Origin of the sequence: Bacteroides sp., from assembly GCF_052357945.1 — a bacterium.
GTDB lineage: Bacteria > Bacteroidota > Bacteroidia > Bacteroidales > Bacteroidaceae > Bacteroides.
In genome coordinates, this window is the sequence record NZ_DAWCXD010000020.1 from 1 (window position 1) to 50,371 (window position 50,371).

At 41.6% G+C, this 50,371-nt stretch carries 41 protein-coding genes; 13 read left to right on the forward strand and 28 right to left on the reverse strand.

The window, feature by feature from the left end:
* The first annotated feature begins 26 nt into the window (after window positions 1-26).
* On the forward strand, window positions 27-1,034 hold the full coding sequence (locus ACT8YW_RS06450) for a gliding motility protein GldB-related protein (RefSeq protein WP_444104396.1): 1,008 nt from the start codon (window positions 27-29) through the stop codon (window positions 1,032-1,034).
* Window positions 1,035-1,088: 54 nt separating this feature from the next.
* On the forward strand, window positions 1,089-1,793 hold the full coding sequence (locus tag ACT8YW_RS06455) for an SAM-dependent methyltransferase (protein ID WP_004304520.1): 705 nt from the start codon (window positions 1,089-1,091) through the stop codon (window positions 1,791-1,793).
* Here the strand turns inward: ACT8YW_RS06455 and ACT8YW_RS06460 are convergent.
* The 3 genes from ACT8YW_RS06460 to ACT8YW_RS06470 form a co-directional block, all read right to left on the reverse strand.
* Complete coding sequence (locus ACT8YW_RS06460; RefSeq protein WP_444104397.1) at window positions 1,759-2,877, reverse strand: hypothetical protein; 1,119 nt, start codon at window positions 2,875-2,877, stop codon at window positions 1,759-1,761. The two genes, ACT8YW_RS06455 and ACT8YW_RS06460, sit on opposite strands and share 35 nt — an antisense overlap.
* Window positions 2,878-2,940: 63 nt before the next feature.
* On the reverse strand, window positions 2,941-3,789 hold the full coding sequence (gene lipA / locus ACT8YW_RS06465) for a lipoyl synthase (RefSeq protein ID WP_444104398.1): 849 nt from the start codon (window positions 3,787-3,789) through the stop codon (window positions 2,941-2,943).
* Window positions 3,789-5,999, reverse strand: coding sequence for a S9 family peptidase (locus ACT8YW_RS06470; protein WP_444104399.1), 2,211 nt, complete (start codon window positions 5,997-5,999; stop codon window positions 3,789-3,791). The genes lipA and ACT8YW_RS06470 overlap by 1 nt, the downstream gene beginning before the upstream one ends.
* 154 nt (window positions 6,000-6,153) lie before the next feature.
* Here ACT8YW_RS06470 and ACT8YW_RS06475 point away from each other — a divergent pair, with 154 nt between their 5' ends.
* The 3 genes from ACT8YW_RS06475 (at window position 6,154) to ACT8YW_RS06485 (ending at window position 8,619) form a co-directional block, all read left to right on the forward strand.
* On the forward strand, window positions 6,154-6,456 hold the full coding sequence (locus ACT8YW_RS06475) for a hypothetical protein (RefSeq protein WP_004301693.1): 303 nt from the start codon (window positions 6,154-6,156) through the stop codon (window positions 6,454-6,456).
* Between the two features lie 139 nt (window positions 6,457-6,595).
* The gene (locus tag ACT8YW_RS06480) at window positions 6,596-6,964 is read left to right on the forward strand and encodes a BlaI/MecI/CopY family transcriptional regulator (protein ID WP_004301694.1); all 369 of its coding nucleotides are present in this window, start codon (window positions 6,596-6,598) and stop codon (window positions 6,962-6,964) included.
* Window positions 6,965-6,987: 23 nt separating this feature from the next.
* Entirely contained in the window at window positions 6,988-8,619 is a 1,632-nt protein-coding gene (locus ACT8YW_RS06485) for a M56 family metallopeptidase (RefSeq protein ID WP_444104422.1), read from the forward strand.
* Between the two features lie 49 nt (window positions 8,620-8,668).
* Here ACT8YW_RS06485 and miaA read toward each other — a convergent pair whose 3' ends face one another.
* The 9 genes from miaA to ACT8YW_RS06530 all read right to left on the reverse strand — a co-directional run bounded on the left by miaA (window position 8,669) and on the right by ACT8YW_RS06530 (window position 18,011).
* Window positions 8,669-9,565, reverse strand: a complete 897-nt coding sequence (gene miaA, locus ACT8YW_RS06490) for a tRNA (adenosine(37)-N6)-dimethylallyltransferase MiaA (protein WP_444104400.1) — start codon at window positions 9,563-9,565, stop codon at window positions 8,669-8,671.
* 114 nt (window positions 9,566-9,679) lie between these two features.
* A complete protein-coding gene (locus ACT8YW_RS06495; RefSeq protein WP_120143731.1) occupies window positions 9,680-10,234 on the reverse strand; it encodes an IS1096 element passenger TnpR family protein in 555 nt (184 codons plus the stop codon).
* Window positions 10,235-10,255: 21 nt separating this feature from the next.
* Window positions 10,256-11,023 (reverse strand): acyl-ACP--UDP-N-acetylglucosamine O-acyltransferase, encoded by a 768-nt coding sequence (gene lpxA, locus ACT8YW_RS06500; protein ID WP_004320906.1) that lies wholly within the window; start codon window positions 11,021-11,023, stop codon window positions 10,256-10,258.
* Window positions 11,024-11,041: 18 nt separating this feature from the next.
* A complete protein-coding gene (locus ACT8YW_RS06505) occupies window positions 11,042-12,427 on the reverse strand; it encodes a bifunctional UDP-3-O-[3-hydroxymyristoyl] N-acetylglucosamine deacetylase/3-hydroxyacyl-ACP dehydratase (RefSeq protein WP_444104401.1) in 1,386 nt (461 codons plus the stop codon).
* An 11-nt stretch (window positions 12,428-12,438) separates the two neighbouring features.
* Window positions 12,439-13,479 (reverse strand): UDP-3-O-(3-hydroxymyristoyl)glucosamine N-acyltransferase, encoded by a 1,041-nt coding sequence (lpxD, locus tag ACT8YW_RS06510; RefSeq protein ID WP_022199902.1) that lies wholly within the window; start codon window positions 13,477-13,479, stop codon window positions 12,439-12,441.
* Between the two features lie 82 nt (window positions 13,480-13,561).
* Entirely contained in the window at window positions 13,562-14,791 is a 1,230-nt protein-coding gene (locus tag ACT8YW_RS06515; RefSeq protein ID WP_444104402.1) for an HD domain-containing protein, read from the reverse strand.
* Between the two features lie 30 nt (window positions 14,792-14,821).
* Window positions 14,822-15,646 (reverse strand): orotidine-5'-phosphate decarboxylase, encoded by an 825-nt coding sequence (gene pyrF, locus ACT8YW_RS06520; RefSeq protein ID WP_004301706.1) that lies wholly within the window; start codon window positions 15,644-15,646, stop codon window positions 14,822-14,824.
* Window positions 15,647-15,728: 82 nt separating this feature from the next.
* A complete protein-coding gene (gene prfA / locus ACT8YW_RS06525) occupies window positions 15,729-16,841 on the reverse strand; it encodes a peptide chain release factor 1 (RefSeq protein WP_008020796.1) in 1,113 nt (370 codons plus the stop codon).
* 3 nt (window positions 16,842-16,844) lie between these two features.
* The gene (locus ACT8YW_RS06530) at window positions 16,845-18,011 is read right to left on the reverse strand and encodes an AIR synthase-related protein (protein ID WP_444104403.1); all 1,167 of its coding nucleotides are present in this window, start codon (window positions 18,009-18,011) and stop codon (window positions 16,845-16,847) included.
* A 383-nt stretch (window positions 18,012-18,394) separates the two neighbouring features.
* On the opposite strand from ACT8YW_RS06530, the gene ACT8YW_RS06535 reads away from it, so the two are divergent.
* The 4 genes from ACT8YW_RS06535 to ACT8YW_RS06550 are packed head-to-tail and all read left to right on the forward strand — an operon-like array spanning window position 18,395 to window position 27,335.
* The gene (locus ACT8YW_RS06535; protein ID WP_217724669.1) at window positions 18,395-20,080 is read left to right on the forward strand and encodes a pectate lyase family protein; all 1,686 of its coding nucleotides are present in this window, start codon (window positions 18,395-18,397) and stop codon (window positions 20,078-20,080) included.
* Between the two features lie 33 nt (window positions 20,081-20,113).
* Complete coding sequence (locus ACT8YW_RS06540; protein ID WP_444104404.1) at window positions 20,114-21,781, forward strand: hypothetical protein; 1,668 nt, start codon at window positions 20,114-20,116, stop codon at window positions 21,779-21,781.
* Window positions 21,782-21,837: 56 nt separating this feature from the next.
* Complete coding sequence (locus ACT8YW_RS06545; RefSeq protein ID WP_444104405.1) at window positions 21,838-25,245, forward strand: SusC/RagA family TonB-linked outer membrane protein; 3,408 nt, start codon at window positions 21,838-21,840, stop codon at window positions 25,243-25,245.
* Between the two features lie 11 nt (window positions 25,246-25,256).
* Window positions 25,257-27,335, forward strand: coding sequence for a RagB/SusD family nutrient uptake outer membrane protein (locus ACT8YW_RS06550; protein WP_270769284.1), 2,079 nt, complete (start codon window positions 25,257-25,259; stop codon window positions 27,333-27,335).
* 129 nt (window positions 27,336-27,464) lie between these two features.
* On the opposite strand, the gene ACT8YW_RS06555 is transcribed toward ACT8YW_RS06550, so the two are convergent.
* From ACT8YW_RS06555 to ACT8YW_RS06595, 9 genes are all read right to left on the reverse strand, one after another.
* Complete coding sequence (locus tag ACT8YW_RS06555) at window positions 27,465-28,046, reverse strand: LemA family protein (RefSeq protein WP_444104406.1); 582 nt, start codon at window positions 28,044-28,046, stop codon at window positions 27,465-27,467.
* A 48-nt stretch (window positions 28,047-28,094) separates the two neighbouring features.
* The gene (locus ACT8YW_RS06560; protein ID WP_444104407.1) at window positions 28,095-29,012 is read right to left on the reverse strand and encodes a TPM domain-containing protein; all 918 of its coding nucleotides are present in this window, start codon (window positions 29,010-29,012) and stop codon (window positions 28,095-28,097) included.
* 72 nt (window positions 29,013-29,084) lie between these two features.
* Window positions 29,085-30,035 (reverse strand): alpha/beta hydrolase, encoded by a 951-nt coding sequence (locus ACT8YW_RS06565; RefSeq protein ID WP_444104408.1) that lies wholly within the window; start codon window positions 30,033-30,035, stop codon window positions 29,085-29,087.
* Window positions 30,036-30,052: 17 nt separating this feature from the next.
* The gene (locus tag ACT8YW_RS06570) at window positions 30,053-30,799 is read right to left on the reverse strand and encodes a shikimate dehydrogenase family protein (protein ID WP_444104409.1); all 747 of its coding nucleotides are present in this window, start codon (window positions 30,797-30,799) and stop codon (window positions 30,053-30,055) included.
* A gap of 39 nt (window positions 30,800-30,838) precedes the next feature.
* On the reverse strand, window positions 30,839-31,576 hold the full coding sequence (gene ubiE / locus ACT8YW_RS06575; RefSeq protein ID WP_444104410.1) for a bifunctional demethylmenaquinone methyltransferase/2-methoxy-6-polyprenyl-1,4-benzoquinol methylase UbiE: 738 nt from the start codon (window positions 31,574-31,576) through the stop codon (window positions 30,839-30,841).
* A 161-nt stretch (window positions 31,577-31,737) separates the two neighbouring features.
* Window positions 31,738-32,682: a phosphoribosylaminoimidazolesuccinocarboxamide synthase gene (locus ACT8YW_RS06580; RefSeq protein WP_444104411.1), complete on the reverse strand. Its 945-nt coding sequence runs from the start codon at window positions 32,680-32,682 to the stop codon at window positions 31,738-31,740.
* Between the two features lie 79 nt (window positions 32,683-32,761).
* Complete coding sequence (locus ACT8YW_RS06585; protein WP_444104412.1) at window positions 32,762-33,754, reverse strand: PhoH family protein; 993 nt, start codon at window positions 33,752-33,754, stop codon at window positions 32,762-32,764.
* Between the two features lie 74 nt (window positions 33,755-33,828).
* Window positions 33,829-35,385, reverse strand: a complete 1,557-nt coding sequence (locus ACT8YW_RS06590; RefSeq protein ID WP_444104413.1) for an ATP-binding protein — start codon at window positions 35,383-35,385, stop codon at window positions 33,829-33,831.
* Window positions 35,386-35,498: 113 nt separating this feature from the next.
* Window positions 35,499-36,176: a DUF5715 family protein gene (locus ACT8YW_RS06595; RefSeq protein WP_444104414.1), complete on the reverse strand. Its 678-nt coding sequence runs from the start codon at window positions 36,174-36,176 to the stop codon at window positions 35,499-35,501.
* A 92-nt stretch (window positions 36,177-36,268) separates the two neighbouring features.
* Between ACT8YW_RS06595 and ACT8YW_RS06600 the strand changes: the two genes are divergently transcribed.
* The gene (locus ACT8YW_RS06600) at window positions 36,269-36,706 is read left to right on the forward strand and encodes a DUF6078 family protein (protein WP_444104415.1); all 438 of its coding nucleotides are present in this window, start codon (window positions 36,269-36,271) and stop codon (window positions 36,704-36,706) included.
* Between the two features lie 372 nt (window positions 36,707-37,078).
* Here the strand turns inward: ACT8YW_RS06600 and ACT8YW_RS06605 are convergent, their stop codons facing one another.
* From ACT8YW_RS06605 to ACT8YW_RS06615, 3 genes are all read right to left on the reverse strand, one after another.
* The gene (locus ACT8YW_RS06605) at window positions 37,079-38,209 is read right to left on the reverse strand and encodes an AAA family ATPase (protein WP_444104416.1); all 1,131 of its coding nucleotides are present in this window, start codon (window positions 38,207-38,209) and stop codon (window positions 37,079-37,081) included.
* Window positions 38,210-38,368: 159 nt separating this feature from the next.
* Window positions 38,369-40,021, reverse strand: a complete 1,653-nt coding sequence (locus ACT8YW_RS06610; RefSeq protein WP_444104417.1) for a flotillin family protein — start codon at window positions 40,019-40,021, stop codon at window positions 38,369-38,371.
* A gap of 20 nt (window positions 40,022-40,041) precedes the next feature.
* Window positions 40,042-40,539 carry a hypothetical protein gene (locus ACT8YW_RS06615; protein WP_444104418.1) on the reverse strand — a complete coding sequence of 166 codons (498 nt, stop codon included), beginning with the start codon at window positions 40,537-40,539 and terminating at the stop codon, window positions 40,042-40,044.
* 129 nt (window positions 40,540-40,668) lie between these two features.
* Here ACT8YW_RS06615 and truA point away from each other — a divergent pair, with 129 nt between their 5' ends.
* The 3 genes from truA to ACT8YW_RS06630 are packed head-to-tail and all read left to right on the forward strand — an operon-like array spanning window position 40,669 to window position 43,099.
* On the forward strand, window positions 40,669-41,472 hold the full coding sequence (gene truA / locus ACT8YW_RS06620; RefSeq protein ID WP_061448067.1) for a tRNA pseudouridine(38-40) synthase TruA: 804 nt from the start codon (window positions 40,669-40,671) through the stop codon (window positions 41,470-41,472).
* 29 nt (window positions 41,473-41,501) lie between these two features.
* Window positions 41,502-42,404: an EamA family transporter gene (locus ACT8YW_RS06625; RefSeq protein ID WP_444104419.1), complete on the forward strand. Its 903-nt coding sequence runs from the start codon at window positions 41,502-41,504 to the stop codon at window positions 42,402-42,404.
* 44 nt (window positions 42,405-42,448) lie between these two features.
* Entirely contained in the window at window positions 42,449-43,099 is a 651-nt protein-coding gene (locus ACT8YW_RS06630) for a DUF3256 family protein (protein ID WP_195645752.1), read from the forward strand.
* Here ACT8YW_RS06630 and ACT8YW_RS06635 read toward each other — a convergent pair.
* From ACT8YW_RS06635 to ACT8YW_RS06650, 4 genes are all read right to left on the reverse strand, one after another.
* The gene (locus ACT8YW_RS06635) at window positions 43,091-44,179 is read right to left on the reverse strand and encodes a phosphotransferase enzyme family protein (RefSeq protein WP_444104420.1); all 1,089 of its coding nucleotides are present in this window, start codon (window positions 44,177-44,179) and stop codon (window positions 43,091-43,093) included. The genes ACT8YW_RS06630 and ACT8YW_RS06635 overlap by 9 nt on opposite strands.
* A 30-nt stretch (window positions 44,180-44,209) precedes the next feature.
* Entirely contained in the window at window positions 44,210-47,551 is a 3,342-nt protein-coding gene (locus tag ACT8YW_RS06640; RefSeq protein WP_444104421.1) for a glycoside hydrolase family 2 TIM barrel-domain containing protein, read from the reverse strand.
* A gap of 72 nt (window positions 47,552-47,623) precedes the next feature.
* Entirely contained in the window at window positions 47,624-48,514 is an 891-nt protein-coding gene (locus ACT8YW_RS06645) for a YitT family protein (RefSeq protein WP_004301761.1), read from the reverse strand.
* 114 nt (window positions 48,515-48,628) lie between these two features.
* On the reverse strand, window positions 48,629-50,038 hold the full coding sequence (locus ACT8YW_RS06650; RefSeq protein ID WP_004304575.1) for a Gfo/Idh/MocA family protein: 1,410 nt from the start codon (window positions 50,036-50,038) through the stop codon (window positions 48,629-48,631).
* Window positions 50,039-50,371 lie beyond the last annotated feature (333 nt).

Sequence of the window (50,371 nt, forward strand, 5' to 3'; positions counted from 1 at the left end):
GTAACATCATTTACGGATAAAAGATTATGAAACTACGGATCTCTCTTCTTATTATATTAATGAGTATGCTTTTCACCTCCTGCGGGATAAGCACAGGAAAGGGTACGGAGCAGAAGGAAGAAGAGATTTCTGTTCTGAGATATGATAAGCTGTTGAGCGAATATGTTCGCTCCAACAGTTTTTCTGCTATGCAGAAGTTGACGATGGACTACCGTATGCCGACGAAAATCCTGATTGAGGATGTATTGTCTATCGGTACGGTGAAAGATGATACCATCTCGCAACGTCTGCAAAAATTCTATTCGGATACGACTTTGGTTCGTTTGCTTAGCGATGTAGAAGCAAAATATCCTAATCTGGATGAAGTGGAAAAAGGACTTAATAAAGGATTTCGGAAACTGAAAAAGGAAGTGCCTGATACGAAAGTGCCGTTTATCTATTCGCAAGTATCCGCTTTCAACGAATCTATTATTTTAGTGGATTCTTTATTGGGAATCAGTCTTGATAAATATATGGGGGAAGATTATCCTCTTTATAAGCGTTTCTATTATGATTATCAGTGTCGCTCGATGCGTCCGGAACGGATTGTGCCGGATTGTTTTGCTTTTTATCTTTTGAGCCGTTACGGTATGAACTATCATGAAGGTACTTGTCTGATTGACTTGATGATGCATACGGGGAAGATCAATTACGTAGTGCAAAACTTATTGGGATATAGTGATATTGGTGAAGCAATGGGGTATTCTAAGGAGGAAAGCGACTGGTGCAAGGATAATGAAAAGGAGATATGGAATTATATCTGTACCAACGATCATCTGCATGCTCGTGACCCGATGGTGATCCGCTATTATATGAAGCCTGCTCCTGCTGTTGATATGTTGGGTGCTCAAGCTCCGGCATTGATAGGTACATGGATGGGAGCAAGAATCATTGCTTCTTACATGAAAAAGCATAAGGATATGAAGCTGAAAGATCTTCTGGAATTTACTGATTACCACGAAATGTTAAGTGAATCCAACTACCTGGCTTCCTGAATCGTTTCTCTTTCTTATTTCTCAATTTTTAATTTTCAACTCTCAATTTAATAAGTGGAAACTGCCCTTTATTTGTTGCCCGTGACTTTAGGCGATACCCCTATTGAAAAGGTGTTGCCTTCTTATAATAAGGAAATTATTTCCGGTATCCGGTATTTTATAGTCGAAGATGTTCGTTCTGCCCGTCGTTTCCTGAAAAAGGTGGACCGGGAGATTGATATTGATGCGTTGACATTTTATCCGTTGAACAAACATACTTCACCTGAAGATATTTCCGGTTATCTGCAACCTTTGGTAGGCGGAGCTTCAATGGGAGTTATCTCCGAAGCCGGTTGTCCGGCGGTAGCTGATCCGGGAGCGGATGTGGTTGCCATCGCACAACGTAAAAAACTGAAGGTAGTTCCTTTGGTTGGACCCTCTTCAATAATTCTTTCCGTGATGGCTTCGGGCTTTAACGGGCAGAGCTTTGCGTTTCATGGTTATCTGCCGATTGAACCGGGGGAACGTGCCAAGAAACTGAAAACATTGGAGCAGCGTGTGTATGCTGAAAATCAGACACAACTTTTCATTGAGACGCCTTACCGGAATCATAAGATGATAGAAGATATTTTGTTAAACTGCCGTCCTCAAACAAAGCTTTGTATTGCTGCCGATATTACATGTGAAGGAGAGTATATACAGACGCGTACAGTGAAGGACTGGAAGGGACATGTGCCTGAATTGTCTAAGATTCCCTGTATTTTTCTCTTATATAAATAACGCCTTTCAGGTGTTCATATTCATCTTCGAAACAGCTACTGAAGAAGCCTTTTCCCAAGTTTTCCTCTATCTGTTTGAAGCTCCATAGCTTACTGTTTTTAAAGCGGGGGGTACAAAGGATGGAATCATCTTTGATATCGACAATGAATAGATAGATAAGACGGTTGGTCACTTCATTCTCGAAGTGATAAACGATGTTGAATTCAGGTTTGATACCTTTTTCATGAGGAAAAGCATTGTTGATTAAACGAGTGGCGCCTGCTTCCAGAGATTCTCCGTAGCGGAGATAACATTCCATGGGAATATCTACTTTCCCTCTATCCAGAATGGCTGTTGATGATCGGTCGCAAAGGAATAACATTCCGTGAGTGGATATGGCAATTCTTATCACTGGATTGATGTATGCGTTTTTGTAATTAACAGCTTCTATTGCAGGTGTTTTCCCGATCACGTCTCCTTTGGTATTTACAATAGGAACATATTCCGTGTGTGACATTAAATGATTGAAGAAACGGATGGCGATCTGATTGAACAGGATACTCATCAGAAAGACAGTAGGAGGTAACACTTTATAGAGTACAAACAGACTTGTCTTACTTAGTGGGTTTTGGAAAATGACGGTGATGCTGATTATAATAAAATGCAGTATTCCGAAAATCAAGGCAATGCGGGCAGATACAACGGCTGCTTCTGCTCCCTGCGCATATAAACGTTTGTTGCAAGAACCTATCTGTTTTAAGAAGTGGTTGATAAACCTTTTCTTATGCATATAAAGACTTAGCATCGGAATGAGAATACTGACTTCCAGCGTAAGTGGAAGCGCACCGGGGGGAACATAATCACCAGGAATGAGAGCTGCTACGGATAATAGTGCTAACACTCCGGTCGCTATATAGAGGATAAAATTAGGAATTAACAATCCTTTACGTCGATAAGAAAGGTATATACCTATAATACCTATGCCTGTACCGATGTAAATAGCCGTGTCTTGCGTTATAAGTTCACACAATAAAATGGAAATAATAACGGGGATAAAACCCAACGACATGTTAAATGCGTAAGAAAGTATTCCTTTATGAGCCATCTCTATATTTATGTTTATTTGTCGGTTCTATCTATAAAACAAATAGGGTATGTGTTTTGTTTACTAACGAATATGTTTCTCTGCATGGTAGGAGGAACGAACAAGGGGAGCGCTTTCTACGATGTTGAATCCTTTCTCTAAACCTACAGTTTTATATTCTGCAAATTGCTGCGGAGTGATATATGCCGCAACGGGATAATGCCGGTGAGTCGGTTGAAGGTATTGGCCTATGGTAAGAATCTGGCAACCGGTTGCTAACAGATCATCCATCAATGTTTCGACTTCCCCCGGAGTCTCACCCAGTCCGACCATTATGCCGCTTTTAGATTTGACTCCCTTTTCGGAAATGTGTCTGATGACTTGCAAACTTGTATCATAATTTGCCGCACTGCGCACTAGCGGACTAATGCGGCGTACGGTTTCCATATTGTGTGAAATAATGTCGGGACGGACTTCGATTACCAAATCTAACAACTCCATCCTGCCTTGAAAATCAGGAATGAGCACTTCGATTGTTGTTTGTGGATTCAGTCTTTTGATTTCCCGGATGGTACGTGCCCAATGTGCTGCTCCCAAATCCGGCAGATCATCCCGGTCTACGGATGTGACGACAGCATGATCCAGTTTCATCAGTGCGATGGATTCTGCTACATGGGTAGGTTCGTTTATGTCTAGCGGGTGCGGGCGGCCGGTTTGTGTGTTGCAGAATTTGCAACTGCGCGTACAGATGTCACCACCGATCATAAAGGTGGCAGTTCCTTTTCCCCAGCATTCCCCCATATTAGGGCAACGCCCACTGCTGCATATAGTATGCAAGCAGTGGGAGTCGACAATACGTTTGGTTTCGGTGTATCGTTCGTTGGCACCGATATTTATTTTCAGCCATTCGGGCTTACGTACTCTGTCCGTCATTATAAGTTGTTCAAGAAAAAGTTGGTCAACCGTGTGTATAGGTGTTGGCGGGTATTGCCACCATATATTCCATGATTGCGGTTTGTATACACTTGCATATCAAATTGTTTTCCAAGTTGAACCAATTGTTCGGCATATTCTGCACAGTTTTGGAAGTGCACATTGTCATCTGCCATGCCATGCACCAACAACAAGTTTCCATGCAGTTTGTCAGCACGGGTGAAGGCTGATGATTCCTTATATCCTTCCGCGTTCTCTTTCGGAGTACGCATGAAGCGCTCGGTGTAAATCGTATCATAGAAACGCCAGTCAGTGGGTGCAGCCACTGCTACTCCTGCTTTGAATACGGGAGTTCCTTCGCTCATGCTCATAAGAGTCATGTATCCGCCGTAGCTCCAGCCCCAGATACCGATGCGATCTTTATCCACGTATGGTTGTTTGCCGAGATACAAGGCAGTCTCTACCTGATCTTTGGCTTCTTTGACTCCGATTTTCAGATAAGTGCATTTCTCGAAAGCTTCTCCACGACCTCCTGTGCCGCGACCGTCCACGCATACCACGATATAACCGAGGCTTGCCATGTATGTTTCCCAACTGATTCCCCAGGTATCCAATACCTGTTGAGAGCCCGGACCGCTATATTGATACATCAGTACCGGATATTTTTTAGATGCGGAAAAATTAACCGGTTTCATCATCCAGCCGTTCAACTTCACGCCATCTGTGGTTTGGAAAGTGAAGAACTCTTTTTGTGGCACAGCATATCCGGACAATGTTTGTTTCAATCCGTCATTGGTAATAAGCGTTTTGAGTGTTTTGCCCGAATTATCATTCAGTGTAACCAGCATCGGAGTATTCAAGTTTGAGAACTTGTTCATGTAATACTTCATTGATTTGCTGAAGAGCGGTGTATTGGTTCCTACCTGTTGGGATAGTTTAATCTTCTTGCCCTTCTTGTCTATTTTATAGACAGCTTTGCGCAGAGGGCTTTCTTCATTGCTGGTGTAATAGAAAGAACCGTCTTCTTCATCATATCCCAGAAAATCTTTCACCTCAAACTTACCGTTAGTAACTTTTTTAATCAGATTACCCCCCATGCTATACCAATAGAGGTGACTGTAACCGTCACGTTCGCTAAGCAGGCTGAAATATTCTGGATAGAACTGGATATTATCGAAAATATTCTCCTTTATATAATAAGGGGACTCATCACGAAGTATAAGTTTGCAAAGTGTGGAACGAGGATCGGCAAAGTAAAGGTCAAAACGGTCTTGATGGCGGTTCAATGTCATGATAGCCAGTTTATTGGCATCCTTTGTGAAGCGTATACGCGGAATATATCCGTCTGCATCCAATGGGAGTTTCATTGTACGGGTGACATGTGATTTGATGTCATACGTGCGTACCTCTACTTTCGAATTCGGATATCCGGCTTTCGGATACTTGTATGTATATTCGCCCGGATAATCTTTTAAAGCATCAATGCGGGGTGCTTGTCCGGCAAATACCGGGAAAGAGTAGGAGGGAACTTCCGACTCGTCGAAACGGATAAAAGCAATCAGCGTATTGTCGGCGCTGAATTCCAAAGCACGGTCGAAGCCGAACTCTTCTTCATACACCCAGTCAGGAATACCGTTGATTACCGAATTTTGTTTGCCATCTTCTGTGACCTGGCTTTCGCTGTTGCCGTAAAGCAACTTAACAAGAAATATGTTATTGTTGCGTACAAATGCAATCATGGTACCGTCCGGAGAAAAGACGGGGACCTGTTGAGGTCCACCGTCAGACAGCCGTTCAATAATGTTGTTTGTCGTAACCCCCTTATCATTTCGTTTCAAAGGGTAAATGTAATGTACAGCTGTGTATGAATGCCTGTAAATAGGTGTTGTTTTAGTAGCAATCAGCAATTTCTGACCGTCGGGCGAGAACTGATAACTGTCAAAGTTCTTGAAGTCACATTCGCGTGTGGTATTTACATCGAAAATCACTTCTATTTTCTCGCCTGTCTTGAAAGAGTATTTAATGATTTGCGTGCCGTCAGCGTTCATCTGTGTGTAGTGTTCACCATCAGGCATAGGGATTACTCCCTGAATATTTTCCGGGCGGAAACGTCCGGAAGTAATATCTTTTAAATCGAGTGCCTTTTGTCCTTGTGCCATTCCGGTCAGACAGAGAAGGCAGAGTAATAAAGTGATGCTGATCTTTTTCATCTGCGTTTATAATCGGTTTTGGTTTTAATTCGTACTTGCAAAAGTAACAATAAACTTAGATTCAACAAAGCCTGACCGATTTTTATATAGATTTGATAAGGATTATTGGGTGAGATTCAATATCTTTGTGAAAAGGACTTTAAACATTACCACTATGAATTCAAAAAGAAAAGACTTGCAATATGCTTCTGTCTTCTTATTGGCCGTGGCATTGACGTTCCTGATGGGGAAGGGTGATAATCTGTGGTTGGTGTCATGGGGTGACTTGATACCGAGTTTGTTTGTACTATTCATAGCAGGTGATTGTTTACATAGTTCCCTGCTTCGTATCAAACGTGGCGAAGAGGAGGGAGGAGCCCGGTGGAGTACTTGTTTCACTTTTCTGGTATTCAGCATTATTTTTATGGGCGACTTGTTCTTTATCGGCAACTTTATTGTCAATAAACTGTGGAGCTAAAAGATATGTAATAAAACTGTTCCACAGGTGTTTAATAGTAGATTCTTCGTCTTAACTATAGCTTTTAGTTTACTTTAACTAGATAAATTAGTTTATGAACTAAAACTTTTCGTTATTTGCAGCAAACAAAGTTGCAGATATGAAAGGATTAACAGCAAAAGAAGAAGAAATCATGGGCTTTTTTTGGGAAAAAGGTCCCTTGTTCGTGAAGGAAATGTTGGCTTTCTATGAAGATCCCAAGCCACATTTCAATACATTATCTACGATTGTGCGTGGGTTGGAAGAAAAAGGTTTTCTAGCTCATTATACTTTCGGAAATACCTATCAATATTATCCCGTAGTCAGTGAAGAAGATTTTCGTAAAGGAACGCTGCGGAATGTGATTAGTAAGTATTTTAATAATTCTTACCTGAATGCCGTTTCTTCTTTAGTTAAAGAGGAAGATATTTCCTTGGATGAATTGAAACAGCTCATCGAGGAAGTGGAACAGGCTGACAAAAAACACTAATCTATTAAATGAAAATCTATGCTATGGGAGTTTTCTTCATTTATATATTAAAATCATCTGTTTGTCTTGTTCTGTTTTACCTGTTTTTCCGGTTATTACTTAGCAAGGAAACCTTTCATCGTTTCAATCGTATGGCTTTATTGGGAGTGTTGTTCTTTTCATTACTCATTCCTTGTATCGAAGTAACTACCCGGCATCAGGTTGAAGTGCAGCAGGCTGTGCTATCCATTGAACAATTGCTGTTGATGGCAGAGCTGGAGGCTACTCCTGCCGATGCCGGTGCAGTGCAGGAGACGTCAGCCATATCTTGGGTACAGATTGTTCTGTTGGTCTATCTGGCGGGTATTCTGTTTCTTGCCTGTCGCAATATCTATTCTTTGATTTGTCTCTTCCGGTTGATACATTCCGGTAAACATGAGAAGTTGGAGAAAGGGGTTATACTTGTAGTGCACAATCAGGAGATAGCTCCGTTTAGTTGGATGAAGTATATCGTCATCAGTCGGAAAGACCTGGAGGAAAACGGGAGGGAAATCCTTATTCATGAAATGGCTCATATTCACCATCGTCATTCAGTAGATTTATTGGTGGCGGATATTTGCATCTTTTTCCAATGGTTCAATCCTGGTGCATGGTTGTTGAAACAGGAGTTACAGAACATTCACGAATATGAAGCGGACGAGACCGTCATTAATGAGGGTGTAAACGCGAAAGAATATCAACTATTATTAATAAAAAAAGCCGTTGGCACAAGGCTCTACTCTATGGCCAACAGCTTTAATCACAGTAAACTTAAAAAACGTATCACTATGATGTTAAAAGAAAAATCGAATCCGTGGGCACGGTTGAAGTACTTGTATGTACTTCCGTTGGCAGCTATTGCAGTAACTGCTTTTGCCCGTCCTGAAATCTCTGAAAAAGTGGAAGAGATTTCTGCAGTCAAAGTTAATGATTTGGCGGAAATTGTGGAAAAAAAGAGTGAAGAAAATGTTGTTAAGGAGCTTGTTGATACTACCAAGAATAAGGTAGTAGTGGTAGGTTATCGTACAGAAAAAAAAGATTCTGTCTTAACATCCGGGAAAAAGAAGGTGGCTATTTCGGTACAAGGAATTTCCGGTGAAGGAAAACCTTTGGTTATTATTAATGGGAAAGAGTCTGATCGTGAAGTAGTAAATGCTTTGAATCCTGAACGTATTGAAAGTGTGTCTGTCATAGGTCCTGAAAAAGCTATTAAGGTTTATGGAGAAAAGGCTAAGGATGGAGTGATGGATATAAAACTATATTCGGAAAAAAAGTTTGCGCCGAGAAAGATTGAAATCGAAGGCATTAATAAAACAAGGTTGGATGCATTAAATAGTGGGGCAAAGAATTGGGGAGCTACGTTTCGTTCTACTGATGGAGGTAAACCTTTGGTTATAATTGATGGCAAAGAGGCTACTGGTAATGATCCTTTAGCGAATATTTCTCCTGATCGTATTAGGAGTATATCTGTATTAAAAGATAAGACTGCATTGGCTGCTTATGGTGATAAGGGAAAGAATGGAGTGATTGAAGTAAATCTATTAGTGAAAGAAGAATATCAAGCCCGTCAAATTTCTATTCGTGCTATTAATGATACAGTGACTTCAACAATAAAAGTAACTGCATCTGAAGAATAGCAGTAGATTTTAGATGTCTTCTGTTTCTAAATATTGTCAAAATATAATGTTATAAAGATTGACGGAGGTACGCTAGTATCTCCGTTTCTTGTTCCGGGTGGAACCATTTTATTTCTTCATCTCTTTTGAACCAGGTCATCTGTTTACGCGAATAAATGCGGGAGTTTTGCTTGATTTTGTCTATAGCAAAGGGGAGTTCCCATTCTCCGTCCAGATATTTGAACAGTTCTTTATAGCCTACTGTATTGAGTGAATTGAGGTGACGATAGGGAAGTACGGAACGTACTTCTTCCAATAATCCTTCCTCCATCATCTGGTCTACCCGACGGTTGATACGGTCATAAAGTTCTTCCCGATCACGAGTCAGGCCGATTTTCAGAATACGGAAAGGACGCTGTTTTTTTTGTTGGGTGCGAAAAGAAGTATAAGTGCGTCCGGTCATATAGCAAATCTCCAACGCATGAATTACCCGCTTGGGATTCTTCAGATCTACAATCCGGTAATATTCCGGATCTAACAGGCGAAGTTCTGCGCAGAGTTGTTCAAGACCTTCCTCTTCATACTTTTGTAGCATGAGTTGACGGGTTTCCGCATCAACGGTAGGAATATCGTCAATTCCCTTACAGATAGCGTCTACGTACATCATTGAGCCACCAGTGAGAATCACGACTTTGTGTTGCGTGAATAATTTCTCCAGAATATCCAGTGCTTCTGTTTCGTATTGAGCAGCGCTGTAATAGTCTGTGAGGTGGAGCGTGCCGACCAGTTGATGGGGGACACGTTTGAGTTGGTCGGGAGTAGGAGCTGCCGTGCCTATTTTTAATTCGGCATAAAGCTGTCTCGAATCGGCAGATACAATGCTTGTCTGAAATGTTTCTGCCAAGCGCAGGCTCAACTCCGTTTTCCCCACACCTGTAGGACCTATAAGAACAATGAGAGTAGGCATAGATTTTTAAGTATTAAGTATAGAAGTATTAAAGCGTACGGGACTAAAAAAATATTAGGTATTAACTGCCTGACACTACATAGCAATTAATACCTAATACTTGATGCTTAATACTTAGAATTTTTCTTCTTCGTATGGGCTGCTAGTGTCACCACCTATGTCAAATCCTTCCTGATCGAAGTCTTCCATGTCGAAGTCCTGGTCTCCATAGAAATTTTCATCCAGATCAAGAGAACCTCCGGTAGCGGCCATTTCTTCAAAGTCTACCGTTTGTTTGGGAGCATCTCCTGATTTCTTGGTACATTTGGCACCATTCATATCTTTTCCGGTGATAATTTCGGATAGTTCGATGAAGAAACAACGTTCTGTCATGTAATCGAATACATATAACAGTTTCTGTTTTTCATCTTCTACCAATTCGCTGATAGTAGTTTCTTTCATCACCCAGCTATCCATTTCCGGATTGTCGTCCATTTCTTCCAGGGTTACTTCTTTTTCTTTTTCCCAGTCGTCATCGCAGATAAAGAAAGAAGTCATCTGGTCGTTTGCGTACCCTACTGATTTCAGTATTGCTTCATGGAAGTCATAAAAAGTTGCTTCCGGATCAATTTGTATTTCTCTGACAAAATCGTCAACTTCATCAGATATGATAGTAAATCTGTATATCATAATATGACTATTTTGAACTGTTTATTTAATAATACCACGTTCTGAATTACGGATAAAATTGACTATATAGTCAATCTCCGGGCTCTTTTCGAATTCATCTTCTATTTTTTTCAATGCTTCTGTCGTGTTCAAACCACTTTGGTAAATGATACGATATGCATTGTGAATACTTTCGATCACTTCATTGGAGAAACCACGACGGCGCAAGCCGATGATATTGATTCCGCTGAAAGCGATCGGTTCGCGTCCTGCAATGATGTAAGGAGGAATATCTTTACTGAAACGGCATCCGCCCTGAATCATTACATGACTGCCTACATGACAGAATTGATGCATCAATACATTGGCGCTGACAATCGCGTTATCATCAATGACGATTTCGCCTGCCATCTTGGTAGAGTTACCGATGATACATCCGTTACCAACCAATGCGTCGTGTGCTACGTGTACACCTTCCATCAATAAATTGTTATTTCCCACAATCGTGCGCCCTTTAGCTGCCGTACCACGGTTGATTGTTACATTTTCACGAATCAGATTATTATCTCCGATTTCGGCTGTCGATTCTTCACCGCGAAACTTGAGGTCTTGCGGAATGGCTCCGATAACGGCACCTGGAAAAATCGTGTTTCCGTTACCAATACGTGAACCGTATAAAATATTGGCGTTAGCCATAATTTTATTGTTGTCGCCGATAACTACGTTCTTATCTATAAATACAAAAGGCGCAATTTCTACATTTTCCCCAATCTTAGCTTCGGGATGGATATACGCTAAAGGACTTATCATGCTTTTAAATATCAATTATTACTTATTTTTTACTATTTGTGCCATGAACTCTGCTTCGCAAACAACTTTCTCGCCGACAAACGCATATCCTTTCATGGTAGAAATACCGCGGCGGATAGGTGCCAGCAGTTCTACACGAAAGATGATTGTATCTCCCGGCACTACTTTCTGACGGAATTTCACTCCATCTATTTTCATGAAATAGGTAGAATAACGTTCAGGATCATCTACGGAATTCAAGACGAGCAAGCCTCCGACTTGTGCCATTGCTTCCACTTGAAGTACTCCCGGCATAACGGGCTCCTGTGGAAAATGTCCCTGGAAGAAAGGTTCGTTGGCTGTGATGTTTTTGACACCTACAATGTAGTTGGCACCAATTTCAATCACTTTGTCCACCAGTTGGAAAGGATAACGGTGCGGCAACAATTCGCGGATACGGTTTACATCCATTATCGGCTCGCGGTTACAGTCGTAGCTTGGTGCCTGTATTTCGTGCAGACGGATTTCTTTCCGCATTTGACGGGCAAATTTATTGTTGATAGTATGTCCCGGACGGGTAGCGATGATACGGCCTTTAATCGGTTTGCCAATTAAAGCGAGGTCACCAATGACATCCAGCAGTTTGTGACGGGCACATTCATTGGGCCAAACTAACGGTTTGTGATTGATATAGCCTAATTGATCGGCATCCATGTGAGGTACTCCCATCACATCTGCCAACTTGTCAAAGCTTTCTTGTGACATTTTGCGTTCGTAGATTACGATCGCATTGTCCAGGTCACCACCTTTAATCAATCCGGCGGAGAGCAACGGCTCTATTTCACGAACAAAGACGAAAGTACGGCTGGCAGCCACTTCGTCTTTGAAATTATGCATATCTTCAAGGGTAGCAAACTGATTCGGGATAATAGTCGAATCGTATGAAACCAGTACATTCAGACTGAAATTCTCGTCAGGTAGTACAATAATAGAAGAACCTGTCGTTTCATCCCGGAACTCAATTTTAGACTTGATAATATAAAAGTCTTTGACGGCATTTTGCTCTACTGTTCCTACACGTTCTATTTCTTGTACGTAATATTGTGCACTACCATCTAAAATAGGAAATTCCGGTCCGTTAACTTGGATCAGGCAGTTATCAATGCCCAATGCGTAAAGGGCTGCCATACCATGTTCAATGGTGCTTACTTTGACTCCATTTTTCGACAATACAGTACCACGGGTGGTTTCTGCTACATTGTCGGCTACTGCGTCGATAGTTGGTTGTCCTTCTACGTCAATGCGCTGGATTTTATATCCGTGATTGTCCGGAGCAGGATTGAATGTTACAGTGAGATCAAGTCCAGTGTGAAGACCTTTCCCGCTCAGTGAAAAGCTATCTTTCAGCGTTTTTTGTTTCAGCATTGGTTACTTATTTACTTATTTAATAGTTGTTTTAATTCTTCTACTTCTTTGCGCAAGTTACGCAGTTCTTTCTGCATATCTGGCAGGCTTCTTTGTGCAATGGATGATTTGAAATATTGTTTCAGTTCCATAGGAGGAGTTCCGATAAGCTGGCTACCGGACTTGATGTCTCCCGGCACACCTGATTGTGCGCCTAATCCAACTTTATCTCCTATTTTAGAATGTCCTGCAATACCTACCTGGCCACCGATCATACACCATTCACCCACTTTGGTAGAACCGGCAATTCCGGCTTGCGCAGCCATAACGGTATGCGAACCTATTTCATCATTGTGTGCTATTTGTATCAGATTGTCTAACTTGACACCGCTGTGTACTACCGTAGCTCCCATTGTAGCACGGTCTACACACGTATTAGCACCTATATCTACTTTATCTTCCAGAATGACAATTCCGATTTGCGGAATCTTATCGTAGCCGTTCGGAGTGGGAGCAAAGCCAAATCCGTCAGCTCCGATCACTGCACCCGAATGAAGGATACATTCATTACCTATGCGGCAATCATGATAAACATTTACATTGGAGTAAAGCAGGCAACTGTTGCCTATCTTCACGCCATCTCCAACGAAAGTGTGGGGGTAAATTTGAGTATTATCTCCAATCACGGTATTTTCGCCGATATAGGCAAAAGCACCGATGTATACATTCTCACCAATTTTGGCGCTGGGTGCAACGAAAGCTAATGAATCTATCCCTTGTTTCTTAGGCTTGCTCATCTCATAAAGATTGAGCAATTTAGCCAGACTTTCGTATGCATTGTCTACTTTGATAAGAGTAGCTTTAATTTCGTGTTCGGGAGTGAAGTCCTTATTAACCAGGACAATGCTTGATTGTGTCTCGTAGATGTAAGGTGTATATTTGGGATTTGACAGGAAAGAAATTGCTCCGGGCATTCCCTCTTCAATTTTAGCGAATGTGTGTACCGTAGCGTTTTCGTCTCCAATGATTTCCCCTTGGATAAATGCTGCAATTTGCTTAGCCGAGAACTCCATGTCTTTTATTTAAAATTTAATTAGTTCACAAATAACGGATTTTTTTTTCAGATTTCCGTGTTATTGCATGAATATTTTATACTTATCTGTGTAATCTCTGATAGCAGAGATAGTATTTCTTTACCTTTTTGGACAATAATGAGATGTTCAGCATGTCCGATGCTTCGGCAATATTTTTGATAGCGCCGTCTTTGTAGATAATATCAATACTGTCATCTGCCGGGTCATACATATTCTTTTCGATGCTGGGGGTAGAGACAAAATAGTTCGCTTCGGAAAGGGTTATGCCTAGTTGCTGGCTGATGTGCAAAGTTAATTCTTTTTTTCTGTCCTCACTAATAGGTTCCGACGAAATTTCCACTTTAAAGATATTTCGGTTTATCATTCCTGTGCTTAAAGTAGAAAGTACTTTATCGGTGTGGGTGCTCCACACTTTCAAGGCTGTCCATATATCGTTGTCGTCCAGCTGGATGAAATTCTCCAGACAGTCGGGGTTATTATAGAATTCCGTTGGATTGATATCATTGTAAAGGAAAAAACGTAATGCGGGTGATGCAAATAGTTCCACTCCTTGTGAAGCCAGTTCTTTGGCACGCAATAGAGTACTAATCAGCATCTTTTCGTATGCCACGGACGTCTTATGCAGGTATACTTGCCAGTACATCAGGCGACGTGCCGTGAGGAAATTCTCGATAGAATAGATCCCTTTGGATTCGACAACCAAACGGTCATCCGCTACATCAAGCATTTTGATGATTCGGGCAGAGCCGATGTTACCTTCCGTTACGCCTGTATAAAAGCTATCGCGGCGAAGATAATCAAGTCGGTCCATGTCCAGTTGACCGCTTACGAGTTGATGCAGAAAGCGTTTCGGGTATTCGTCCTTGAAGATTTGAATGGCAAGACTTAGCTGGCCGTTCATCTCTTTGTTCATCCGTTCCATCAACATGAGAGAAATCTCTTCATGTGAGACTCCTTTTACAATCGTGTCTTCCAGCACATGCGAGAAAGGACCGTGTCCTATATCATGCAACAGGATGGCGGCCTGCACGGCTTCCGCTTCACTATCAAAGATAAAATTGCCTTTGGAAGCCAGTTGGGTGATAGCTTCACTCATCAGGTGAAAAGCGCCTAAGGAGTGTTGGAAGCGGGTATGTTGTGCACCGGGGTACACAACAGATGACAATCCTACTTGCTTGATGCGGGTAAGACGCTGCAAAAGGGGATGCCGTACTATATCGTACAGTAACCCCTTTGGAATATTGATGAACCCGAATACGGGGTCGTTAATTATCTTTCTTTCGTAAGGCATTCGTTTTCTTTAGAGATCCTTTTTCCCTTTTCAGAGAATTGCTTTGAGTTGTTCAGCCATTTGTGCCTGCACTTCTTGTGCGGCGGTGCGGGCAGCTTCTGCAAATTTCTCTGTTTTATCTACGTAGATAATACCACGCGACGAGTTAACAATCAATCCGCATGTACTGTTCATACCATATTTGCAAACTTCTTCGAGTGAACCGCCTTGTGCTCCCACGCCTGGTACGAGAAGGAAATGGTTCGGGACAATTTTGCGGATGTCCTCAAAAGCACGTCCTTGAGTAGCACCTACCACATACATCATGCGGTCATCGCCAGCCCATTCCTGTGATTTGCGTAATACTTTCTCGAACAGACGTTCGCCGTTTACGTCTTCTGTCAATTGGAAGTCATGAGATCCTTTGTTGGAAGTCAATGCCAACAGGATAACCCATTTGCCTTCGTAGGTAAGGAATGGAGTAACGCTGTCTTCACCCATGTAAGGGGCTACTGTTACAGAGTCGATATCCAGTTCTTCAAAGAATGTGCGGGCATACATTGCAGAAGTATTTCCGATGTCACCACGCTTTGCGTCAGCGATGATGAATTGATCCGGATAGTTATCTTTGATATATTTTACTGTCTTTTCAAATGCGATCCATCCTTTTACACCCATGCTTTCATAGAAAGCCAGATTGGGTTTGTAGGCGATACACAAATCAGCTGTCGCGTCAATGATTGCTTTGTTGAATGCGAAGATCGGATCTTCTTCTTTCAACAGATGTTCCGGGATTTTCTTGATGTCAGTATCAAGTCCTACACAAAGGAATGATTTTTTGCGCTTTATGTTTTCAAATAATTGTTGCTTATCCATCTTGTTATTTACTATTTTGCAATTTACTATTTACTATTTTAAGAAACCGTTCTCAACTCTCAATTCTCAACTCTCCACTTCTCTAAAGTTCGCTTTCTTTCAGGCGTTCTGCATTTTCCGCTACGATCAGATGGTCGATACAATCCTGGATGTCTCCGTCCATGAAGGCTGCCAGGTTATAGATTGTATAGTTGATACGATGGTCGGTAATACGTCCCTGGGGATAATTGTAAGTTCGTATTTTGGCTGAACGGTCTCCGGTCGATACCATTGTCTTACGTTTGGAGGCAATGTCATCGATATATTTCTGATGTTCTTTGTCGTAGATAAAAGTACGGAGACGGGCCAAGGCGCGTTCTTTGTTTTTCGGCTGGTCGCGTGTCTCGGTACATTCGATAAGGATTTCTTCGGCAATACCGGTGTTCGGGTTCTTCCAGATATAGCGCAGACGTACTCCGGATTCTACCTTGTTTACATTCTGTCCGCCGGCACCGCCACTTCGGAAAGTGTCCCATTTGATTTCTCCTTCGTTGATGACTACATCAAATTCTTCAGCTTCGGGAAGCACGGCCACGGATGCGGCTGAAGTGTGAACACGTCCTTGCGTTTCCGTCGCAGGAACACGCTGTACGCGGTGTACTCCCGATTCGTATTTTAAAATTCCGTATACATTATCGCCTGTCACACTACAAACAATTTCTTTGAATCCACCGGCTGTTCCTTCGTTCGCATTGGAAACTTCCATTTTCCAACCTTTGGTTTCACAGAATTTGGCATACATACGGAAGAGGTCGCCGGCAAAGATAGCTGCTTCGTCGCCTCCTGCACCTCCGCGGATTTCGAGAATAGCGTTCTTGCTGTCTTGCGGATCGGCAGGGACAAGCATCAGTTTGATTTCTTCTTCCAATACCGGAAGGCGCTCTTGGCTATTGTCCATTTCTTCTTTCGCCATTTCGCGCATTTCAGCGTCCGATTCATTGGCAAGGATATTTTTAGCTTCTTCAATGTTACCCAGTAATTGGATATATTCTTTCCTTGCTTTCATCAAGTCGTCTAATTCTTTATATTCTTTAGTCAACTTGACATAACGTTTCTGATCGGCAATCACTGACGGGTCTGTGATAAGGGTAGATATTTCTTCAAAACGGGCTACGAGTCCGTCTAATTTTTCTAGTATGGTACTATTGTCTGCCATTCTTTAATATCTAAATTCTCCGAATTCGCTCTTAATGATTAATTCTGTTTGCTCGCATGCTTCAACACGTCCTACAATCTGTGCCGGAATACCGAATGACTCGGAAATAGCTATTACTTCTTCTGCATGTTCCGGTGACAGGTAGACTTCAAGGCGATGTCCCATATTGAATACCTTGTACATTTCTGCCCAATCTGTGCCGCTTTGTTCTTGGATCGTTTTGAATAAAGGAGGAACAGGGAAAAGATTATCTTTTACTACGCGTACGTTTTCTACAAAATGCAGAACTTTAGTTTGTGCACCACCGGAGCAGTGTACCATTCCGTGGATTTCCGGGCGCAATGCATCAAGTAATTTTTTGACTACCGGTGCGTATGTACGGGTAGGAGAGAGTACTAACTTACCTGCATCAATCGGAGAATCTTCTACGCTGTCTGTTAGTTTTAACTTACCGGAGTAAACTAATTCTTCGGGAACGGCAGCATCGTAGCTTTCCGGATATTTTTCAGCAAGATATTTTCCGAATACATCGTGACGGGCACTTGTCAAACCATTACTGCCCATACCGCCATTGTATTCTTTTTCGTAAGTAGCTTGTCCGTAAGAAGCCAGACCAACGATCACGTCACCCGGACGAATATTGGCATTGTCGATAACGTCTGAACGCTTCATGCGACAAGTTACGGTAGAGTCAACGATGATCGTACGAACCAAGTCGCCGACATCAGCAGTTTCACCACCGGTTGCGTATACACCTACACCCATTTCACGGAGTTCGGCCAGCAATTCATCTGTTCCATTGATGATGGCGGAGATTACTTCTCCGGGAATCAACAGTTTATTACGTCCAATGGTAGAAGAGACAAGGATATTGTCTACGGCACCTACACAAAGCAGGTCGTCGATATTCATAATCAATGCATCCTGTGCAATACCTTTCCAAACGGACAAATCACCCGTTTCTTTCCAGTACATATAAGCAAGAGATGATTTGGTTCCGGCACCGTCGGCGTGCATAATGTTACAATATTCCGAGTCACTTCCCAATATATCGGGGATAATTTTGCAAAATGCTTTCGGGAAAATTCCTTTGTCGATGTTCTTGATGGCGTTGTGCACATCTTCTTTTGATGCGCTTACTCCACGCATCATGTATCGTTGATTACTCATGAGTTATAGAATTATATTGTATACGGCTGCAAAAGTACTGCTTTTTTTTTGTACAGCCAACTATCTTTATAGAAATGCCATTACTCAAAATAGTTTTCGTATTCTTTTCGTTAGGAAATTATCATTATGTAGTATTGAAAATACCAGATAATCTTGGATTATGTAGTTAAGTAATTTTATATCTTATTGTATAATTACGGACAATCTATGCGAAAATAGAAGGTGGCAATGAATATTCTTTTAGGAAAAATAGTATTTAAAAGGCGAAATTAAGTACGAAAAAGTGAGTACAATATAATTTATATCGTGTCATATTAACGATTATAATCATATAGCTCTCTCATAAAGCTATGGTAATTTGTATAAACTTTAAATTAAAATGGATGAAAAATTATGTATTTATTGAGAAATGGAAAACACGTATGCGTACAGAGCGTGTTTTTGAGTTTTTAAAACCAAGACATGTGAGTGTTTCTAATACAATGGAACGTTGTTTAGTTAAAAGTCTTTTTCTAATTGGCTGCACTTTGAGTTTGGGAGCATGTACTGATATTAAAGGATTTACTAACATGGAACCGGGGCCTTATGCAAAAGGTCCGGAAGTATTAAAAGCTTTTCCAACTGCTGAAGGTTTCGGTAAAAATGCTACAGGAGGACGTGGAGGCAAAGTTGTTATTGTTACTAATACCGATGATGATGGGGAAGGGTCTTTCCGGTGGGCATTGAAGCAATGCTCTGAAAATGAAGCTACGACTGTTGTTTTTGCTATTTCCGGTAAAATAGAACTGAAATCAGATATACGTTGTAAAGCTAAGAATTTTACAATAGCTGGACAGACGGCTCCGGGAGGTGGCATTTGTGTAATTAAAAATGAAGTAAACTTTGGAGGTTCCGAGAATTTTATAATTCGCCATATGCGCTTTCGTGTAGGGGATAAAGATGCGAATGGAAAAGATCATAATGCAGCATGTCTTCGTGTGGAGAATGCGAATAATTTTGTAATTGACCATTGTTCGTTTAGTTGGGCTAGTGAAGAGAATACTGATTTTATTGATACTCATTTCTCTACAGTACAATGGTGTATTTCTAGTGAAGGACTTTATTATTCAGTTAATAAGAAAGGTTCCCGTGCTTATGGAGGTGCATGGGGAGGAACTTCATCTACTTACCATCATAATCTATTTGCTCACTGTAATAGCCGTACTCCGTTGATGAATGGTGCACGTGGAAAAGATCCCGGACAAGATATTAATGTATATATGGAATACATCAATAATGTGAATTATAACTGGGGAAGTCAGATGGCAACTTACGGTGGGATGGATGAATCACAAGATCCGGAACATCATGGATGGGCATGTAATTTCGTGAATAATTATTATAAACCTGGACCTGCTACAACGGGCCGGGTGAAAGATCTGAAATTTTTCCGTCAGTCGAGTGCGCGTGATCAGGAAAAAGCACCTTTACGTGCTGTCTCTAAATGGTATTTTAGTGGTAATGTGATGGAAGGTAATTCAGAACTGACTTCTGATAATTGGAAAGGGGTATATACAGATGGAAGCTATCCTTATAGTTTCGATGAAATGAAAGCTCCTTCTTTTATTGTAGCCTCTGGAAGAGATAACTACGAACAATATTGGTTTGATTGGGAAACATATACGTTATCTGAAAAATATGAATCTGCAGAACAGGCTTTCCAGTCGGTAATTGGACAAAATGGAGCCGGTGCTTTTCCACGTGACAAGGTCGATGAGCGTATTATGAAGGAAGTGAAGAACGGCAGTTGTACTTACACGGGAGCAGGAAATGAAACTAGCGGTTCTATTCCTGGGATAATTAATAGTCCTGATGAAGCCGAAGGTTTTGGAGGTTTGACCTATAAAACCTCAGGAGCCATTACTGATGCGGATAAAGACGGCATGGATGATGCTTGGGAAAAGAAAGTAGGATTGGACCCGAATAATCCTGAAGACCGTAATAAAACTACGGATGTTGGGTATACTGCTTTGGAAGTATATCTCAATAGTCTGGTGGATGAAAGCATCTCGTACAACTTTAAGAAGTAAATCAATCGAATGTTAATATTAAAATAAAATGCTATGAATTTAATGAAACTGATGGCGGTAGGACTCCTTTTGAGTTGTTTTTCAGCATTACTGACAGGCTGTTCGGATAATGATGATTCGAGTTCAAAAGTATTGTTGCGTCCGGTTGCTACTATGGAGGTTGTACAAAACAAGGCCTATTTAAGTTGGAAAACGGTAGAAGGAGCAACTGAGTATGTAATTGAGGTTTATAAAGTGACCGATAAAGGGGAGGAGCTTTATAAAACAGAAATAGTACCTGTCAGTCAATCTTCCTGTGTGATAGATTTAGATTGGGAGGAAAACTACAAATTTAAGGTAAAATGTATTGGTGATGGAAGACTGTCCGGTTATTGGGAGACGGAAGTAACAGGTATTCTTTATCGCCCGTTGTCTATTGAATTGAAAGAATCCCGTGCTATAGATACAAAAGCCCTTGTCGCATGGATACCTAATGATACGGTTGTTATCACAGCTTTGACCGCTGTTCCGATGGGAACGGAAGAAGTATCTACACAAACAATGAAAGTGTATCCTGTTTCTGCAGAAGAGTATCTGTCTGGTTCTAAGGTGATTGATGAACTTTCTCCTGAAACAGCTTATCGGGTTAGCCTTTATTCAGGTGAAGAACAGACCTCTGATACATATCAGGCGCGCGTAGAGGTGAAAACAGAAGCTACCGAAAATCTGGATGCGGATTATGGTACGGCGAACCGGGTAGATTTACGTAATGAAGCGTTTGATCCAGACTATTTCAATAAACTGGATTGGAACTCTTTGGAGGAAGGAACGACTTTTCTGCTTCCTGCAGGAAAAACATTTGTGGTGGGTAGTGGTGAAGTGGTAGCAGAGTTTGCACATTCTGTCAACTTTGTGACGCCACAAACTTTAGAGGATTATTGTACCTTTAGCTTTGAGAACGCTTTCCGTGTAGTAGAAGGTGGGGCAATAGATAAAGTCACTTTCAAACGTATTAATCTTAAAGCATCGAAATCATTAGATGAAGCTACCAATAACAGTTTAAGTGGTAAACAGGTGATTTGTCCGGAAACTACTAATTTCTTGATTAATAAGATTGATTTTTCTAGTTGTTATATTGAAAATTTCCGTGCTATCGTTCGTTCAAAGAGCACAGGTGGAAATGTTGAAGCTATTTCATTTCAAGAATGTACAATAAATGCGATTGGTAATCAAGGTATAGTGTCGACGGATGGTAAAAAAGGTAATTATATAAACAATGTTTCTTTTGACAATTGTACCATAACCAATATTTGTGGCATTGCTGATCTTCGCAATAGTGACAGCGGCAAGAATATTTCGATTACAAACACCACTTTCTGTTATGCTCCAATGGAAAACTCATTTTTATTCCGGGTGGATGCGAGTATTGCTGTCAATATTGAGAATTGCGTTTTTGGTGGCTCTATGAAAATTAATGGCAATCTTCCAATGTTTAACGAACTGGGTTCGGGCGGACAGGATGATTATACCGGAACTTATCGTTTCAGCCCAGTGAATAGTTTCCAGTCAAACGACCATTCTTCCAGTAAGGGAAGTCTTGGGTTAGCTGACTCCAAAATGTCGACGATCAGTTTGTTTACCGATCCTGGCAATAACAATTTCAAGCTGAACGAATTATTCTCTGGTTGTTCTAGTGTAGGGGCTTTAAAATGGAGACAATAGTTCGCAATCGACACACATCAAATAACAAAAATAATATGGATAAACACGTTATATTTATGAAGTTAATAAGTTCCTTATTCGTTAAAAAGATAAGTGTATTGTTATGCTTTATTGCATTTGCACTGTCTGTTAACGCACAGACCCGAAAAGTAACGGGGCAGATATTGGACGAAAGTGGGCAGGCAATCATTGGTGCTACCATAAGATTGCAAGATTCTTCGGCAGGTACTGTTACTGATATAGATGGTCATTTCTCGTTAAATGTACCGGAAGGTAAGAAAGTGGTTATTTCTTATATTGGTTTTGTAACTCAAGTTATTGCCCCCAAAGCTAATACTTTGCATATTGTTCTTCAGGAAGATAGTCAAAAACTTGATGAGGTAGTTGTGGTTGGCTATGGTAGCATGAAACAGAAGAATATTACTGGTTCTGTATCAACAATTTCGGCTTCAGAGTTGGAAGACCTTCCGGTGTCTAATCTTTCAGAAGCATTACAGGGAATGGTTAATGGCCTGACAGTAGAACTAGGCTCCAGCCGTCCGGGTACAAATGCCAATGAAGTCTATATTCGTCAGAATCGAACTTTTACAGGTATTTCTAAAGATGGAGGAAATTCTACACCATTGATAATTATTGATGATGTGATTCAGTTGGGTACTAACGGTCAGCCAAGTATGGAACAATTTAATATGCTGGATCCTTCAGAAGTGGAGAGCATTACGGTGTTGCGTGATGCGAGTGCAGCTATTTACGGTTCGCGTGCAGCTAATGGAGCTATTCTGGTGAAGACTAAAAGAGGAAAAAAAGGTGTTCCCCTGATTTCTTATTCCGGTAAATTCGCCGTAAATGATGCGGTTAGTCATTCCAAGGTTTTGAAAGGTTCCGATTATGGACGTTTCTATAATTCTTTGGCAATAGGCTCTAACAAAGCTAGTGGTTATGATGATTTTGATGTGCTTTATAGTGATATGGAGTTGGCCGAGATGGATAACTTGAATTATGACTGGTTGGATAAAGCTGGGTGGAAATCCGCTTTCCAGCAGACACATACGTTGAATGTGAGTGGCGGTAGTGAACGTGCTACTTACTATGCAGGAGCTACTTATTTTGACCAGGGAGCGAATCTGGGAAATCAAAGTTATAAGCGCTATACTTATCGTGCTGGTGTGGATGTACGTTTGACAAATGATATTAAGTTGTCTGCTACCGTTGCCGGTAACGAAGGTAAGTCTGATCAGATATATACTAAAGGAGCACGTTTCAAACTGTATGGTATGGGAGGAAGTACTGAAAAGTCTGACTATAGCGCATTACACCACATGCCTAATCATATGCCTTGGAGTGTAACATTACCCAATGAAAACGGAGAAGAACAGGAATATTGGTTGGGACCGATAGAGAACACTTATAATAACCCCAACTTCAATCGTGATTACGTGACCTCCTGGAACTATTTTGCTTTAAACAATAGCGGTTCCTTTAGTAAAGAAAGGACTAATAGCTGGAACGCTGATATCTCATTGACTTATGAGGTGCCTTTTGTGAAAGGTTTGTCTCTTCGTGCCACTTATTCATCTTCACATTCGAGCGAAGCCACTGAACAGGCAAGTTTTCCTTATGAGTTGGCTTATGTAAACACCAGAATGGCTTCTGATCAACATCTGGTCTATACCATTCCTAACAGTTCTTTTACAAAAGCTATTTTTGATAAAAACAGTACCTTGTCATTTAAAGATAAGCAAGCGGAAAGACGGCAGATGAACTTCTATGTGAACTATGACCGTACATTCGGCAAACATTCTATTTCTGCTATGGCTTCTGTTGAACGTTACGAATCATTCTATGATTCCCGTGATATTGAGTATGCTGATTTGGCACATGATATATCTGATACTTATCTGGGAGTTGGTGGACCTTCCATCGTGGGGCAGGATGGCAAATCGGCTTTGACTTCAGATAATACAGTGACATCAAAAGGTGAATCAGGTTCACTTTCTTATTTGGGGCGTGTAGCATATTCGTATGCGGACCGTTATATGTTACAGTTTATTTTCCGTTCGGATGCTTCGACAAAGTTTGCTCCTGAAAATTATTGGGGTTTTTTCCCGGGTATTTCTGCCGGATGGATCATGTCCGAAGAGTCATGGTTCAAACGTTCATTGCCTTGGTTTGAATTTATGAAAGTTCGTGTGTCTTGGGGGCGTACAGGACGTGATAATATTAAAATGTGGAAGTGGAAAGAACAATATAAAATGGATTTGAAAGGTATGCAGTTTGGTGCTGAAAGTGGAAAACCGGGTACTAGTCTGATACCGCAGGCATCTCCGAACCGTAATGTAAAATGGGATGTTTCAGATAAGTTCAATCTGGGTTTTGATACTCGTTTCTTTGATGGTCGGTTAAGCGCAGTCTTTGATTTCTACTATGACATTAATGATAACATTCTGAATCAGTATATGGCTAGTCAGCCAGGTATTCCTGTTTATGCAGGTGGCTCGTATGCAGAAGAAAATTTTGGCCGGGTTGATACTTACGGCGGTGAATTGTCTTTGACTTGGCGTGACAAGATCGGACAGGTAAACTATAATATCGGTATGGATTTCGGCCTGAGTGGCAGTAGAGTCAGAGAATGGGTTCCGGGTTTACGATATAACAAATATCCATGCAGCTCAAGCTGGGAGGAAGGAATGTCTACTTACCTGCCTGTGTGGGGATTTAAAGTGTGGAAGAATACTTCCGGAGGTGATGGTATTTTGCGTACGCAGGAAGACATCAATAATTATTGGAATTATCTGGAATCCTGGACTCCTACAGGTGGACAAACTAAATATTTGGATAAAACGAGTAAAGATGATTTACGTCCAGGGATGGTTGCTTATCAAGATTTGGGTGGTGAAATGGTTAATGGTGTGCAGCAGGGACCTAATGGACAGATCGTTCTTGAACAGGATTATGGAAAATTGTGTGAAAAGAATAAAACCTACAATGTGTCAACCCGATTGGGCGCTAGCTGGAAAGGTCTTGCTATTAGTGCCAGCATTTCGACTTCATGGGGAGGCGTACGTTTTATAGACCGTGCTTCTATGGGAGGAAGTAAGAGTACAATGATTTGGGCACCGGATTCATTCTGGGGAGATATGTTTGATGAAGTTTACAATCCGAATGGTAAATATCCCAATTTAGGAGTAGAATCGTTAATCTCCAGTTCAGCCCTTGCCAATTCAGATTTATGGATGATTAGTACGTTCCGTTGTTATATACGCAATCTGTCTGTCAGCTATACACTTCCTAAGAAATGGATTGCACCGTTGAAGATGTCGGCTGTCCGTCTGAATCTGACCGGTAATAATTTGTGGGATTTGTATAATCCTTATCCGAATCATTATCGTAATATGTATGATAGTTCTTCTACAGAATATCCTACTTTGAGAACCTGGTCGTTAGGTGTTAATGTTACATTTTAATAGTTGTATCAATGATGAAAAAGAGAAATTTTTTATATGCAGGAACTTTAGCTTTGGGTATGTTCATGTCTGGCTGTAGCGATTCATTTTTGGATATGAATAATTATGGAGCTTATGATGATTTTGATTCAGAAACTAAAATAACCTGGTATTTGGCAGGTTTATATCAGAATTGTTTTGAGAATTACACTTCTCCTACCTCTCAATATCTGGGATTACACGCCTCATACGCCCAGGATTTTAATGAATTTACTGATGAAATGTGGGGGATTACTTCTACCAGCCGGATTGACCCGAGTACTCGGTATTCAACGATTGATGATATTAAAACACAAACAGATGCTTCTAGTGGCAAAAGCTATGACCCGTTGTTTGCCAGTTATTTCGGTAAGGCGTTAGGATCAAGCGTTACAAATAATGCTTATACACGTATTCGTAACTGCAATATTCTTCTTCGTGATATAGATGCCTCTTCTGTTTCGCAGGAGACAAAAGACAAAGCTAAAGGCCAAGCACTTTTTTTACGTGCTATGCAATTGTTCGATTTGGTGCGTATGTATGGTTGTGTGCCTATTGTGACGACAGTATTGAATGCAGAGGCTACGGATGCAGGGCTGCCGAGAGCTTCTGTGACACAGTGTGTAGAACAGATTGTGAAAGATTTGACTGAAGCGGCAACTTTGCTGCCGGATGAATGGGGAACAAACGATTATGGTCGGCTGACGCGTGGAGGTGCACTGGCATACAAAAGTCGTGTGTTGTTATTTTATGCCAGCCCTATATTTAATAAAGGATGGAATGATGCGGGTAATGATCGCTGGCAGAAAGCCTTGAATGCTACTTTGAATGCAATGTCAGGTATTACTGCTAGCGGACTGAATGGTGTGACAGATGCGGCAAGTTGGAGTAAGATTCTTGCGGATGATGATAATGAACATTCAAATAGAGAGACGCTGGTTGTCAGATTGTTGGCAAAAGAAAGTAATTCTTCGCTGGGATATAAAAATAATCGTTGGGAGAAAGCAATCCGTTTGAGTTCTCAAGGAGGTAGTGGTGGAAAAGGTGTGCCTATTGAGTTGATAGATGTATTTCCAATGGCTGACGGAACTTTGCCCGATGTTGCTCATAGAGTGGAAGATGGAAGCTTGCGTTTCATGGAAAATCGTGATCCGCGTTTCTATCAGACATTTGCTTTCAATGGCTTGAAATGGGGACATAAGAGTTTAACGAATGATACAGTTTGGGCTTATCGTTGGAGAACTACGACATCGACTACTAGCGGGTTTGCCTATAGTGAAGGTGTAAATATTTCCAGTCCGGTATTTGTTCGCAAGATGAGTGGGCTTACTACGGCTTCGGATAATAACTATGAAGCTTCAGGCGTGCATATTTATGATTATCGCTATGCAGAACTGCAATTAAATTTGGCAGAATGCTATGCGGCTACTAACCAGATTGATTTATGTAAACAGGCTATTGGAAAGTTACGTGCACGTGTCGGTATCCCAGCGGATAATAATTATGGGTTGGATACTTACGTAACAGACCGTGCGTCAGCTCTTGCCGCATGTTTGCGGGAACGTCAGGTTGAGCTGGCTTATGAGGGAAAAAGGTATTGGGATATTTGGCGCTGGATGCTTTATGATGGCGGACAGGGCGGAACAATGGAGTTAAGTTCTACAAATACTTGTTCCTTCTTAGGGGTGACTCCATTGACCGAGAAATACCGAACTGCTAAATATGTAGACGTTAAGGATGGCTATACACCGGCCAGCAGAGACGTGTTGGCTGATCTTCGTAAGAATATCTTTGCTGATCCAGAATCTGCTGATTTCCAAAATCAACTCAAGAAAGTAGCCGATTTTTGGGAAGCCAATTTCCAATATGGTGAGCCTAACACACAACCGGATAAGAATAATAACAATGAATGGATTAAGATCGGTTGGAACACTAATTACTATGTTTTGGGACTTTCCAAAGATATTCTGGATAATAACTCTTGGCTTGGACAAACCAAAGGATGGACTGACCAGAATGGAGCAAGTGGAACAATTGACTGGCAAGATAATGAAATCCTGACTGTGGAATAAGTAGCGTTTAGACGTTCTATAGTTTCTCTCGTGTAGAGGGACTGACCTAAAAATATTGCCTGAAAAGTTTTATGTATTTTCTTTAATACTCAAACTTTTCAGGCAACGTTTTTTATGTTGAGAAGTTTTTTAGAATTCTACTGTTGGAGCCTTCTCACTTCCTTCTTCTGCTTCAAAATATGCTTTCTTATCAAAGCCGAACATTCCTGCAAAGATATTCTTTGGGAAACGGCGGATATTGGTGTTATAAGCCTGTGCAGCATCATTGAAATTTTTGCGTGCTACATTGATACGGTTTTCAGTTCCTTCCAGTTGAGCCTGTAATTCCAGGAAGTTTTGATTAGCTTTTAAGTCCGGATAATTCTCGGTAATAGCTAATAACTTGCCCAGTGCTGATGTTACAGCACCTTGTGCCTTTTGATATTGCGCTAACTTTTCCGGTGTCAGATCGGCAGCGTCCACTTTTATTTGAGTTGCCTGGCTACGTGCGGCAACAACTCCCTCTAATGTTTCCTTCTCATGTGTCGCATATCCTTTCACTGTGTTTACCAGATTAGGAATCAAGTCGGCACGACGTTGGTATTGAGTTTCTACATTTGCCCATTTGCCGGTAACATTCTCGTCCATAGTAACCAGACCGTTATATACACTTACTACCCATATGACAAGGATAGCCACAACGGCTAAGATGATAATAATTGACTTCTTCATGTTTCTTGTTTTTATTGAATTTGATAATTTGTTTTCTACTTATTTTCTTTAGAAACGAGAACCGGCACCGCCGCCACCGCCCATTCCTCCGCCAAAGCTGCCTCCACCGAAACCGCCTCCGCCTCCGAAACTACCTCCGCCGAAGCCTCCAATAAATGGACCACCTCCGCCACCTCCCCGGTGGTGGTAATCATTATCATAACTTTGTTGGCGACGTATGATGGTATGTCCGCAGTTTCTACATGTATAGGTAACATCCTCGGTTTTCACCCCGTTAATTCGGGATACGACAGCACTTCCGCTTCTCTGTAATTGATGTTTACCACAATTCGGACAACGGCTTTGTTTGCGTGCCGAAAAGAAAGCAAGACCTCCGCCAATAGCAATAAAACAAAGAATGGCAAGAACAAAATCAAAAGAACCACCGCTGTTCGAATCGGAGAGAGCATCATTTTCCATAGAACCGTCAAGCCGCTGACAAGTCGCTTTTAGGCCGGCCACCATTCCGGCATCCCAATTTCCGTCTTTCAGGTAAGGAATCATATATCTGGTTTGAATCCTTTTACAGATCGCATCGGGGAGCACTCCTTCCAAACCATAACCGGTATAAAACTGGATACAACGTTGATCTGTAACCAACAAAATAACCAATCCGTTATTTTTATCTTTCTTCCCTACACCCCATTTATTAAGTAACTGGTGGCAGAATTCGAAACAATCTTCTTCTCCAATTGAGGGAACTACGGCAACCACTGTTTCAATTCCTGTTTGTTGTTCCAAGGCATAAAGCATGGAGTCTATACTGTCACAAGCAGCCTGTGAAAGTATGCCGGCCGGGTTGCAAACATATTGCATTTTGTTTTGCAGGTGAACTTTTGGGAGGTTGTCCACCGTGTATACTTTCTCTTGAGCTTGTAGTGGGAACAGAAGAAAAGTAGCTAGTATAAAAGTCAATATTGATTTCATAACGATTATTTTACGTTTGCAAATATAGAAACTTTTTCTGTTATGAATCTAAAACTCCTTGTTATAATAGGTTTAATGAATGTATCGCCCGACGAATGCACGGACTCGGTCGGTGTACTCCTGTTTATTCTCTTTGTATGAAACAGCATGAGCCGCTCCCGGCACAATCCATAGTTCTTTGGGTTCCGGTTTGGCTTCGTAGAGCGAATATGCCATCCAGGTGGGTACATACGTATCTTTATCCCCATGAATAAACAGCATCGGAAGCTGTGATTTGGCTACTTGTTTCAGTGAGGAAGCCTCTTTAAAATTCCATCCATATTTCTTCTCGCAAAGCCGGCTTGTGGTATACATGAGTGGAAAAGGGGGAAGGTGGAAACTGGCTTTAAGCTCATGTGAGAATTCGTCCCATACGCTGGTGTAGCCGCAATCCTCAACAAAGCATTTAACAAATGGTTTCTGTTCCTCACCGGACACCATCATGGTTGTCGCACCTCCCATTGAAATGCCGTGTACAACCATTTGTGTACTATCTCCGAAAATCTCATTGGCAATGTTCATCCATTGCAATACGTCCCAACGGTCTTTCCATCCCATCTGGATGGCAGGGCCTTCACTTTCTCCCTGATGTTGCAGGTCGGGAAGTAATATGTTATATCCTAAATCTCGATTATACAGATAACCAATCATAAACATACGGATAGCATTATCTGTATGTCCATGCACAATGACGGCTGTCTTACTGGTGGGTTGGGGAGCAGCAACATAATACGCATGAAGTTGTGTTCCGTGCGGATTGATGATGAAAGTATCTTTCAATGCATCCACTTGTTTCAGGCTGTCCACCCATGGACGTAGGAAAGGGTAGTTTCTATACATGAAGGGATAAGAGTCAGCATCTTTAGACAAAATCTTGGCATTCGGAGTCAATGAAAAGTTTAACATATAAAAACTTCCTCCGATGGTGCAGCCGGTCAATGCCAGCATGATAATAATGACGCTATATACAACTTTTCTCCTCATAAAAACTCCTCTAATCCTTATTTATGCCATATCTCCCAGGCGGCAAATGCCTGAAGCAGGAGCATTTCCAGACCGTTTTTCACAACAGCCCCTTGCGCTTCTCCTTTTTTCATGAACAGCGTAACGTTCGGATTATATAACAAATCGTAGAGCAAATGGTTTGGTGTCAGAAGTTCATAAGGGATATTAGGGCAGAAATCTACCTTAGGAAACATTCCTACGGGGGTACTATTGACAATGACAGTGTATTCTGCCATAATTTCGGGAGTCAGTTCTTCATAAGTCAGCATATCGTCGGCTTTGTGGGTGCGCGATACGAAGATGCTTTCGATACCTAGATTCTTCAGACCGTGGTAGACAGCTTTAGAAGCTCCGCCGGTACCCAAAATCAGCGCTTTCTTGTGATGAGGCTGCAACAAGGGCTGGATAGATTGAGTGAATCCAATGATATCGGAGTTGTAACCCACCAATTTGACTTTTCCTTTTGGCTGGCGGATGATTTTAATCACATTGACTGCGCCTATCTTTGCGGTGTCACGATCGAGTTCATCCAGAAAAGGAATCACTTGTTCTTTGTAAGGGATGGTGACATTGAGACCGCACAGGTTGGGATTCTCTTCGATCACTTCCATGAAGTTATTGATACTGGGAATCTCGAAATTCACATACTCTGCATTGATTCCTTCGGATTTGAACTTCTCATTAAAGTATCCGATAGAAAATGAATGTCGCAGAGAATAGCCGATTAAACCATATTTTTCCATAATATAATAAGGGTTAAATTAATCATTCACAATGAATTGCTATTTTGTTGCGGTATAAAGAGTGCAGATGCCAAAGGTCAGCCGTTTGAAGTTGACTTCGCTAAATCCGGCTCGGGCGATGACTCCTTTCATCACTTCCCCTTGAGGAAATACTTTGATGGTGTCCGGCAGATAGCGGTAGGCACTGTTATCTTTGGAGAGCAGTTTGCCCAATAATGGAATGACGACTTTTGAGTAGATGGAAAACAATTGTTTCATCGGGAAACGGTCCGGAGTGGTAAGTTCCAAAATCACAAGATGACCGCCCGGTTTCAATACACGACACATTTCGGAGAGTCCTTTGTCGAGGTCTTCGAAGTTGCGGATACCGAAAGCTACGGTGATGGCGTCAAAATCATTGTCGGCAAAAGAGAGTGAAGTACAGTCCTCCCGGGCAAAAGAAATCTTGTCCGACAGTCCTTCCTTTTTTACTTTTTCACGTCCCACATTCATCATGCCTTCCGAGATGTCCGTCCCGATCAGTTCGGCAGGTTGCAGTTTGTGGCAGGCGAGGATAGCAAAATCTCCTGTGCCGGTAGCTACGTCCATCATACGTTGCGGTTGGAAAGGGCGTAACCAGGCAATCGCTTTTTTGCGCCAGCTGCGGTCGATACCTAGAGATAAGGTATGGTTCAGCTTATCGTATGCATGCGCGATGTTGTCGAACATTCGTTCCACTTGCTCGGTCTTTTTCCCTTCTTCGTCGTAAGGCTTGATATGTTGTTGTGGGTAGTCCATTCTTTTTAATTGATAGTTGATAAATGATAGTTGGAAGATGATAGTTGATAAATGATAGTTGGCGGATAATAATTAAGGTTGAAGTTATATGCAATGAATTGCATACGAACTGTCATTCATTATCTGTCAGCTATCATTTATTATCTGTCATTTGTTGACTATCAACGATTCAAGAACGTTTCAACGTTTTTGAATATACGTTCAGCGATGTTGGTGGTATCTTCTTTCACAAACTTCTCACCGGTGATGTTTTCGAACAATTCGATGTAACGGTCACTGATGCTTTGTACGATAGCCGGAGTCATTTCAGGCACTTTCTGACCGTCTTTGCCCTGGAAACCGTTTTCCATCAACCATTCGCGAACGAACTCTTTAGAAAGTTGTTTCTGTGGTTCGCCTTTTTCGAAACGTTCCTGATAACCTTCAGCATAGAAATAACGGCTTGAATCTGGAGTGTGGATTTCGTCCATCAGGTAGATAGTACCGTTGTGCTTGCCGAATTCGTATTTTGTATCTACGAGAATCAGTCCGCGTTCTGCTGCGATTTCAGTACCGCGTTTGAAAAGGGCTAATGTATATTTTTCGAGGATTTCATACTCTTTCGGAGTAGCCAATCCCTGTTTCAGGATTTCTTCTTTAGAGATGTCTTCGTCGTGTAATCCCATTTCTGCTTTCGTAGTCGGAGTGACGATCGGTTCGGGGAATTTTTGGTTTTCGCGCATTCCGTCCGGCAATTTTACACCGCAAATCTCGCGTACACCGCTTTTGTAAGCCCGCCATGCGCTACCGCACAGGTAACCACGTACAATCATTTCCACCGGAAAACCTTCACACAACACACCCACTGTTACCATTGGGTCCGGAGTAGCCAGTTTCCAGTTCGGACAGATGTCAGTAGTGGCATCGAGGAATTTTGCTGCAATCTGGTTCAGCATTTGTCCTTTGTAAGGAATACCTTCAGGTAGTACTACGTCAAAGGCCGAAATACGGTCGGTTGCTACCATGACGAGTTTTTCGCCGTTGATGTTGTACACATCGCGCACTTTTCCGTGGTACACACTTTTCTGTCCCGGAAAGTTGAAATCTGTTTTTGTTAATGCTTTCATAATGATATATATATTAAAATTATGCTTCTTTCTTTAATTTCACCACGGAGTACACAGAGTCTTCATTGAGATATTTGGATTAAACCTTCTGTGTACTCTGTGCCCTCTGTGGTGAACCGTTCCGTTCGGCTTTCGCTTCTTTATCGAACTTTTCGTAAGCATCCACGATACGTTCCACCAGTTTATGGCGTACGATATCTTTCTTATTCAGTTCAACAAAACTGATCCCTTTCACTCCCTTCAAGATGCGGAGGGCTTGCACCAATCCCGATGTTTGTGAAGCGGGAAGGTCAATCTGTGTCATGTCTCCCGTCACAATCATTTTGGTGTTCATACCCATACGGGTGAGGAACATTTTGATTTGTTGGGCGGTAGTATTCTGGGCTTCGTCCAATATAACGACTGCATCATTCAGCGTACGTCCGCGCATAAAGGCTAACGGGGCAATCTGGATAATGTTCAATTCCATGTATTCCTTTAACTTGGCGGCAGGTATCATATCCTGCAAGGCGTCATATAAAGGTTGTAGGTATGGATCGATCTTATCTTTCATGTCGCCGGGCAGGAAACCGAGTTTTTCTCCGGCTTCTACGGCGGGGCGGCTAAGAATGATTTTTTTGATTTCTTTGTTTTTTAATGCACGCACGGCAAGGGCGATAGCAGTGTATGTTTTTCCCGAACCTGCCGGACCGATGGCGAATACCATATCATTTTTGGCGAATCCTTCTACCAGTTTCAACTGGTTTTCGCTTCGGGGGATGATAGGCTTGCCCGTGACGCTGAACACAATCACGTTTCCTGTCTGTTCCGCTTGCGGAGCATTTCCTTTTATAATGTCAATGATAACTTCTTCTTTCAGTGAATTATATTCGGCGCAGTACTTTTCAAGTTTGGTGATATTTTCTTCGAAGGCACACATTTCCTCCTCGTCGCCCAGCACTTTGATGACATTGCCTCGGGCAACTATGCGTAGCTTTGGATATAAAGCTTTAATTAACTGTATGTTGGCGTTGTTTACACCGTAAAAAATAACCGGATCAATGTCCTCAAGAACAATCAGCTTCTCTATCATTAAGTTGTATTAAAGAAAAATTTCTGCAAATTTAATCAAACGTTTTGGATTCTCTGATTGTTTGGAGGTGAATTTTACTGCAAATCTTCTACTATCCACTTTTCGATGTTTCTTGTTTCATTACTGAAATTGATGCCTATTTTAAATATTTGTCGCTTGTCGGCAGCAAATGCTTGTGCATAATGTTTGTCATTGATTTGTTGCAGAGCTTCTTCGGCGGTTCCCTCCAGCTTGAATTCCATTACATAGATGAAATGATCGGTTTGCAGGACGAGGTCAATGCGGCCTTGTGAGGTATGATACTCTGCTTTTACATAGAATCCAATGAGTTTAAATACGATGAAGAGTACATTTTGATAATGTAGTTCCAAATCGCGTACCAATTCGTAAGGTGTATCGGCAAAGAAACTTTGCAGGCGGCGGAAAAAGGCATCATAATCACCGCTTCGTACTTCGGCTACAAATTTACGAATTTGGAATGGTGACTCGATAGCGTCTATATTTGTGTAGAATGGAAGAAGATATTTAACAAAACCTTCTTCTACTTCCCGATTAGGAAATCCCAGTCGATAAATCCCAAAGCGATTGTCGAATCCTTTGATCGTAAGATATCCACTTTGATAGATAACCGGAATAGGATTTCGGGACGTCGAATCAATGCTGTTCAGTACATCTGCATCCGTTTCTTCATGGGTGATACGTTGGAGATTATAATTGGATTTCTTTAGTAATTCTACCAAATAAGTCGGGGTGCCGGTCTCAAACCAGTAACTACCGAATTTCATTTTATAGAATGTGTTGAGTAAACTGAATGGGTTGTATATTCCTATGGAATTTTCTACGAAATGATAACCATCGTAACATTCTTTCAGTTCAGAGCATACCTCCTCATAAGTCATTTTCTGTTTATCAGCCAAAATATGCAGGTCTTCTTCCATATTGTCGTGGATTTCTTTTTCTGTGATACCACAGAGTTCCACGTATTGTTCATCCATTGAAATGTCAATCAGATTATTCAGATCGCTGGAGACACTGACTTTTCCGAATTTGGTGACGCCTGTAAGGAATCCGAGTTTGATGCATCCGTCTTTACTTTTTAATGCCCCATAGAAAGGTTTTAGTGTGTTTCGGTAATATTTTTGCAGTTCTTCGTTTCCGATAGCTTGTAGCATAGGTTTGTCGTATTCGTCCACAAGGATAACGACACGTTGCCCCGTCTGTTCGTAAGCCCGCTGTATGATGCCTGCAAAGCGTAAAGAAAAGGAAACTTCCGACGGGCGTGTGCCATACAGGCTTTCCCAATGTTCAAGATTGTCATTGAGTATTTGGTTCAGACTTTCGGGAGTATCATATTTTTCGATATTTAAATCAAGGTGTAATATCGGATGTTTGATCCAGTCTTTTTCCAGTTGTTCAATAGCCAATCCTTCGAATAGTTCTTTCTTTCCTTGATAATATGCTTCAAGAGTAGATATTAGCAGACTCTTCCCAAAGCGGCGGGGACGGCTAAGAAAATAGTAACGGCCGGTTTTTACTAATTGATAAATAAGTCTGGTTTTATCTACATAAAGATAACCGTCTTTGCGGAGACTTTCAAAATTCTGTATGCCGATAGGATATAGCTTGCTCATAAGCTGATTCTTTTAGCGTTGGATTCATACAAAGATAGCTGTTCTCCATCTTAACACAAAATTTACCTTGAAGGTTTTATGATATGCTGGTCAAAGATTTTGAAAAAGGGTGTTTATCGGGCAGTGATATGGAAACAACCTTGTTTCAATTCATATTTGATGTAGCATTTTTCTGCTTTCCGCAAGTCCCTTAATACCTCAGACAGAACGAGTTTCAGAGTATCTGAACTTACGTCCTGTAAGGGACGCCCGTCTTTGTCTTCTACCTTTTTGAAACGTTTCCAACTGACGTCAAAGGTGGCTCCAAAGCAGTGTGCCGAGTTGGCGGAAGCATTTCCGTTGCGACGGCGGAGGCGTTTCACATCGTTTTCGGTGCGTAATACGGAAGTGATGATTACTTGGTTGGGGTTTAGACCTTTGGCTGCCAATGAATCGAGAAAGTTGGAACCGATTGTATCGAGCAGTGCATTGGCACGCGGTACGAGATAGGGGATGGAGTGTGTCAGTGAATCTACTACATAAAACTCATTGTCAGTAATATGAGTTAGCTTTTCTCTCATATCTTTTGCTGCCTCACGGTCTGCCAATGGGCGAATCCCTATCTTTTTGGCTACTTCCAAATGTGCGTCATTCAAATCAGGAAAAGAACGTTTGTAGCTGACGACGCCACGAATATTGCGTGGCTCATTCAGTTTCAGCGACATGTCTTTCTTTTTGCAGCCCGAAGTAAGCGTTGTAAGCCCGATAACTAGTAAAAATAGCGGTAATATGCGAAGCTTATAAATTGTCATTTTATATTTTTTGCCCGCAAATATACGCTATTTTTTCATACATTTGTAGCGGTTTATAAAAATAGGTCACTTTCCCACTAAACATAACACACATGAAAACAGATTTCGATTACAATTCTATGCCCGTTAGCTTCGCTCATTGCTTGAATGGACATTGTTTGCGTGCGGACAAATGTCTGCGACGACAAGTAACTCTCCGAATGCCGAAAGAGCGGGCTGCTGTAATGGTTATTAATCCCGAACATGTCACCTCCGATGGTGAAGACTGTACTTACTTTATTGATGAAAAGCCGGTGTTGTTTGCACGGGGAATGAAACATTTGCTGGATCGGGTGCCGCTTGCTGATGCCACCGTTATCAAGCGACAGATGATAGCCTACTTCGGCAAAACGATCTATTATCGTTGTTGCAATAAGGAACGGTTGATTAAACCGAAGGAGCAGGAATACATACAGGGACTTTTCCGCAGGCGGGGAGTTACAGAAACGCCTCAATATGATGAATATATCGAATACTATGATCTTGGGTAAGTATATCCGTTAGTTCCGGTAATCCCATATATTGTGGGAAGGTATTCTCTTATATTATGGGAATTTATTCCCGCAAAATAAGGGAATAAATTCCCTCCAACTAGGGAATCTTTTCCCATAATATGTGGGACTACCGGGGTCTGTAATACCCTGATAATAGTTGACTACCTTTTTTCTTATCTTCGGGTTGGGTTGACATTTATTATGTAGGTATTATATAGCAGTTCCGGTATGAGAAATGCATGATGAAAGTATGAGAAATACTTTTTAAAAAGGTGTTTCTCATAGCGTTATTGCTTTGAATTACGGATGATTATCTTATGAAGTATGAGAACATGAGAAATGATTTCGCGAAATCATTTCTAGTGCGTATTAGATTACTGCATCTTTCAGCCATTTTCCGAAAAAACGGTCATAGACAATATACCCATCTGGTGTATTATATATCAGTTCTTTATTCAGTAAGGATTTTAGTGCCACGTTAACGCTGCTGGGCGTTTTTAAATGATGCTTTTTGATGAAGTCATTGGCATTTATGCTTTTTATACAGCCTTCTGTGGCAATAGCTTTCAATAAATCTACTTGATTGTTGGTTAGTAGAGTCAGGTTACTTTGGTATATGGTTTCCTGTTCATCTAAAATGTCGTTTATACATCTATCTACCAGTTGGTTATCAATAGGATTGATTTTCTTTTCATACAATCGGTTGAGTATACTTTGGACGTACCATGTGTGTCCGTTTTCAAGTCGGTACAAATAAGAAAATGTTTCTAGTGTCAATTCTCTTTTTTCCTTAGCAAAGAATGAGTGTGCGAACGAATAATAATCGTCCAGTGGGATTTCCGTTAATACAATGATTTGGGTACTTTGATAAAAAGGACGTTTTGCAGAAGTAAACATTTCTTCCATTACATGCTTCTTACTTCCGGAAAAGATAAAATGTACATTGGGCATGAATTGGATATGAGAGCGGAGCAATGCTTCTACACCTTTTTCCGGATATTCTGTAATTTGTTGGAATTCATCAATGGCAAGATAACACTGTTTCTTTGAGGCTACCATATAATTGAGTATTTCTTTCAATGTTTGTTCAGCGTGGGTAGGAGCAAAGTCTAATGTTACGGTAGGCATACCACTTCTTTCGTCAGCACTGATAATAGGACGGCACGATTTGAAGAAAGCAGTCATTTGCCGGAGTATGTTTTGGGACAGAGTATCTAATTCTCCAAGTACATTTTGAGCAAGTAACTGGATGAATGCTTTTAAATCGCGTGTGGAGTAAATGTCCATATAAAAATAGGCAGCATTCGGATTATTTTCCCGCTTCATTTGATAGAATACATTTTTGATGAGTCCCGTCTTTCCCATGCGTCGGGGGGATATTAAGGTCAGGTTACGTTCATTTAGTAAAGCTGAAATCATTTTATCAGTTTCTTTCTCCCGATCGCAAAAGTATTCGGGACTGTTGTAACCGTATACAAGGAATGGATTGTATGGCTTCATGACTTATTACATATTTTACGTTACATGTTTTATGTAACGCAAAGAACGTAATAAATCTGGAATATGCAAAGATTTATTTGAATTATATATAAAAAACATACGCTGATGAGAACAAGTAATCATTCTTTTCTCATCAGCGTATATTATGTCGGATCACAACTATTTCTTATCTTTTTTCTCGTCAGCTTTCGTTGCAGGCTTTTCCTCCGTTTTACTGTCCGGATTAATAATACCTTTCACCGTTTCACCGATAGGCAACTTATCCAGTACACCAAGACTTGGAGCTACCGTTTTCACCAGTGTATTCAGGAAATTGCTTGTGCCGCCGTTTCCTCCGTCGAATACAGTGATATTTCCTAAGTTCATGTGCTCGAATGCCTTTACCTGTTCGCCAGCGATTTCTTTCCATTGGTCTACCATCTTGTATTGGATAGCGATAGCCGGGTTCGATTCGGCTGCTCTTACCATTGCTTCGAAACCTTCCGCTTCAGCAAGTAATGAACGTTTCTTACCTTCCGCTTCTGCTTCCAGTTTCATCTGGATAGCTTTTGCTTCTGCTTCCGCTTGTGCCAAAGTAGCTTTTGCGCGTGCTTCTGCCTCACGAGTAATCTTTTCGGCAATGGCATTCGCCTGTAGAATAGCTTCTTGTCTGGCAATTTCCGCAGGAACAATCTTTTCAGCTTTCAATGAAGATTCTACTTTACGTGCTTTGGCTTCTTCTACCTCCTTCTGGGCAATTTCGCGTGCAGTCTGTACGGCAGCTTCCGATCTGGCAGCAGCTTCACCGGCTTGTTTGTCGGCATTAGCTTGTGTCACGGCCAGTTCTGAATTTGACAGAGCCACCTCTTTCTGTGCGTCATTTCGTCCGATAGCAGCTTTCTTGGCAGCTTCCGCCTGCTTGATTTCCATATCCGAGTTAAGTTCGGCAACACGGCTCTCCTTTTCGGTATTCGCCTGTTCGATACGGATATTCTTTTCAGCTTCCGCTTTTGCTACTTGTGATTCTTTTTCCGCATTGGCGATGGCTACTTGAGAAATTCTGTCCTTATCTGCATTGGCAACCGAGATTTCCTGTTGTTTCTTCGTTTCTGCGATGGCGATATCTTGATCTTTACGCGTTTCTGCAACTTTGGTTTCGCGTTCCTTAATCTGATTGGCAATTTTGATAGCACCCAGCTTTTCCTGTTCTTCGATGTTAGCTTGTGCTTCGTTCAGAGCTTTACTTTCAGCTTCCTTACCTAAGTTGACAATGTAGTTGGCAGCATCACGAATGTCACTGATATTGATGTTCATCAGGTACAAACCAAACTTGCGAAGTTCAGTATCGATGTTGTCTTTTACTTTAGCCAGAAACTTATCGCGGTCTGAATTTAATTCTTCGATAGTCATATCGGCGATCACCATACGCATCTGACCATATACGACATCGGTAATTAAATTCTGTTTGTCGTCCATCGTCAAACCCAGCATACGTTCAGCAGCATTTTGCATTACTTCGGGATCAGTGCTGATAGCTACAGTAATGGTAGTCGGCACATCCACACGGATATTCTGAGCAGACAGTGCACCCGTCAGTTTGCATTCAATCTGCATTGGTTTCATGGAAAGGAATTCGTATCCTTGGATAATCGGCCACACGAAAGCTGCACCACCGTGATATAGCTTCGCTGACTTCTTATCTCCTCCTGTTTTACCATATACAACGAGGACTTCATCACTCTTACATTTGCGGTAACGAGAAAGGATACCAATAAAAGTGAGTAGGATGACTGCCACTAATATAGCAGCCATAATCAACATTTCTTGTGTCATAAAATTGTGTATTTGAATAGTTATTGAATGAATAGTGTTCCGTCTTTGTAACTGGTGATGATTGTTCTGTCACCTGTCTGATATGCTTTTCCGGATTCGGAAATGACGTCTACTTCGCGCATTGCTCCGTCCCGGCTTGTCTGTACTGTATATTTGCTGTTGCTTTGCTTGAAATAGATGGTACATTCCCGTCCCACAAGTTGATCTGTCTGTTCAGAATGATTCACTTGTTGCAGTTGATAAGCTTTCTTATAGAGAAACCACACAGCGAGAACAAAGAAAAGACCCACCAGAATTCCGATGACGTAACTTTGAATTTCAGTGTTTCCCGCCAAATACATATACCAGCCGAATCCGATTCCAAAATGAGTTAGTCCTTTAAAAGAAACTACGCTACTGATGTCAGCATCTACGTCTACATCTGCATCTATGTCTCCGAAAAAGATGGATAGAATGAATTGGATTACAAATATTCCTGTTGTCACAAGGGCAATAATAAGGAAAATGGTACTACTCATAATTGTGAGGTATTAGTGAATCATGATTATTTTGTTCTCCAAATATACAGGTTTATGCGAATTATACAAAGATAAATGAGATAAAATGACTACTTTTGCGCGCGAAAACCCTAAAAAAGAGGAATTAGCGTGCAAAGGTATTTTATTTATTTGGCTTACGACGGAACCAACTATCACGGTTGGCAGATTCAACCGAATGGGATTAGTGTGCAGGAATGTCTGATGAAAGCATTGTCTACCTTTCTGCGTCGCGAAATTGAAGTAATAGGAGCAGGCCGGACGGATGCGGGAGTGCATGCCTCTCTGATGGTTGCTCATTTTGATTCCGATGAACTGTTGGATACTACTTCTGTTACTGATAAATTAAATCGTCTGCTGCCTCCCGATATTTCCATTTATCGTGTTTGCCGGGTTCGGCCGGATGCCCATGCCCGTTTTGATGCGACTGCGCGAACTTATAAATATTATGTGACGACATCGAAATATCCTTTTAACAGGCAATATCGCTGGCGGCTTTATAACCAGTTGAATTATGAACGCATGAACGAAGCAGCGCGTATCCTTTTCGAGTACAACGATTTTACGAGTTTCAGTAAACTTCATACGGATGTAAAGACCAATATTTGTCATATCACTCATGCAGAATGGACGCAGGAAGAAGATGCTACCTGGGTATTTACCATTCGTGCCGATCGTTTCTTGCGGAATATGGTGCGAGCCATCGTAGGCACGCTCATTGAAGTGGGACGCGGGAAACTGACTGTTGAAGGTTTCCGGCGGATTATAGAACAGCAGGACCGTTGCAAAGCCGGGACATCTGCTCCGGGGCAAGCCCTGTTTCTGGTCAACGTGGAATACCCGGAAAGTATATTTGAATGTGATGACCAGCAATCATCCATAACCGGCGAACCGTCTGTCGCGGATAACTTATAATTGGTAATTAGTAAATAATAAATATTCTCATGTGGTTATTGTTGGCATTCCTCTCAGCTACTTTGCTGGGCTTTTATGATGTATTCAAGAAGAAATCGTTGAAAGATAATGCAGTACTTCCTGTTTTGTTTCTAAATACATTTTTTTCCAGTCTCATCTTTCTACCGTTTATCCTGATATCCGTTTATCAACCGGACTTGTTGGGAGGAACAATATTCAATGTTCCCGTTGCTGGTTGGGAACAGCATAAATATATTATCATCAAGTCGTTCATCGTATTGTCTTCGTGGATATTCGGATATTTCGGAATGAAACATTTGCCCATAACCATTGTAGGACCTATCAATGCCACCCGTCCGGTGATGGTGCTCGTGGGAGCTATGCTGGTATTCGGTGAACGATTGAATCTCTATCAATGGATTGGTGTGATGCTGGCCATTGCCTCTTTCTTTATGTTGAGCCGTTCGGGAAAGAAAGAAGGAATTGATTTTAAGCATAACAAATGGATCCTTTTTATTGTACTGGCTGCCATTACAGGTGCTATCAGTGGTTTGTATGATAAATATCTGATGAAGTCTCTGAATCCGATGCTGGTGCAATCTTGGTATAATGTTTATCAGGTGTTTATCATGTGTCCTATCCTGTTGTTGCTTTGGTGGCCTAAAAGAAAGTCCACTACTCCGTTCCGCTGGGATTGGACGATTATCCTGATCTCCATTTTCCTTTCTGCTGCCGATTTTGTTTACTTTTACGCATTAAGTTACGACGATTCGATGATTTCTATCGTTTCGATGGTCCGTCGGGGAAGTGTGGTTGTTTCTTTTACTTTCGGTGCGCTTTTCTTCCGTGAAAAGAATTTAAAAAGCAAAGCGATTGACCTTATACTGGTGTTAATCGGAATGATATTCTTATATTTGGGGTCTAAAAGTTAAAACAGTTACACAAGACTGTTTGTCATAGGTTAAATAAGATAGATATGAAAATAAATAAACTTGTTATCACTATATTCTTCTCTGCTGTCGGACTTTTTGTTTCGACTGCTCTTCAGGCACAAGAGGCCAAAACGTTGTTTGTGAATATGCCGGATTCTCTAAGCCCCTTGCTTACAAAAGTGAATCGTGAAGATTGCATAGACTTTCTGGAAAGTAAGATGAAAGCGCAAGTAGAAAACCGTTTTGGCAAGAAGTCGGAGATGACTGATCTTGGTAAAGACTATATCCGTATGCAAATGTCAGCTCAATCGACCTGGCAGATGAAAGTGTTGGCATTAAATGATTCAACGAACGTAATCTGTACAGTCTCTACTGTTTGTGCTCCTGCCTGTGATAGCAGCATCCATTTCTATACGGACGACTGGAAACCGCTTACAACATCTCTCTTTATTACCCTGCCCCTGATGGATGATTTTCTGAATGCTCCCGATTCAGCAGGAGTTTATGAGTTTGATGAAGCACGCCGTTCGGCAGATATGCTATTGATGAAAGCCGATTTTAATAAAGAAAATACGGAACTGACACTTACGTTAACAACCCCCGACTATATGTCAAAAGAAACAGCAGAGAAACTGAAACCGTTTCTCCGCCGCCCTGTAGTCTACCATTGGAAAAATGGAGCATTCTCAATTTAACAAGCATTCGTTGATGAACGCTATCATTTCCGGTGTGTTTGCTTCCACACTTTGAAGTAATTTGAATTGTGCTTTGGTGCGAACGAGGTTATGTTCCGGATATTTGATTTTATAATAAGTATCTCCGTTGATATAATCTGCCAGGAACCGTACGCACTGCATGTATGGGAATAAAGCGGCTGCATAAGGAAGATTCTCAATCTCGATCTGAGTCAGGAATGATTTGGCTCCTTTCAGATAGCCTTTGGTAAACGCTTTGAATATCTCCATATTGAAGTTTACACGATCAAGGTCTTTGTCGTCTTCATCACCCGTGTTGGCACCTGTACGTAGGAAGTCACCATAATCGGAGAATATAAAGCTAGGCATTACCGTATCCAGATCAATGACACAAAGCACTTTACCATCCTCGTCGAACATCATGTTATTCACTTTCGTATCGCAATGGCAAACGCGTTTGGGAAGTTTTCCTTCACGATATAAACGTTCAGCTTTACACATTTCATCTGCGCGTTTCTCTATTTCATCCAGATAGTATTTCACTTCTGCTACCCGTCCGGCAGCATCCTTCGTAACGGCTTCACGTAGTTGTTTGAGGCGGAACTCCATGTTGTGGAAATCGGGTATGGTTTCACCCAATGTTTCCGGGATATCGGCCAGCATAGCCTGGAAGTTACCGAAGGCTTCGCCTGCATAGTTGGAATATTCGGGATTTACCGTCTCATACGTTTTTGCACGTGGGATGAATACCATCACACGCCAATAACTGTCACCGTCGAACCAGTATGTTTTACCTTCTTCTGTTTCGAGGAAACTCAACACCTTGCGGTCTATATCTGATTCTCCGGCTTCCGTCAGTTTCTTGCGAATGTGATTGGTAACAGCGCTAATATTGGATTGAAGCATTTCTACATTCTGGAAAATGGCATGATTGATGCGTTGCAAAACATAGTCGGGAGCATCTGCTTCTTTGGTGTTTACTTTATAAGTGTCGTTGATAAGTCCTGCACCCAAAGGTTTGATTTCTTCTATCGTACCTTGGACTTTAAATTTAGCTACGATGCTAGATAAATCTTTCATGTTTTTTTTCTTTAAAAATTTATACTAAGGTTATCGATAATCATATTTAGCAGCTTCGTTGGCCTGGTTAGCCGAGCGAACGGGTACTAATGTGAAGCCCCACTGGTAATCACGGTTAGCCGGGATCTGGTGGAAAGGTTCCGGGCGAGCACCCCAACTGTCATATCCGCCTACTCCTTGTTGCTTCATATCTACACAAACCTCAACGAAATCTCTGGGAGTGATGTCGTTGACATGATGCATTCTCCGTAATACGTTGCGGGCAGCGTTCTCATCGTGATTGGCAACCTCTTCCGGGCTGAAGTTATTCCATTGGTAAGGGTGGGGCAGAGCTTCTTCAGAGTCAAAGTCTTCGATAGAGTTGCGCAAGGCATTGAAACCGATGAGACTGTCCGCTACCAAAACCAGGCCGTTTCCTTTATTAGGAGATAAAGCGATCCAGCGGGTATCTGTGTGATGTCCGTTTTCCTGTGGACGCACATAGTTGAAGTACATTTGATCCGCTGTTGTCTTATATACGCCAACGAGCGTTCCGTGATTGCGGTCGATATAATTCTCTTCCGGGCCACGGCCAAAGTATTGTACATTGTTCATCTGTGCCGGCAAACGAAAACGCACACCGATACGGGGGACTTCCAGTTTGGAGGCAGCCTTACGGGCAGCATCACTTCCGGGAGTAAATGTAGCCATGCGGGTAGCTTCGGAAACTTCTGTTTCTGTAGGCTGCATATCCGTTGATGTGAATTTGGCATTTACGTTAACTATTCCGTTCGGATAGATTTTGTAAGTGACAACATACAAGTTGCCGGCAGCCAGTAAGTAGGTTACATTTAAGGAGACTGCTTTATCTTCTGCTGTCATGGTAACATCCGTTACGCGGAAGTTTTTACTTGATTGTTTCCATACCTGCAAACGTTTAGGAGTGCTGTTACCATAGTCATTATCATTAGGAGCACGCCAGAAGTTAGGCTGAATACCAAATCCGTCTTTGAAATATTCTGTACCATCTACTTTATACGAGGTTACCAATCCGCTATTCTTGTTGAATACAAAGTTTACTTTGGAGGAAGAAACGATTAATTCATCTCCTTGAGTCGTTGTTTTCAATACCGGACCGTTTGCTTTATAAATACTCTTCTCTGCCTGGATAGGAAGTTGGAACTGGTCGTATGCAATTTCATATCCGGTTGGAATCAACGGTTCAGGCTCTGTGGTTGTTACACTGAAATTGACAAAATATTCTGTTCCCGGTTGGGCTTTCAAGCCATTTACCGGTACGGTGAACTCTTTAGAGGCTTGCGGAGCAATATCCAAAGATACTTTTCCACCTTTTATTGTCTTTCCGTTAGCAAGTACATTGTAGTGAATCTGATATTTTTTCAGGTTAGTGAAATAGAAGCGGTTGGTGATTTTGAATATACCGGCTGCAGCGTCTACTGCTTCAAAACCTACATTCTGATGTACATATTTCACTTCAGCCATTGCCGGATGCGGACCACGATCCGGATTGACAAGACCGTTGCAGAGGAAGTTACCATCGCTCGGTGCGTCTACGCCGAAGTCACCTCCGTAAGCCCAGTATTCTCTTCCATTCTTATCTTTTTGGAGAAGACCTTGGTCTACCCAGTCCCAGATATATCCACCTTGGAGATTCGGATATTTGTAAATTGCCTGCCATTGTCCCCACAGATTTCCGGTAGAGTTTCCCATGGCATGTGCATACTCCGAAGGGGCTACAGGACGGTCGCTACCATTCTTTCCGATATTTTCCAGCCAGTCAGCACCCGGATATTGCGGAACATACATATCGGAATTCCATTCCCATTGAGCACGTTCGTAGTTGACCGGACGATCCATCAGGTCTTTGTCTGCCTCTTTCAACCACAAATAAGTCTGATAGAAATTATATCCGTTTCCGGCTTCATTTCCCAGCGACCAGAATGTAACGCTCGGATAATTCTTATTACGTTCGAACATATTGATGGTACGATCCATGTGCGGTTTCAGCCATTCGGGATTGTTACCCAGTGAACCGCCTTTCCGGAGATCATAATACATTCCGTGGCTTTCCACGTTGGCTTCATCATATACATAAAGTCCGTATTCATCACAAAGCTCATAGAAACGGCGGTCTTGCGGATAGTGGCAAAGGCGTACACTGTTTAAGTTATGTTGTTTCATCAGTTCGAAGTCACGGCGCATTAAATCCTCTGTAACATAATGACCTGTTGACGGATTATGTTCGTGGATATTTACCCCTTTCAGTTTCAGAGGCTGACCGTTGATGAATAAGCAGACATACGGTTTTCCGTTAGCAGCCTTCTGTTCGATAGGCTTGATCTCAATCCGGCGGAATCCTACATTGAAAGGAATGATTTCATTGATTTTGCCATTCTCTTTTACTGTCATCAACAGTTTGTATAGATTCGGATGTTCGGAGGTCCATGTGCTGACATCTGTCAGATTCTTATCGAAAGAAAGTGTGCGTACTTCGTTCGATGGAATATAGGCTGTCTTCTCTTCAGTAGCTACAACTTTTCCTTGTGCATCTAATAGTTCATAAACTAATGTAAGATTAGTTGCAGCCTTTTCGTGATTTCTCAAATCAACATTTAAACCGAAGATTCCATTTTTGTAACTGTCATCCAGCGTAGACTTAATTCGGAAATCTTTGAGAGCGGCTTTAGGTTGTGAATACAGAAAAACATCGCGTTCAATGCCACTCATACGCCAGAAGTCCTGACATTCAAGATAGGAACCGGTGCTCCAACGGAAGATTTTAACTGTAAGTATGTTCTTTCCGGGCTTCACGTAGTTGTTGATAAGAAATTCTGCCGGATTCTTGGAGTCTTCGCTATATCCTACTTCTTGTCCGTTGATATATACATATACGCCGGACTTTGCTCCTGCCAGATGCAAGTAAATATCCCGTCCGTCCCAGTCTGCCGGAATATCGATGTCCCGGCGATAAACTCCTACCGGATTGGCTTCGGGAAGAGTAGGAGGTTGTGGATTGCGCGGTTTGAATTCATAACCATGATTGGTGTAGATGGCTATTCCGTGTCCTTGTACTTCCCAGTTGCCGGGTACCTGAATATCATCCCACGAATCTGTATTGGTGTTCGGATCGGTAATGTTATCGGGAAGTTTTTTATAAGAGTCTACGAAGTAGAATTTCCAGGTTCCATTCAGCAAGCGGTAATACTTGCTTCGTTCGAACTTGCCACTCAAGGCAGCAGCACGATTGTTGTATGTCATAAAAGAAGTACGTGGATACTCTTTGTTGACTTCAACTACCTGCACGTCCTGCCAATAAGGTTTCACGGCTTTCTCAGCCATCGTACTAAGTGTTGTCAGGGAAAATATTCCCATGAAAATGCCTGTTAATAAGTTGGGGGTTGGTCGAAATTTCATGTTTCTCAATATTGGTTTTTCATTTCTTTTTTATTTTACTTTAATATGATCGAATCCTTCTCCATATACTCCAATGACAGCACTTTGCGATACAAATGCATTCGGGTCTATGTCTTTTATCAACCGGAAGATGATAGGCGATTCCCTTTTCTTGGCTAATACAAACATCATCTTAACTTCTCGTCCTGTATAAAAGCCGGTTGCATTGATAATCGTTACTCCCCGGTGTGGATATTCGTTAATATGCCGTCCTATTTCTTCATATTTGTTGGATATGATAAAGAACTGTACGGATTGGCGGGCGCTATTCACTACCTGGTCGAGAACGAAACTACAAATATAAAGAGTTACAAACCCATACACCACTTTTTCCCAGTCTTTTAAGACAAAATAACTGGAAGAAATGATAATCATATCGCAGATGAGCACGACTCTTCCTAATGTGATGTCCCGGTATTTGTTGATGATGGCTGCAATTATATCTGTACCTCCCGTACTTCCATTAGCCGAAAAAGCAACACCTATGCCACCTCCACAGAAGGATGCTCCGATGACACATGCCATAAAGGGCTGGTCGTGGAGAAGACCGAAACCTGCCGTCAATTTTTGAATGACGGACAGAAAGAAGGTGAGGGTAAATACACCAAAAATAGTTTTGATGCAAAACTTCAGTCCCAGTAACTTGAGGGCCAGTAACAGCAAAAAGAAGTTGATGCTGAAGTACGTATATTGTACCGGAAAACCTGTGGCCCAATATACGATGGAAGCAATACCCGGTACTCCCCCGGTGGTGATATCGTTAGGCAACAGAAAAACGGTCCAACCGATACCGTACAAAATCATGCCGATGGCAATCATTACATAATCTCTGGCTTCACGGATAATGCTTTGCTTAGAAGGCTTTGGAATAGCTGTTTTCATAAACGTGATTATGATAATCTATAAAATGTTCAAACACGAACCCATGAATAATCCGGCTTTAGGGGAGAAGCCGGATTGGTTCATTATGCTCGTGCTAAAAGGAAATATGCTGTTTTATTTTGCAAAAGCGTGACGGTAGCCTTGTACTTTATTCCATCCGCCGCGAGTGAAGTCGGGTACTTCTACCGGAGCTGAATTGTTCTCGATAGAAAGTCTGGTAAGTTCAGCCATGCAACACCATTCTGCCAGGTCATAAACGTCCATATCCAATGGCAGTCCATTCTGCAAGCAATATGCCAGACGGTAGTCCATAATGAAGTCCATACCACCGTGTCCACCTACTTTCTTAGCTGTTTCTTCCAGCTCTATATGAATAGGATCTTTATATTTATCCATCAAGGCTTTCTTTACGTTTTCAGGTACAGAACCATGTGCATTCAGATTCTCATGATTAGGCACATCTTTTGAATCAACTTGTGAAGGTCGCAGGCAATATTCTTCAATCGGATATTTACTTGCATAACCATCAGCTCCCACTATCTGATACATACGACTGTATGGGCGTGGAGTCATTACGTTGTGCTGAATCAACATTGTTTTACCGTTCTCTGTGCGAATCAGGGTAGAAGTTTGGTCACCATTCTGGAAGTCAGTCACCTCTTCTCCTGTTTGTTTCTTAATATAAGCTGGTCCGTTGACAGCTTTCGTATCCATCGATACCAATGTTTTCATGCGGTCACCACGGTGGATATTAAGTACCTGACAAGCAGGACCCATGCCATGGGTAGCATATACATCACCACGGTGTAGATGATTATAATCCATTCGCCAGTTATTCCAGTATTCAGGCCAGAAATCTTCCAGATTGTGGATATATGAACCTTCTACATGAAGTACTTCTCCGAATACGCCTTGTTGTGCCATATTTAAAGAAGTCAGTTCAAAGAAGTCATATACGCAATTTTCGAGCTGCATACAATGCTTACGTGTCTTTTCGGAGGTATTGATTAGCTGCCAGATTTCATCCAGTGTCATAGCGGCAGGAACTTCGATGGCTACGTGTTTACCGTGTTCCATGGCATAAACACCCATTGCTGCGTGATGTTTCCAGTCGGTGGCTATGTATACCAGATCAATATCATCCCGTTCACAAAGTTGCTTCCATGCCTCTTCCGAACCACTGTAAGAAGCAGCTTCAGGGAGTCCGGCATTCTTTAAAATTTCTTGTGATTTTTCAACACGTTCGGGAAGCAGGTCGCATAATGCCACAATCTTAGTTCCCGGGATATGGGTCCAGCGTGCCACGGCACCAGGACCACGCATTCCTAATCCGATGAAACCGACACGAACGGTATCTATTTTAGGAGTAACGAGTTGGATTACATCTTCTTGTCCGGCAGGGCGGGCAGGAGTTTCTACTTTGATAGGAGTAAAGGCTTCGGGAGCCTTTGGTTGTAAAGTACAACTGGTGTGCCAAGTTAACAAAGCCAAGCCGATAGCAGTGACTGTAAATAGTTTCTTCATCATATTTTAAAGTTTTTAATAGGGGTTATTCGATGTTTTTCATTTACGTGTCAAAAATAGTAATTAATTAGCCAACTATTTATATTTATAATCGATATTTTCATCATAAACTTCTATTATGAAGTAGAAAGTGATTCGGACTTTTTCTACCTGATTTTGTACAGTCTTGAATATCGGGAAATACATATGAAAGACAGGTCATTAAAAAGCTCTTTCATAATCTTTGCAGTCTAAAGTAAAACAAAAAAAGAGAATCTAATTTCTTAGATTCTCTTTAGAGAGCGGAAGACGGGGCTCAAACCCGCGACCCTCAGCTTGGAAGGCTAATGCTCT

Bases quoted from the DNA above. Each gene is read 5' to 3' on its own strand.
- ACT8YW_RS06450 (WP_444104396.1), top strand. From the start codon at position 27: ATGAAACTACGGATCTCTCTTCTTATTATATTAATGAGTATGCTTTTC.
- ACT8YW_RS06460 (WP_444104397.1), bottom strand. From the start codon at position 2,877: ATGGCTCATAAAGGAATACTTTCTTACGCATTTAACATGTCGTTGGGT.
- lipA (WP_444104398.1), bottom strand. From the start codon at position 3,789: ATGACGGACAGAGTACGTAAGCCCGAATGGCTGAAAATAAATATCGGT.
- ACT8YW_RS06470 (WP_444104399.1), bottom strand. From the start codon at position 5,999: ATGAAAAAGATCAGCATCACTTTATTACTCTGCCTTCTCTGTCTGACC.
- ACT8YW_RS06475 (WP_004301693.1), top strand. From the start codon at position 6,154: ATGAATTCAAAAAGAAAAGACTTGCAATATGCTTCTGTCTTCTTATTG.
- ACT8YW_RS06480 (WP_004301694.1), top strand. From the start codon at position 6,596: ATGAAAGGATTAACAGCAAAAGAAGAAGAAATCATGGGCTTTTTTTGG.
- ACT8YW_RS06485 (WP_444104422.1), top strand. From the start codon at position 6,988: ATGGGAGTTTTCTTCATTTATATATTAAAATCATCTGTTTGTCTTGTT.
- miaA (WP_444104400.1), bottom strand. From the start codon at position 9,565: ATGCCTACTCTCATTGTTCTTATAGGTCCTACAGGTGTGGGGAAAACG.
- ACT8YW_RS06495 (WP_120143731.1), bottom strand. From the start codon at position 10,234: ATGATATACAGATTTACTATCATATCTGATGAAGTTGACGATTTTGTC.
- lpxA (WP_004320906.1), bottom strand. From the start codon at position 11,023: ATGATAAGTCCTTTAGCGTATATCCATCCCGAAGCTAAGATTGGGGAA.
- ACT8YW_RS06505 (WP_444104401.1), bottom strand. From the start codon at position 12,427: ATGCTGAAACAAAAAACGCTGAAAGATAGCTTTTCACTGAGCGGGAAA.
- lpxD (WP_022199902.1), bottom strand. From the start codon at position 13,479: ATGGAGTTCTCGGCTAAGCAAATTGCAGCATTTATCCAAGGGGAAATC.
- ACT8YW_RS06515 (WP_444104402.1), bottom strand. From the start codon at position 14,791: ATGCCTTACGAAAGAAAGATAATTAACGACCCCGTATTCGGGTTCATC.
- pyrF (WP_004301706.1), bottom strand. From the start codon at position 15,646: ATGGATAAGCAACAATTATTTGAAAACATAAAGCGCAAAAAATCATTC.
- prfA (WP_008020796.1), bottom strand. From the start codon at position 16,841: ATGGCAGACAATAGTACCATACTAGAAAAATTAGACGGACTCGTAGCC.
- ACT8YW_RS06530 (WP_444104403.1), bottom strand. From the start codon at position 18,011: ATGAGTAATCAACGATACATGATGCGTGGAGTAAGCGCATCAAAAGAA.
- ACT8YW_RS06535 (WP_217724669.1), top strand. From the start codon at position 18,395: ATGAAAAATTATGTATTTATTGAGAAATGGAAAACACGTATGCGTACA.
- ACT8YW_RS06540 (WP_444104404.1), top strand. From the start codon at position 20,114: ATGAATTTAATGAAACTGATGGCGGTAGGACTCCTTTTGAGTTGTTTT.
- ACT8YW_RS06545 (WP_444104405.1), top strand. From the start codon at position 21,838: ATGAAGTTAATAAGTTCCTTATTCGTTAAAAAGATAAGTGTATTGTTA.
- ACT8YW_RS06550 (WP_270769284.1), top strand. From the start codon at position 25,257: ATGATGAAAAAGAGAAATTTTTTATATGCAGGAACTTTAGCTTTGGGT.
- ACT8YW_RS06555 (WP_444104406.1), bottom strand. From the start codon at position 28,046: ATGAAGAAGTCAATTATTATCATCTTAGCCGTTGTGGCTATCCTTGTC.
- ACT8YW_RS06560 (WP_444104407.1), bottom strand. From the start codon at position 29,012: ATGAAATCAATATTGACTTTTATACTAGCTACTTTTCTTCTGTTCCCA.
- ACT8YW_RS06565 (WP_444104408.1), bottom strand. From the start codon at position 30,035: ATGAGGAGAAAAGTTGTATATAGCGTCATTATTATCATGCTGGCATTG.
- ACT8YW_RS06570 (WP_444104409.1), bottom strand. From the start codon at position 30,799: ATGGAAAAATATGGTTTAATCGGCTATTCTCTGCGACATTCATTTTCT.
- ubiE (WP_444104410.1), bottom strand. From the start codon at position 31,576: ATGGACTACCCACAACAACATATCAAGCCTTACGACGAAGAAGGGAAA.
- ACT8YW_RS06580 (WP_444104411.1), bottom strand. From the start codon at position 32,682: ATGAAAGCATTAACAAAAACAGATTTCAACTTTCCGGGACAGAAAAGT.
- ACT8YW_RS06585 (WP_444104412.1), bottom strand. From the start codon at position 33,754: ATGATAGAGAAGCTGATTGTTCTTGAGGACATTGATCCGGTTATTTTT.
- ACT8YW_RS06590 (WP_444104413.1), bottom strand. From the start codon at position 35,385: ATGAGCAAGCTATATCCTATCGGCATACAGAATTTTGAAAGTCTCCGC.
- ACT8YW_RS06595 (WP_444104414.1), bottom strand. From the start codon at position 36,176: ATGACAATTTATAAGCTTCGCATATTACCGCTATTTTTACTAGTTATC.
- ACT8YW_RS06600 (WP_444104415.1), top strand. From the start codon at position 36,269: ATGAAAACAGATTTCGATTACAATTCTATGCCCGTTAGCTTCGCTCAT.
- ACT8YW_RS06605 (WP_444104416.1), bottom strand. From the start codon at position 38,209: ATGAAGCCATACAATCCATTCCTTGTATACGGTTACAACAGTCCCGAA.
- ACT8YW_RS06610 (WP_444104417.1), bottom strand. From the start codon at position 40,021: ATGACACAAGAAATGTTGATTATGGCTGCTATATTAGTGGCAGTCATC.
- ACT8YW_RS06615 (WP_444104418.1), bottom strand. From the start codon at position 40,539: ATGAGTAGTACCATTTTCCTTATTATTGCCCTTGTGACAACAGGAATA.
- ACT8YW_RS06625 (WP_444104419.1), top strand. From the start codon at position 41,502: ATGTGGTTATTGTTGGCATTCCTCTCAGCTACTTTGCTGGGCTTTTAT.
- ACT8YW_RS06630 (WP_195645752.1), top strand. From the start codon at position 42,449: ATGAAAATAAATAAACTTGTTATCACTATATTCTTCTCTGCTGTCGGA.
- ACT8YW_RS06635 (WP_444104420.1), bottom strand. From the start codon at position 44,179: ATGAAAGATTTATCTAGCATCGTAGCTAAATTTAAAGTCCAAGGTACG.
- ACT8YW_RS06640 (WP_444104421.1), bottom strand. From the start codon at position 47,551: ATGGGAATATTTTCCCTGACAACACTTAGTACGATGGCTGAGAAAGCC.
- ACT8YW_RS06645 (WP_004301761.1), bottom strand. From the start codon at position 48,514: ATGAAAACAGCTATTCCAAAGCCTTCTAAGCAAAGCATTATCCGTGAA.
- ACT8YW_RS06650 (WP_004304575.1), bottom strand. From the start codon at position 50,038: ATGAAGAAACTATTTACAGTCACTGCTATCGGCTTGGCTTTGTTAACT.